This window comes from Microvirga sp. GCM10011540, assembly GCF_042650665.1.
Lineage (GTDB): Bacteria > Pseudomonadota > Alphaproteobacteria > Rhizobiales > Beijerinckiaceae > Microvirga > Microvirga lenta.
The window spans coordinates 1-55,720 of record NZ_JBHSBQ010000039.1 but is presented as its reverse complement, the minus strand read 5'-3'; the positions used below and the strand labels follow the sequence as shown (position 1 = coordinate 55,720).

Below are 55,720 nucleotides of genomic sequence, written 5' to 3'. Positions count from 1 at the left end.
ATCGCCATCCTGTCGCATGACATCTTCGCGGTCGATCCGGCGACGGTCGAGAAGGATGTCCGGTGCGACATGACCATCCTTGCCGGCAAGGTGGTCTACGACCGTGAGGGTCAACTCGCCACCGCTGCAGAATAGGACGGTCTTACATGCTGCGCCATACGCTCGAGCGATTGCTCCTCGCGGTGCCCGTTCTCTTCGGGGTTCTTCTGCTCGGCTTCTTCCTCATGCAGGTGGTGCCGACGGACCCGGCCATCGTCCGGGCGGGTCCGACCGCAAGCATGGAGGTGATCGAAGCGATCCGTCAAGAACTCGGCCTCAACGAGCCGCTCTGGAAACAGTTCTTCATCTATATGGGACGTCTGCTCCAGGGTGATCTCGGCGTGTCGATCATCAACAACGTTCCCGTCACGCAGGAGCTCGGCGCGACCATCGGCCCGACGCTCGAGCTGATGCTCGCCTCCCTGATCTGGGCCATTCCGCTCGGCATCGTCATGGGAACGGTCGGGGCCTACTACCGGGGCACGTTCCTCGACCGGATCATCATGGCGGCCTCCGTGGCGGGCGTGTCGATCCCGGTCTTCTTCCTGGGCCTGATCCTGATCTGGTTCCTCGGATTCCAGTATCAGATCCTGCCCTTCACCGGGCGGCCCGGACCGATCTGGACCTGGGAAGGGTTCAAGGCGGTGATCATGCCGGCGATCACCCTCGGCGGCGTCTTCGTGGGGCCGGTGGCCCGCATGACGCGCTCCTCCGTTCTCGACGTGCTGGGGGCGGATCACGTCCGCACTGCCCGGGCCAAGGGCCTTCCGGAGCGCACCGTGGTGACCCGTCATGCCCTGCGCAATGCCCTCGTGCCGGTGGTGACCCTCATCGGCCTCCAGATCGGCTTCCTGCTCGGCGGCGCGGTGGTGACGGAAACCGTGTTCAGCTGGCCGGGAATCGGCCGGCTCGCGGTGGGAGCGATCCTGTCCAGCGACCTGCCGATGGCGCAGGGGACCATCATCGTCCTTTCGCTCGGCTTCATTCTCGTGAACCTGGCCGTGGACGTCCTTTACGCAGTGCTTGATCCGAGAGTGAGGGGCGCATGAGCGACAGCGTCGTGATCCCACAAAGTCCCGTTGGCGTGCAGCAGCCAGAAGCCGACCGGATCGTCCGTCGTCCGTCGGTTCTCCTTCTCCTGCTGCGCGAGCCGAGTGCATGCGTGGCTCTGATGACGGTGGCGGCCATCCTGCTCGCGGCGCTTTTCGCGCCGTGGCTGGCGCCGGGCGATCCCTATGGCGGCGACCTCGCGCTCACTCTGCAGCCGCCGGGCGAGCTTGCCCTGCTCGGAACCGACGGCCAGGGCCGCGACATGATCACCCGCCTTCTCTATGGGCTGCGGACGACGCTCATGATCGGGTTCGCGGCGGTGTTCATCGGCTGCGGCATCGGGGCCGTCATCGGCTTCGCCGCCGCCTATTATTCGCGCCTGTCGGGCCTCCTGATGCGCCTGATGGACGTGCTGCTGTCCTTTCCGGCCATTCTCTTCGGGCTCGCCATCGCGGCGATCTTCGGGCCCGGCCTCACGGCCGTCATCATCGCATTGTCCATCGCGACGGTGCCGCTGATGGCCCGCGTGGTTCGCGGCGCCGCAATCGTCGTCATGCAGCAGGACTACATCGAGGGTGCTCGCGCTCTCGGCATGAGCGACAGGCGTCTCATCCTGAAGCACCTCCTGCCGAACTGCCTCTCGGCGATCTTCGTGTTCGTCACGCTGCGCTTCGGCCAGGTGATCCTTCTCGGAGCCGCGCTGTCGTTCATCGGCCTGGGTGCGCAGCCGCCGACCGCGGAACTCGGCGCCATGGCGGCGGATGGGCGGAACTTCCTGTTCTTCGCGCCGCATGTCTCGGTTCTGCCGAGTCTGCTCATCTTCATCATCGTGCTTGCGTTCAATGTTCTTGGTGACGCGCTTCGGGACGCACTCGACCCGAAGCTCAACAAATAAACTGCCAGAGGAGAACCAGAGAATGTCTAAAGCCTTGAAATCCATGCTCATCGCCGGTGCGGCCGCTCTCACGGTCGGCTCCCTGCCGGCCGTGGCCCAGCAGGCCAACACGCTCACGGTCCTGCGCGTCATCGACGCCGACAAATACGATCCGATCCGCTCCACCGCGACGGCCGCGGCGGAGATCGTCTACATGCTCGCCGATACGCTGGTCAGCATCGATTTCGACATGCAGACGATCAAGCCGCTCCTGGCGAAGTCCTGGGAGGTCTCCGAGGACGGAAAGACCTATACCTTCAAGCTCCGCGAGGATGTGAAGTTCTGCGACGGCCGCCCGATGAAGGCGGAGGACGTCGTCTACTCCCTCAAGCGCTGGACCGATCCCGCTTCCAAGTCGCCAGTCTCCTTCCGCGGCGGTCCCGTCAAGGACATCAAGGCCACCGACGACTACACCGTCGTCTATGAGCTGAAGGAACCCTACGCCGACCTGCTGTTCCAGCTCGGCCTTTCCTTCGCCTCCGTCGTCGACAAGGCGAGCGTGGAGCAGCTCGGCGAGAATTTCGGCGTGCAGGGCTTCAACGCCACCGGTCCCTATTGCTGGGTCAGCTGGACGCCGCGCCAGGACTTCGTGATGAAGAAGAATCCCCACTACACATGGGGACCGGAGATCTACAAGGATCCGAAGCCGCAGGTCGAGCAGATCGTGTGGCGCGTCATCCCCGAGCAGAACACGCTGATGGCCGCCATGCAGGCCAAGCAGGCGGATGCCACCTACTACATGCCCTACATCGCCATCGACACGATCTCCCGCATCCCTGGCATGAAGGTGCAGCAGCAGAAGAACTACATCTACGACGCCTTCATGGGCTTCAAGGTGGATAAGCCGGTGGTGAAGGACGAGGCGATCCGCCGGGCCGTCAACATGGCGACCAACAAGGATGCCATCGCCAAGGCCGTGTATTTCGGCAAGGGCGCGCCGATGCAGTCGCTCCTGAACCCGACCGTTCTGGACTTCGACCCGAAGTCCGCCTCCATGATGCCGAAATTCGATCCTGCCGCAGCCGCGAAGCTCCTCGACGAGGCAGGCTGGAAGGTCGGGTCCGATGGCGTTCGCGAGAAGGACGGCCAGAAGGCGACGTTCACGGTCTACGGACTGCGCAATGCCGTGAATCCCCGCATCTCCGAGGCCATGCAGGCGGATCTGCGGAAAATCGGCATCGACATGAAGATCCAGCTCTGGGACGCCACGGTCGGCTGGGGCAAGCTCGCGACGCAGGAATTCGACGCCTTCTACATGTCGTATCCCTACGTGACGGCGAACGAGGCTCTCAACCTCTATTTCCGCAGCACGCAGACGCCGACGCCGAACCGGATGAACTGGAAGAACGAGAAGACCGATCAGCTTCTCGCCACCGCCACGACCGCGACGGACGATGCGACGCGCAAGGGCGCCAATGCCGCCGTTCAGCAGCAGCTCACCGAAGCGAGCGTCTGGGTGCCGCTGGTGTCCGAGCCGATGTGGCTGGTCACCGGTGAACGCGTCGAAGGGGCTCGGCCGCACGGCGTGTATGGAGCAGGGCTCTACAAGGGCCTCGACATCAAGCTGAAGCGCTGAACGCGAGAGTCGGAGCGACATCCATGACCGTCACCGTGATCAAGAATGCGTCCTTCGTGGTTGGATGGGACGCCGAACATAACAGGCATACCTACATCCAAGGGGGCGACGTCGCATTCGAGAACGGTGAGATCGTCTTCGTCGGACGGGGTTATCAAGGCCCCGCCGACGAAACCATCGACGGGGCCGGGCGCATGGTCATGCCCGGCCTCGTCAACATCCACTCCCATCCCGCAAGCGAGCCTCTGAACAAGGGGTTCCTAGACGAGCTCGGTTCGCCCGCGCTCTACAACTCGTCGCTCTACGAGTACATGACGATCCTGCGCCCGGAGCCGGAAGCGGTCGCGGACTGTGTGCGGGTCGCCTATTCGGAGCTTCTCCTGTCCGGCGTGACGACCCTGACCGACATGTCCGGCGCCCATCCGGACTGGTTCGACCTTGCAGCCCAGAGCGGCTTGCGCGTCTGCATGTCGCCCATGTTCCGCTCCGCCAGCTGGGGCACCCGCAACGGCCACGTCGTGGAGTACGAGTGGGACGAGAAAGCCGGCGAGAAGGCGATGGAACAGGCCCTCGACCTGATCGAGAAGGCGCAGGCCCATCCGAGCGGCCGTCTTTCCGGAATGGTCAGCCCGTCCCAGATCGATACCTGCACGCCCGACCTGATCCGCGACAGTCACGCCGAAGCAAAGCGGCGGGGGCTGCCGTGGCAGATCCATGCGGCGCAGTCCACGGTCGAGTTCCATGAGATCACCCGTCGCCATGGACTGAGCCCGATCCAGTGGCTCGAAAGCCTCGGCGTGCTGGGCGATACCAGCATCGTCGGCCATGGCATCTTTCTCGACGACTATTCGCGCACCGGCTGGCACAGCCGGAAGGACCTCACCATTCTGGCCGAATCCGGAACCTCGGTGGCCCATTGCCCGACGGTCTTCATGAGGCGTGGGATCGCCTTGAAGGATTTCGGGCGCTATCGCCGGGCGGGGGTCAATATCGGGCTCGGGACCGACACGTATCCGCACAACATGCTCGAAGAGATGCGCCACGTGGCCTATGTGGCGAGATTAATGGCGGAAAGCCCCCGGACCCTCACGACCACCGATCTGTTCGAAGCTGCGACCGTGGGCGGCGCACGAGCCCTGCTGCGCGACGACATCGGCCGCCTTGCGCCGGGCTGCAAGGCCGATCTGGTGCTGGTCGACGTCACGCATCCCATGATGCAGCCGGTCCGCGATCCTGTCCGGAGCCTCATCTACGCGGCGGCCGAACGCGCGGTCGATACGGTGTTCGTCGATGGCCGGAAGGTCGTCGAGGAAGGCCGGGTCCTGACCTTCGATTACGAAGAGGCCGCCCTGCGCCTGAGCGAGGCCCAAAGGTGGACGGAGGAGCTTGCTCCGTCCCGCGATTATGCCAACCGCCCGGTCAGCGCCTATTCGCCTCTGACCTTCCCGCTCGCGTAACGGAGACGGCATGTCCGAAACCATCCTCGACATCCGCGGTCTTGTCACAGCCTTCAATACCCGAAACGGGGCGATCCGCGCCGTGGACGGCATCTCGCTGTCCGTCAAAAGGGGCACGACGCTCGGCATCGTCGGCGAGAGCGGCAGCGGCAAGAGCATGCTGTCTCTCTCCGTCATGGGCCTCGTCCCGCCGCCCGGGCGCATTGCCGAAGGGCAGGTGATGTTCCGCGGAACGGATCTGACGAAGCTGCCGCCGTCGAAGATGCGAGACCTGCGCGGAAACCGCATCTCGATGATCTTCCAGGAGCCGATGACGAGCCTCAACCCGGTTCATACCGTCGGGTTCCAGATCGTCGAGGCACTGCGGGCGCACCGCAAGGAAACGGCCGCTCGCCTGAAGGAGGAGGCGATCGAGGCCCTTCGCAAGGTGCGCATCCCGTCGCCCGAGCGCCGGTTCGACGAGTATCCGCACCAGCTTTCGGGCGGCATGCGCCAGCGCGTGATGATCGCGATGGCCCTGGCCTGCAAGCCGGATCTCCTCATTGCGGACGAGCCGACGACAGCCCTCGACGTCACAATCCAGGCGCAGATTCTGGAGCTGCTGCGGGAGCTTCAGGCCGAAACCGGCATGGCGATCATCCTGATCACCCACGATCTCGGCGTCGTCGCGCAGGTCGCCGACGAAGTGGCCGTCATGTATGCGGGGAAGGTCGTGGAGAGGGCGCCGGTCAGCCGGGTGTTCCAGGATCCGCAGCACCCCTACACGATCGGCCTCATGGGCTCCATGCCGCGGATGGAGGAGGACGTGGATCGCCTCGTCGCCATCTCCGGCGTCGTACCGCCGCCCTTCAGGCTGCCGCCAGGCTGCCGCTTCAATCCGCGCTGCCCCTTCGTCGGCAGCGAATGCCGCGTCGAGCAGCCCGCCCTCGCGGCCCTGACCGACGCTCATGCCGTCGCCTGCTGGAAAGCCCCGCTGGAGGAACACGTATGACGAAGCCGCTTCTCGAGCTGGAGGACGTCCGCAAGCTCTACCCGGTCAAGAAGGGCCTCATCGTCCAGAAGGAGGTCGGCACCGTCCGTGCGGTCGATGGGGTGAGCTTCCAGCTGATGCCCGGCGAGACGCTCGCCGTCGTGGGCGAAAGCGGGTGCGGAAAGTCGACGACCGCGCGACTTGCGATGCGCCTGATCGAGTCCACGTCCGGAACGATCCGTTACGACGGGCAGGACATCACCAAGGCCACCCGGCAGGACATGCGGCGCCTGCGCCGCGACATGCAGATCATCTTCCAGGATCCGTATTCGAGCCTCAACCCGCGCATGACGGTCGAGGAGATCATCGCCGAGCCGATGGTCGTTCACAATGTAGGTGACAGGGCCTCTCGCCGGGACCGGGTGCGCGAGCTCCTGCGCCTCGTCGATCTGGCGCCCTACCATGCAGACCGTTATCCGCACGAATTCTCGGGCGGCCAGCGGCAGCGCATCGGCATCGCCCGGGCGCTGTCCGTCTCGCCCCGTCTGGTGGTGTGCGACGAGCCGGTTTCGGCCCTCGACGTGTCGATCCAGGCTCAGATCGTGAATCTCCTGAAGGATCTCCAGAAGGAGTTCGGCCTCACCTATCTCTTCATCTCTCACGGCCTCGCGGTCGTGAAGCATGTGTCCGACCGTGTTGCCGTGATGTATCTCGGGCAGATCGTCGAGATCGCCGACAAGAAGAGCCTCTACGACAACCCGCGCCATCCCTATACGCAGGCCCTGCTGGCGGCTGCGCCGGAGCCTGATCCGTCCCGCCGCACGGCGATGAAGAGCCTGGGCGGCGACCTCCCGAGCCCGCTCAATCCGCCATCCGGATGCCGGTTCCACACCCGGTGTCCGCTGGCACAGGAGCGCTGCCGCTCCGAGGTTCCGGCTCTTCGGGAGATCGGCGCCGGCCATCGGGCGGCCTGCCATTTCGCCGAGAGCGTCCCCGCCTTCGACCGCTTCCGGAATGGAGAGGGCATCCACCCGCGCCTGCAGGAGCGGCTGGCGCTCTATGCCCGCCACAAGGCGGCGCTTGCAACAGTCAGCGCATAACGAAAAGACCTTCAAGGAACGCTCAAATCATGAATGGTGCCGACCGCCTTTGCGAGGAACTCCTCGCAAACGATATCGATGTGTGCTTCGCCAATCCCGGCACTTCGGAGATGCATTTCGTGGCGGCCCTCGACCGCAAGCCGCGCATGCGCTGCGTGCTCGGCCTGTTCGAGGGGGTCGTGACGGCCGCCGCGGACGGATATGCGCGCATGGCCGACAAGCCTGCGGCCACGCTTCTCCACCTCGGTCCGGGTCTCGCCAACGGGCTCGCCAATCTCCACAATGCTCGGCGCGCCTCGACGCCGATGATCAACGTGGTCGGCGAACACGCGACCTACCACATCCGGCACGACGCGCCGCTGACCAGCGACATCGAGAGTCTGGCCCGCCCCATGTCGCAATGGGTGCACCGCATCGAGAATGCGGAGGATGTGGGCCGCGATACCGCAGCTGCCTATGAGGCGGCGATGTCGCTGCCGGGGGTGGCGACGCTCATTCTGCCGGCGGACGCGGCCTGGGGCGAAATCCCGGATACGCCCGTGGCGCGGACGGCATTGCCTCTCCCTGCTTCCGTCGATGCAGGCACCATGCGGAAAGCGGTGGAGGCGATCCGGTCCGGGCGCCGCACGGCACTTCTCCTGAGCGGAAAGGCGCTGAGGGCAGAGGCTCTGGAGACGGCGGCCCGCATCGCCGATGCTGCGGGCGTGCGCCTGATCGCGCAGATGTCCAACGGGCGTATCGAGCGGGGAGCCGGCCGCGTCCCGATCGGCACGGTGCCCTATCCGGTCGACATGGCGCTCGAAGCGCTGAAGGACATCGAGTGCCTCGTCCTGATCGGCTCTCAGGTTCCGGTCGCCTTCTTCGCCTATCCCGGCAAGCCGGGACGCCTGATTCCGGACCATTGCGAGGTGGTCGAGCTGGCGACGCGGGCGAACGACCTGAAGGAGGTGCTGTCATGGCTGGCCTTCGAGCTCGGCGTCAAGCCGGATGCGCCCGTTACGGTCTCGCAGCCCTGCACGGAATGGGAGACGCTGCCCGAGGGGGATCTGACGGAGGACGCCATCTCGATTGCCGTGGCGCAGATGCTGCCGGAGGGGGCGATCATCTGCAACGAATCGCTCACATCGGCCCGCCGCTTCTTCGGGCTGTCCCATCGCTCGGCCCCGCACGATTTCCTGTCGCTGACCGGAGGCGCCATCGGTATCGGCATTCCTCTCGCGGTGGGGGCGGCGGTCGCCTGTCCCGACCGCAAGGTGATCGGCCTGCAGGCCGATGGCAGCGGCATGTACACGGTGCAGGCGCTGTGGACCCAGGCGCGCGAGAATCTGAATGTCGTCACCATCGTCTTCGCCAACCGGAAATACGCCATTCTCCAGGGAGAGATGCGGGCGGTGGGCGCAACCGATTTCGGCCGCAACGCTCAGCGCATGCTCAATATCGATGAGCCTGCCTTGGACTGGGTGAGCATGGCGAACGGAATGGGAGTGGAGGCCGCCCGGGCGACGACCGTCAGAGGGTTCGTGGATCTGCTGAAAGCCGCGATGTCGCGACGTGGTCCGTTCCTGATCGAGGCCGTCATCTGACGTCCGTGCATCGCTGCAACGAAGGTCCCTATCGGCGGATCTTGAGGACTGCGCATCCAGCAGGCATCGGGATCGGGTCTGCAAGGGCCATGCAGGCCCTTGCGTTCACGATGCTGCCGACTGCCTCCGAAAACCTGACAGGCAGCGGGCCAACGAGAAGGCTCGTACCGGCTTCCGCCTGGGCCAAGGACACCGTTGAGACCCCCTGCATCGCCTACCTTGGGCTGCCTGCCAAAGGTGGCCGGGTTGCCCCATGGCGCGGGCTCGTGTAGTTAAGTGGCTGAAAAATATAGAACATTTTAAGTGTTCTAAACTGGACGCGGTTCCGCCGCTCTGAAGAAGGAGGTTCCTCGCGTGAAGTCCGCTCGTTCCCTGCTCGCCGCCACGGCGCTCCTCGGTGCGCTCGCATTCTCGCCCGCCTACAGCGCCGCTCCGGAACCTCGGGAAGTGGTCTCGACCTATGCGGACATCGCGCAGGCCATGTACGAAGATGCGCTGAAGGCCGCCCGCAATCTGAGCAAGGCGGTGGATGCCTTCCTGGCGACGCCGAACGAGGCGAACCTGAAGGCGGCCCGCGAGGCGTGGCTTGCCGCGCGCGTGCCCTATCAGCAGACGGAAGGTTTCCGCTTCGGCAATCCGCTCGTGGACGAGTGGGAGGGCAAGGTGAATGCCTGGCCTCTGGACGAGGGGCTGATCGATTACGTGGACACATCGTCCTATGGCGAGGCGTCGGACGAGAACCCGCTCTACCGCGCCAACGTGATCGCCAACAAGCAGATCCGCATCGGGCGCGACCAGGTCGATGCCGGCAAGATCACCAAGGAGCTCCTGAGCGAGAAGCTGCAGGAGGCGGGCGGCGTCGAGGCCAATGTCGCCACCGGCTACCACGCCATCGAGTTCCTGCTCTGGGGGCAGGATCTGAACGGAACCAAGGCCGGGGCGGGCGCGCGGCCTGCGAGCGACTACTCGCTCGACAACTGCACCCACGGCAATTGCGAGCGCCGCCGCGACTATCTGCGCGCTGCGACGGAGCTTCTCGTGGACGATCTGTCCGAGATGGTCGAGGCCTGGAGCGCCGACGGCGCCGCCCGCAAGGACCTGACGGCGAAGCCCCCCGAAGAGGGGCTGTCCACCATCCTCACCGGACTCGGCAGCCTCTCCTATGGCGAACTGGCCGGCGAGCGCATGAAGCTCGGTCTCATCCTGCACGATCCCGAGGAGGAGCATGACTGCTTCTCGGACAACACCCACAACTCGCACTATTACGATCAGGTCGGCATGACTGCGATCTACAACGGCCGCTACGTTCGCCCAGACGGCAACGTCTTCGAAGGTGCAAGCCTGGCCGAATATGCCAAGAGCAAGGCCGGCGATGCCGCCGGCAAGGTCGAGGCCGCCATGAAGAGCGCGACGGACAAGCTCGGCGCCATCAAGCAGCGTGCCGACAAGGGCGTCGAGGCTTACGATCAGATGATCGCCGAGGGCAATGCCGAGGGCAACCGCGTGGTCGAGGAGGGCGTCAATGCGCTCGTCGCGCAGGCCCGGGCCATCGAGGGATTGGTGAGCGCGCTCGGTCTCAAGATCGAGATCGAAGGCTCCGACAGTCTCGACAATCCCTCCGCGGTGCAGTGAGGCTTCCATGCTGACGCGCCGCACCGTTCTGGGAGGCATGGCAGGACTTGCGGGAGCCGGCGCTCTCGCGGGGACCGGAATGCGGACATCGCCTGCGCGGGCGGGCGAAGGTCTGCCCGCGCGGCCTTCCGTCCCTGCGGGGCGTCGGCACGATCTCACTTTCGTGGCGGCCGAGCGCGAGGCGCGGCTCCTGGGGCCTTCCGGGCCCGTGTCGCGCGTCTGGACCTATACGGACGATCTGTTCGGCGTCGTGCGGATGCGCCTCGGCGACACGCTGCGCGCGCGGCTCGACAACCGGCTGCCGGAGCACACCTCCATGCACTGGCACGGCATCCGCGTGCCCAACAGCCAGGACGGGGTGCAGTATCTGACCCAGCCGCCGGTGAATCCGGGCGAGACCTTCGCCTACGAGTTCACGCCCCCCGATACGGGCACCTTCTTCTTCCACCCGCATTGCAACGAAACCGGGCAGGTCGGCCGCGGGCTTGCCGGCATCCTGATCGTCGAGGGTGACGAGCAGGAGCCGTCCCATGCCGATCTCGTGCTCGCCAGCAAGGACTGGCGCTTGGCTGAGGACGGATCGTGGCTGTCCTTCGACACCCTGGAAGGCGCAAGCCGCGCGGGCACCTTCGGCACCGTGCGCGCGGTCAACGGGGAGCAGGCCTTCTCGGCGGAGGTTCCCGCCCATGGGGACATTCGCCTTCGCATCCTCAATCTCGACGCCACCCGCATGATCGAGGTCGGCGTCGAGGGAGCCGAGGCTTACGTGATCGCCACCGACGGCAATCCGATCACGCCTTTCCCGCTGCACAGCTGGCGCCTTGGCGCGGCGATGCGGCTCGACGTGCTCGTGCGCGCGCCCGCCGCTGGCAGGACCTTTCGGGTGCTCGACTACTTCTCCGCCGAGCCCTGGCCGTTGGCGACGGTGAGGGCGGCCCCGTCCGGCCTGCAGCCGCGTCCCTTCTCGCCCAAGCCGCTCTACGTATCGAGCGTGCCGCGCGCCGATCTGAAGAATGCCGAGCGCATGAGCTTCGCGTTCAGCGCCGCGACGGGCGCGGCCGGTTTCGTGCAGGCGGTGGCGCAGGACGATCCTCTCGCCAAGGTGCTGCTCGACTCGCTCTGCGTGCAGGAATCGACGTTCTGGGCCATCAACAAGGCCTCCTGGCCCAATGCCGATCACCGCCGGATGCCTCCACCGCTCGCCATGCTGGAGGCGGGTCGATCCTACGTGTTCGAGCTGATGAACGCGACGCCCCATCCGCACCCGATCCATCTTCACGGCCACATGTTCGAGGTTCTCTCCGCCTCGCGTTCCGACGTGCCGCGCTTTCTCGCAGACACGGTGCTGCTGCATCCGAAGGAGCGGATCGAGATCGCCTTCGTGGCCGAGCGCGGCGACTGGATGTTCCACTGCCATATCCTGGAGCATCTGGAGTTCGGCATGATGGGCTATGTGAGGGCCGTGTGATGCGCGCCGCCCTCGGCCTCGCCCTGGCAGGCATCGCGCTCGCGGGGAGCGCGGTCGCCGAGGGGCGGATGAGCCGCACCATCGGAAAGGCGCTGTTCGAACGGGCCTGGGTGCCCGCGCCGTCCTCGACGCGGGCGAATGACGGGCTCGGGCCACTGTTCAACGCCCGGGCCTGCATCTCCTGCCATGCGGGCCTGGAGCGCATGCCCGTTGCGACCGACGCCTCGGGCAAGATCGTGAGCGACAATCTCGTCCTGCGCTTCTCGGACGGGGCGGGCAGGCCTGATCCGGTCTATGGCAGTCAGCTCCAGACCGCCGGGGTGCCGGGCGTCGCGCCCGAAGGCCGTCTGGCCTTTGACGAGACAGGACCCATTCCCCTTGCGCTGGCCCATGGGTCGCCCGCATCCGGCACCCGCCACGGCGCGCGTCTCGCGCCGGCCTTGCGTGGGCTCGGGCGCCTGGAGGGCGTCCCCGATACGGTCCTGAGCGCCCTGGCCGATCCGGCCGACGAGAACGGCGACGGCATCTCGGGCCGCGTCGGCCCTGTCCGGGCGCCCGATGGCGCGCAGCGGGTCGGGCGCTTCGGCTGGAAGGCATCCGCGGCGAGCCTTGCCGGCATGGTCGAAGCGGCCTTCTCGACCGATCTCGGCCTCTCGACGCCGGGACGGCCCGCGCCCTGGGGCGATTGCGGAGAGCGTCAGCCGGAGTGCCGTGCCGCGCCTCATGGCGGAAGCTGGAACGAGCCCGAAATCACGGGCGAGCTGGTCGCCATGATCCGCGACTACCTGGCCGCCGTTCCGCCGTCCGCGCGCGCCGCACCGGCCGACCATACACGGGGCGAAAGCACTTTCGCGCGCATCGGCTGCGCCGCCTGTCACGTGCCCGCCTTGTCCTCGCCGCGGGGATCGGTGGAGGCCTATACCGATCTTCTGCTGCACGACATGGGCGAGGAGCTCGACGGCGGCGCGACGGAGCCGGGCGTGGAGGCCCGCGAATGGCGCACGGCGCCGCTCTGGGGCCTCTCGCGGATTCTTGCATCCGGCGCCGGGCTCCTGCATGACGGGCGCGCTACGACGCTCGACGGGGCGATCCGCGCCCATGGCGGGGAGGGCGGCCATGCACGCGCGCGCTACCTCGCTCTCGACCATGACGAGCGGGAACGGCTTCTCGCCTTCCTGTCCTCTCTCTAGGAGCTTGCTGTGCCACGTCTTCTCGCCGGCATCGTCTTCGTTCTCGTCTTCGCATTCGGCATCCCTGCGAGCGCGGCCGACCACCGGGAGACGGCGCTCCGGGCTGCGCGCGACTTCGTGCTGCCGCGCTACGAGGCGCTGGCCGCCGCCACGTCGGCCCAAGCCCGAGCCTGGGTTGAATTCTGTAAGACATCGCCGCCGCGCGATCCGGCGCCTCTCGACGCGGCCTTCGGTGCCGCCGCGGATGCGTGGGCCCGCATCGAATTCCTGCGCTACGGCCCCATCGAGGCGGAGTTCCGCTTCGAGCGCATGGCCCATTGGCCGGAGCGCCGCAACGCCGTCTCGCGGGCGCTGTCGGGCCTCGTCGCCCGCCCGGATGCGGAGGTCTTCGCGCCGGAGCGCTTCCGGGAAACGAGCGTCGCCGGACAGGGGCTCTCGGCCCTGGAGCGGCTTCTGTTCGAGGACGGGACCCGTTCCGCTCTCCGTTCCGGCGCACCGCCCGCCGAGCGGCTTTGCCGGACCGGGCAGGCGATTGCGAACGTCCTGGCCTCGACCTCGCGCGATGTTGCCGACGAGTGGCGGCGCGACACCTTGCCGGCGCTGGAGAATGCAGGCGAGGCGCAGGCGCGCGAGGCGGTGACGCGCTTCGCGACGGAGCTGATGACCGGGCTGCAGGTCGTCGAGGAGCTCAAGCTCGGCGGCCCGCTCGGGCGCGGCATCGATGCCGCCCGTCCGAGCCTCGCCGAAATGTGGCGCAGCGGACGCGCGGCGCGGACGATCCGCCTCAACCTCGAAGCCGCGCGTGCGCTGGCGGCGGCGCTGCTCGGCCCGCAGGCGGACGGGGAGGGACGCACCGTCGTCGACACCATCGGAGGCGCGTCCCTGATCGCCGAAGGCACCCCGGAGGATCTCGGCGAGGCCGCGGCCGATCCGGCCCGGCGATCCCGCGTCGTCCTCCTTCGCGACGCCGTGGCCTCGGCCCGAGCGGTGACGGCGGCCGCTCTGCCGCCGATCCTGGACATCACGACAGGGTTCAATTCACTCGATGGCGATTGACCGCAGAAGCTTTCTCGCCGCCCTCGGATCCGCAATCGGCGCGGGGCTCGCCCCGCGCGCCGCGCTGGCGGGAGAGCCCGTCTACGTGTCGGCCTGCGCGGACGCGGCGGGCGTTCACCACGTCGCGGCGTTCTCGCTCGACGGAAGCCTGCGCTTCGCGACGACTCTGCCCTCGCGGGGGCACGACATCACGCTGCGCCCTGGCGGACGCGAACTCGTCGTCTTCGCGCGCCGACCCGGCAACTGGCTCGCCGTGCTCGATCCCGGCAGCGGACACGTCCGAAAGGTGGTGCCTGCAGCGCCCGACCGGCACTTCTACGGCCACGGCACGTTCTCGCCCGACGGCCGGCTGCTCTTCGCCACGGAAAACCGCATCGTGACTGGCGAGGGGATCGTCGGAATCTACGACGCCGATGCCGGTTATGCCCGCATCGGCGAGATGGCCACGAACGGGCCCGGTCCGCACGACCTCGCCTTCCTGCCCGGCGGCGAGCGCCTCGTGATCGCCAATGGCGGCGTGCGCACGCACCCGGACAGCGGCCGCAAGGCCCTCAACGAAGGCGCCCTCGAACCGAGCCTGGCGCTTCTGCGCGCCGGAACCGGCGAGGTCGAGAGCGTGGTCGAACTCGGGCGGGATCTTCGCAACCTCAGCATCCGGCATCTGGCCTGCGCGCCGGATGGCGAGACCGTGTTCGGGTGTCAGTTCAAGGGCGATCCGCTCGACATCGTCCCTCTGGTCGGGATTCTCACCGCCCGCGGCGAGACGATCCTTCTCGACATGCCGGAGGACGATCTCGCCTCGATGGCGAACTATGTCGGCTCCGTGTCCCTGGACCGATCGGGGGAGCTGATTGCCGCGACGAGCCCGCGCGGCAACGTCGTGGCGATCTGGGACAGGGCCTCGCGCCGCTATCTGGGACGCACGCGCATGTCGGACGTCTGCGGAGTGGCGCCCGCACCGCAGAACACGGCCTTCCTCGTCACCTCGGGCAACGCGGGCGTCGGTCTGACGGGATTGGACCGGCAGTCCGTCGAGCGCGTCGGCGGCGATCTCGCCCGGTGGATCTGGGACAATCACGCCCGGCGCGTCGTTCCCTCGGTCTAGTCTCGGTCGCATCGAGGGAACGCCAAGCTCCGGCCGCACGTTGGCGGGTTACGGGAGCCTTTTGCCTGCCACCGTGAAGGGCTCTGGCCATGACAGAAGGGAGGCCAGTTTGGACGAGCTCACGACCATTGCCTATTGCGGCTCTCCTCCGGTGCCGGGTTCCGTGGCCTGGAACACGGATCCGATCCTGATCGGCATCCTGGCGGCCACCGCAGGCCTCTATGCACTCGGATGCCGGAGAAGCGCGACGGTGGACGGGCGCCGGCAGGCGAGCTTCTATCTGGGCTGGGCCATTCTCGCGGCGGCCCTCGTCTCGCCCCTGTGCAACCTGAGCGTGGCGCTCTTCTCGGCCAGGGTCGCGCAGCACATGATCCTGACCCTCCTGGCGGCGCCTCTCGTCGTGCTTGGACAGCCGGGCGCAGCGCTTCGCGCCCTCGCTCCCGGATGGACGCTCGGACGGCTTGGCCATGCGGCGGAAAGGCACCTGCCTGCCATCGCCACCATCGGCTTCGCCGTCACGCTCTGGACCTGGCATCTGCCCGGCCCCTACGACGCCACGCTCCGGAGCGACATCGTCTACTGGATCATGCACCTGACCACCTTCGCGGCGGCGCTGGGGCTCTGGCACACCCTGTTCAGCCGCATGGAACGCGTCGGCTCCACCATCCTGGTGAGCTTCGCCACCACCATTCAGATGAGCCTCCTGGGCGCTCTCCTGACCCTGGCGCCGCGCCCGCTCTTCGAGCCGCATGCCGGCACGACCTGGCCCTGGGGTCTCTCGCCCCTGGACGACCAGCAGCTCGGCGGCGTGATCATGTGGGTGCCCGGTGGGTTGCTTTTCACCCTCTTCGGGCTGGCCGCCATCGCCGTCGGGCTGCAGCGCCTCGGCTCGGCGGGGCCGGACCCTGTGGTTCGCGGATCTTAAATTCCGCCCGGCGCCGGCTGAAGACGGCGCGGACGCGGGGCCGATTGCCATCTGAAAATCCGGGTCTCAGCCCGGGTTCGATCCCCAGGCAGCGGCCTTCGAGAGAAGCTAGATGCAAATCATTTGCAATTGCATTGACGACTGCAAATCATTTGCACTAGCATTGCAGAGTGACGGAAGCCGCGCCTGCGGCCTCGTGCCCGACCGGCCGGAGATGCCGGAAGAGGAGAGGACGATCCCGATGCCCCTGTCGAAGCGACGTTTCCTGGGTCTCGCTGCCGCGCTCGCCGCGCTGGCGGCCTTCTCGGGCGCCGTGCCTCCGGCCCGGGCGCAGGCCGGGCCGATCAAGGTGGTCGCCACGACGGGCATGATCGCCGATGCCGCCCGGCAGGTCGGGGGCGATCTGGTCGAGGTTAAGGCCCTCATGGGGCCGGGCGTCGATCCCCATTCCTACCGGCAGACGCGCACCGACATCGTCGCCATGATCAATGCCGACCTCGTGCTGTGGCATGGTCTCTATCTCGAAGCGCAGATGGAGGATTTCATGCGCGACCTCGGCCGCAAGCGCGCCGTGGTCGCGGTGGCCGAGGCGCTGCCGAAGGAGAAGCTTCAGGCTCACGACGATTACGCCAACAAGTTCGATCCCCATGTCTGGATGAATCCGGACCTGTGGTCGCACGTGGTCATCGCCGTTCGCGATGCGCTCATTGCGGCTAGGCCCGAGGCGAAGGCCACGTTCGAGGCCAATGCCGAGGCTCATCTGAAGGACCTGGCGGAACTCGCCGCCTATGCGAAGAAGGTGCTCGCCTCCGTTCCTGCCGAGAGCCGCGTGCTGTTGACCGCCCACGACGCCTTCAACTATTTCGGCGCGGCCTACGGTTTCGAGGTGCTCGGCATCCAGGGCATCTCCACCGAGAGCGAGGCGGGACTGAGCCGGATCTCCGAACTCGTGGACATGCTCGTCTCCCGCAAGGTCCGCGCCGTCTTCGTGGAGACCTCCGTCTCCGACCGCAACATCCGCGCCCTCGTGGAGGGCGCCGCAGCGCGGGGCCACAAGGTTATCGTCGGCGGCGAGCTGTTCTCCGACGCCATGGGCGAGAACGGCACCTACGAGGGCACCTATCTCGGCATGATCGACCACAACGCGACGACCATCGCGCGGGCCCTTGGCGGCGACGTGCCCGAACGCGGGATGCGCGGCCGTCTGTCGGTCGGAAGCTGAGAGGCCATGCCATGACAGCCGCCCCTGTTCGGATCGCCGTCAAGGAAGGACGAGCCATGCACGCGGCCCATGCTGCCGATCATCCGCTCGTCGTCCAGGGCATGACGGTGTCCTATGGCGAAAGGCCCGCGGTCTTTTCCGTCGATGCGGCCGTACCGTCCGGGAGCATGGCCGCGATCATCGGCCCCAACGGGGCGGGCAAGTCGACGCTCCTCAAGGCCGCCCTCGGCATCGTGCCGCCGCTCTCGGGAACGGTGACGGTCTTCGGCCGACCCCTGGCGGAAGCCCGGAGCCGCATCGCCTATGTGCCCCAGAGGGCGAGCGTCGACTGGGATTTCCCGGCGCGGGTGATCGATGTCGTCCTCATGGGGCTCTACCGGGAACTCGGACTCCTCCGCCTGGTGCGGAGGCGTCATCGCGAGAAGGCGCTCGCCTGCCTGGAGCGGGTCGGCATGGCCGATTTCGCGGCCCGCCAGATCGGCCAGCTCTCGGGCGGCCAGCAGCAGCGCGTGTTCCTGGCCCGGGCTCTCGCTCAGAATGCCGATCTCTATCTGCTCGACGAGCCGTTCGCCGGCGTCGATGCCGCCACGGAGAAGGCCATCATCGACGTGCTCAAATCGCTGAAGGCGGAAAGGCGCACAGTGGTCTGCGTCCACCACGATCTCGCAACCGTGGTGGATTATTTCGACCATGTGCTCCTCATCAACGTGCGCAAGATCGCCGAGGGGCCGGTGGCCACCACGTTCACGGCCGAAACCCTTCAGGCCACCTATGGCGGGCGCCTGGCGACGACGCATATCGACCAGCTCAAGCTGCCCACGGCCTGAACCGATGCTGAGTCCTTTCGTGAGCGCTCTGCTGCTGCAATCGGGCTATAACGCCGCTCTGGTCGCGGTCGGGGCCGCGCTCCTCGGCATTGCTGCCGGAAGCGGCGGCGCCTTTCTCTTCCTGCGCAAGCGCGCCCTCGTCAGCGATGCGGTCGCCCATGCCACGCTCCCGGGCGTGGGGCTCGCCTTCATGGTCATGGTCGCCCTCGGCGGCGACGGGCGCAATCTCCTCGGTCTGCTGCTGGGCTCCGCGCTGTCGGCGTGCCTCGGCCTCCTGATCGTCGAGTGGATCACGCGCCGGACCCGTCTGGCCGAGGACGCGGCCATCGGCGCGGTCCTGTCCGTCTTCTTCGGCTTCGGCATCGTGCTTCTGACGGTCATCCAGACCATGTCCCGCGGCAAGCAGGCGGGTCTCGAGGGCTTCCTGCTCGGCTCGACGGCCGGCATGCTGTTTCAGGACGCCGTCATCATCGCCATCGGCGGCGTCGGCGCCATCGCCACGATCGTCCTGCTGCGGCGACCGATGACGCTGGTGGCCTTCGATGCGGAATTCGCTGCCGCCTCGGGCGTTTCCGTCCGCACCATCGACCTCGCGATGATGCTGCTCGTCATGGCCGTCACAGTCGTCGGGCTCAAGGTCGTCGGCCTCGTTCTCGTCGTCGCCATGCTCATCATCCCGTCGGTGACGGCGCGGTTCTGGACCGACCGGACCGACCGGCTGGTGGGCATTGCGGGTCTTGTCGGCGGCGCCTCCGGCTATGTCGGCGCAGCCTTCTCCGCGTCCGCGCCGCATCTGCCGACGGGGCCGATCATCGTGCTCGTCTGCTTCGCGCTGTTCCTCGCATCCCTCCTGGTCGCGCCCGTCCGGGGCGTGCTGGCCGCTCTCCTCCGCCGCCGGCGCTTTCAGGTGCTGGTGCATCGGCGCCAGGGCCTGCTCTCCCTTGCCCATGGGGAGCCGATCTTCGATCCGCTGACCCTCGCCGTGCTGCGCCGCTCCGGACTGATCCGCCGGGACGGCGTTCCGACTGAGGCCGGCAGGGCGCAGAGCGCGAAGGTGCTCCGCGACGAGCGGCGGTGGGACATCGCACGGCAGATCTACCAGGACGACGCGGTGCCCGGTCGGTACGACGGCCTGACGCCCATCGAGACAGTGCTGACGAGGGACGAGATCGCGGAGATCGACCGCCGCATCGGCAGCCCTTCGGTCGTGGGAGGGGCAGCCTGATGGGCGCCGAGTTTGTCCAGTTGAGCCTCACGCCCCTGGCGATCGGCGTTCTCGCCGCCATCGCCTGCGCCTTGCCGGGCAATTTCCTGATCCTGCGCCGGCAGGCTCTCATCGGCGATGCGATCAGCCATGTCGCCCTGCCGGGGATCGTCGTCGCCTTCCTGATCACCGGCACGATCGCCACCTGGCCGATGATGATCGGGGCCGCAGGCGCGGCCGTCGTGGCGGTGGTGCTGATCGAGGCGATCAGACGGCTCGGCCGGGTCGAGCCGGGAGCGGCCATGGGCGTGACCTTCACGTCCCTGTTCGCGGCGGGTGTCCTGCTGCTGGAGCAGAGCGATACCAGTTCCGTGCATCTCGACGTGGAGCACGCGCTCTACGGCAACCTCGAAAGCCTGATCTGGCTGTCGGCGGAGGGCTGGGGCTCGCTCCTCGACCGGGAGGCGCTCGCCGATCTGCCGCCGGAACTCGGACGCATGGCGGCGGTGACCTTGCTCATCGCCGTGCTGACCGCCTTGTTCTGGCGCCCTTTGAAGCTCTCGACCTTCGACGAGGGATTTGCCGCCACCCTCGGCATCCGGACCGGGCTTCTGAGCCTCGCGTTAGTGATGACGGCCGCCGTCGCGGCGGTGGCGGCGTTCGATGCGGTCGGATCGATCATCGTGATCGCCATGTTCATCTGTCCGCCGGCCGCCGCGCGGCTCATGACCAACCGCCTGGAGGTGCAGGTGGCGTGGAGCCTGGTCTTCGCCACCCTGTCGGCGGTTCTGGGCTATGTGCTGGCGGGGTACGGGCCGCTCTGGCTCGGCGGCAACGATGCGGTCAGCGCGGCCGGGATGATCGCGACCGTATCGGGCGTGATCCTGGGACTTGCCTGCTTCTTCGCGCCGCACCGCTCGCGCATCGGCGCGCCGCGTGAAGCGGAGGGGTGAGGTGGAAGGTCAGGAGGCCGCCCAGTCGCGCCGTCGCGTCGAACCGGATCTGGGAGGTTTGCCGCCGATCGCCGCAACAGCATTCCGGCCGTCGGATTTCGCCCGGTAGAGAGCTTCGTCCGCTTCCCCGAGCAGGTGCTCGACCGTGCTGGCATTCGCGGTCGCGCACCCGACGCTGACCGTTGCCTGGATGGGCAGTCGCAGAACGGCTTCCGCGGCCGATGCGAATGACTGCCTGATGTCCTCCGCGACGGCTCGAGCCTCATTCCTGTCGAGAGGCAGAACCGCCGCGAACTCGTCGCCTCCCAGACGCCCGAAAGCCTTTCCGGGGACCTTTTCGCTGAGCGTTCGGCTGAAGATGCGCAGCGTCTGATCCCCAATGTCGTGGCCATGATGGTCGTTCAGGCCCTTGAACCGGTCGAGGTCGAACAGCAGGCAGCTCACGGGTTTCTGGCCCGCCGCCCTGATCAGGCCCGAGGCCCTGTCGAAGAAGGCGCGCCGGTTGGGAATGCCGGTCAGGGGATCGACGAGGGCGGCATGCTTGTAGGCAATCTCCATGCGCTCCTTGGCCATCGACAGGAAGATGAAGGCCAGAGCCGGCATGTAGACGACGAGGATGAGCGCCATCTCGGACGACCAGCGTTTGGCAAAGACGTCGATCCAGAACACCGAGGTCGCCGACACGCCGAGCACGCCCCGGAACGCATTGAAAACGGTCAGGCCGACGAGGAGGAAGACCGCTGTGAGCTGGGATGTCAGGCGGTGCGGTCCGTGTCGCCAGAGTTCCCAGGCCGAAAGTCCGGCATAGGTGCCTGCGATCAGGGACATGACGAGCAGTCGGGCCCCTGCATTGTCCAGGATGGCCAGGAACGCAACCAGCCAGACCACGAGGCCAACGACGAGCGACTGGAACGCGCCCGAACGGCCGTTGAACACCCTGCATCCCGAATAGAGGGCGCCGTAGGCCAGGGCCATGAAGCCGTTGGCGACGAGAAGCACCCTCATGCCCGGGGGGCTCTGGTCCAGGCTCACGAGAGCCATGCCGCAGAAGACGAGGACGAATGCGCTGCCCCACCAGGCGAGGGCGGTAATCGTGCGGTTGATGAGCCAAGCGAACAGAAGCAGGATTCCGAGGACCGCCGTCGTCAGAACGAACACGAAACCAAGCGTCGGTGGGTCTAAGTTCATTGGTGAAAAATGATTCGATGAAATAGGTCGGGACGAGGCGGTTCCGGACTCTAGCGCGGGAAGCTGGCTCGATGCTTGTCTCCCGACGACCTCCGGGCCCGATTACAGCAAGTCGGCTTTCCCGGCTAGCCACAGGCAGGGATCGCGCATGCTGAACCTTACGAAAGCTTAATGTCAGCATTCAGTTTGCGTTCACTGGCCAGGAGCCAATTTCGTATCCGGCATAAGACATATCGATGCCTGTGGAGATAGTCGTGAAGAGAGTTGTTTCAGGTCTTTGTGCGTTGTCGCTCGCCTTTACTTTCGCAGGATCCACGTTGTCGAGCGCGAATGCTGCACCGTTTCCAGCAATTTCTGGAAAGGGCGGTGATGATGTTGTCCAGCAGGTCCAGTTTCGCCGCGACGGCGACCGGGATCGGTTCGAGCGCCGCTTCGAGCGGCCGCGGTTCGAGCATCGCGGCAGATGGGGCTACTACAACGGTCATCGCGGCTTCAGGGAGTACCGCCGTGGCTATCGCCACTACAATGGTTGGTGGTTCCCGCCGGCGGCTTTCGTTGCCGGTGCCATCATCGGCGGCGCCATTGCCAACCAGCCCGCGGTCGCAGCGGCCCCCGTCTATGCTCCGGTCCGCCTGAGCGCGGCGCATATGGCATGGTGCGAGCAGCGCTGGAAGTCCTACCGGGTGTCGGACAACTCCTATCAGCCCTATAACGGGCCGCGGCAGGCCTGCGTGTCGCCCTACGGCGGATAAGTCCCGAACAAGCGACTGATCGAGGCGGCTCATCGCGAGCCGCCTTTTTCTTGTGCCGGCGCGCCAGCCTTGACAATTCCGTGATGTGCGCTGTCCTTGACCGGCCGAGGAAGCGCTCCAGCCTCTATAGCGTCTCCCCGACTGCTGATAGGTGGCTCATGTCGAGACTGGCTGTCATTCTCCTCGCGATCCTGTTCGGCACGCAGGCCTGGTCTCAAACGAGACCGAACACCACGGCCATGAGTTGTGCCCAAGCGGCCGGTCTCGTGCGATCCCAGGGCGCGATCGTGCTGAACACCGGCCCCTACACCTATGACCGCTTCGTGAGCGGTGGCGGCTTCTGCGCGGTCACCGAAGGATACGAGACGGCCTGGGCTCCGACCGCCGACAATCCCCAGTGCTTCGTCGGGTACCGGTGCCGAAGTGTCGCTCCGGGCCAGTCCAACAGGTAGGTTGCGGGCGAAGCGCCGGCCGCTCCTCCCGGCCGGGCGGAAAACGGTCCTTGGGCGATCGATCTTTTCCTCTATATGTGCATGCCGTGCTGCGCGAACGGCCCCGCTTCGCTCGATGGAATCCTTGGATCAATCTGCCTCACCAAATCAGGATCTCGGCGAACGGGAGTTCCGCGAGCTTGCCGACTTCGCCCCCGTCATGATCTGGCGCTCGGGCCTCGACAAGCTGTGCGACTGGTTCAACAAGCCGTGGCTCGACTTCACCGGACGCCCGACACTTTCCAAGCCGATCGAAATCCGCAACCTCGAAGAGGCTTTGGAGAAAGTGCTCGGCCACTGAACCCGGAAAGCGCGATGTCTCAGGTGAACCCTGGCTTGCTAGGCAATCCGAGCCGCTTGAGCATCATCACGACGGGGCACATGCCCGTAAACGATGCCTGCACTAGGTGAGCGCCGAGAATGCCGGTGAGCCAGAGCCAGTTGAGGTTCACGTAGACGGCGAGCAGGATGCTGACGATGATGAGCCCGCCCACCGTCAGAAGAATCGCGCGTTCGACTGTCATTGCTTTGCCTCCGTCAGAGACCGACAGGGATCTTACACCGAAATGGGGGACGGACAAAGGATACGCTTGTCCGTCCATACCCGTCTTCAGGGGCGCTCCTAGAGCAGGGCGTCCGCCCGCGCCGCCGCGAGGGCCTCGGCGTCCGAGATCGCACAGAGGAACGCTTCCTCGCAGTGCAGGACCTTGCCGCAGAGATTGCCCGTGCAGGCGGATTTCCCGTTGGAGCACTGCTTCCTCTTGGGGGCGGCGAAGCCGGTCCAGAGCGGCAGTCCCAGCGCCGTCCAGACTTCGACGAGAGCCGCGCTCAGAGCCGCGATGTGCTCGTCGGTGTGGAGCGGTGTGGGCGTGATGCGCAGGCGCTCGGTGCCGCGGGGCACGGTGGGGTAGTTGATCGGCTGGATGTAGATCCCGTGCTTTTCGAGAAGCCGGTCGGTCGCGGCCTTGCAGGCTTCCGCATTGCCCACGATCACGGGCACGATATGCGTCGGCGTGTCGAGGAGCGGAAGCCCGGCGAGCGACAGGGCGTCCTTGGTCTTGGCGACTTGGAGATGCTGGCGCTGCCGCTCGATGGCTGAGCCCTTGAGGTGGCGGACGGAGGCTGTCGCCGCCGCCGCGACGGCGGGCGGCAAGGCGGAGGTGAAGATGAAGCCGGGCGCGAAGCTCCTTACCGCGTCGACGATCGTCGCGGAGGCCGCAATGTATCCGCCCATGACACCGAAGGCCTTGGCGAGCGTGCCCTCGATCACGTCGATCCGGTGCATGACGCCGTCGCGTTCGGCGATGCCGCCGCCCCGGGGGCCGTACATGCCGACCGCATGGACCTCGTCGAGATAGGTCATGGCATCGTAGCGCTTGGCCAGATCGCAGATGGCGTGGATCGGCGCGATGTCCCCGTCCATGGAGTACACGCTCTCGAACACGATCAGCTTCGGCCGGTCCCCGGCCGCCTTGAGCAGCTCCTCCAGGTGGGCGAGATCGTTATGGCGGAAGATCTGCTTGTCGCAGCCGGACTGGCGCACGCCCTCGATCATCGAGTTGTGGTTGAGCGCATCCGACAGGATCAGGCAGTTCGGGATGAGCTTGGCCAGGGTGGAGATGCCGGTCTGGTTCGAGACGTAGCCCGAGGTGAAGACGAGGCCCGCCTCCTTGCCGTGCAGGTCCGCAAGCTCGGCCTCGAGCTCGACGATGGGGTGGTTGTTGCCCGAGATGTTGCGCGTGCCGCCGGCGCCGGTGCCCAGGCGCCAGGCCGTTTCGACCATGGCACGGGTCACGTCCCGGCTCTGGCCCATGCCCAGATAGTCGTTCGAGCACCATACGGTGATCTTGCGGGTGCCGTCCGGGCTGTGCCACAGGGCCTCCGGAAAACGGCCCGCCAGGCGCTCGATGTCTGCAAAGACGCGGTAGCGCCCTTCGGCCTTGAGACGGTCGAGAGACGCCCGGAAGAAGCCGTCGTAGTCCGCGGCCCGAGGCGCGGCGCGCGGCGGCCGGCTTTCCTCTTCGATCCCGCCCGGGACCGGGAGCCAATGGGTTGGGTCAAGTTCGCGCATGAGGGTGGCGGCGTCCACCCATTTGCCGTCGAAGAAGCGGCTCGTCTGCCAGCCGGCGCCCGAGGCGCAGTGAACCAGGATCGTGCCGTTCGCTCCATCGTTCTTCGGTGCCGTCGCAATCGGTTGGGGCTTGCTCCAGTTGGCGTTCATTGTCGGTCCCTCCAGCTGAGGAAAAGCTTAGCACTCCCCTGACAGGCGCCCACGGACCAAGGACGGCGCGGAGGAGGGACTAAGGTCCGATGAAGGTGATAAAACTAGCGGGCGTTGGGGCCGACGGAGTCTGAGACTTGCGCAAACGGTCAAGCTTCGTCATCTCTCGCGCGCTCGCCGGAGCCGCAAGGATTCCGGCTGGGCTGATTCCCTCCTCACGGACCTGACCGACCATGTCGCATCACCGCGAATTCCCGCCGCTGTCCGGCGCTTCCGCCTTGAAGCCCCTTCCATCGTTGATCTTCGGCTCTCGCTGGCTGCAACTGCCGCTCTATCTCGGGCTCATCGTGGCGCAGGGCGTCTACGTTTTTCTGTTCCTGAAAGAGCTGTGGCACCTCGTGCTGCACGCGACCGAATTCACCGAGCAGCAGATCATGCTGGTGGTGCTCGGGCTGATCGACGTGGTGATGATCTCGAACCTTCTGATGATGGTCATCGTCGGCGGATACGAGACCTTCGTGTCGCGCCTGCGGCTGCACGAGCATCCGGACCAGCCTGAATGGCTGGGCCACGTGAATGCGAGCGTCCTCAAGATCAAGCTCGCCATGGCCATCATCGGCATTTCGTCGATCCACCTGCTGCGGACTTTCATCGAGGCGGGTCATGTCGGCATCCCCGGCAAGAGCAACTACACGGAAACCGGCATCATCCTCCAGACCATGATCCACGCGGTCTTCATCCTCTCCGCCATCGGCATCGCCTATGTCGACAGGATGTCGGCCTCCACGCCCGACAAGGCTCACTGACCGGACGCGGCGAGGGCGGGGCCGCATCTCGCGCCCCGCCGGAATGGGATGTCAGCGCCACAGGCCGCCGAGGGGGAGCAGCGGGTCATCCTCCTCAGGGATCCAGAGCGGCTGCGGTTCGGCGGCGGGGAGCAGGCTCAGCACGAACGCCCTCGCGATGTGAAGAGAGAGAAGCGTCTTCATCGGCCACCTCCTTCGATGGATGGGCCGGAGGCTAGCGCAGGCTCGGTGCCGCGACTGTGACCGACCTCACGTCGGGGCGGCGGGTGGAACGTTCCGGCGCGGAGCCCTAGAACAGGGAGATGTCAGAGGAGCGTCCCAGCCCGCCGCGCCGTTCGAGATTGCTGCCGGTGATCGTCGGGCGGCTCCTGATCGTGGCCCTTGCCGGCTTGGCGCTCGTGTCGGGCCTCGTCTGGACGGGGGCCATCGTCGTTCCCGACCGCTTCAACCCCTTCGCGCCGCTGCGTATTGCGGATGCGCCGAACTGGCTGACGCGCATGAAGCTCTCGCGCCTGGAGGACAAGGTCGGCCAGTGCCTCGCGGTGATCGAGAACTCTCCCCTGCACTTCAGCCCCGTGCCGGACCAGGTGCTCGGCGAGGGCTGCGGCTTCGCCAACGCGGTCGAGGTGGCGCGCTCGACCGTCGACTTCAGTCGCAGCTTCACGGCCACCTGTCCGCTCGCCGCCGCCTGGGCCCTCCTGGAAACCCATGTGCTGCAGGATGCGGCCCGGCAGCATCTAGGCCAGGAGGTGGCGAGCGTCATCCATTTCGGCACCTATGCGTGCCGCAACATCAATCATCGTGCCTCGGGGCGGCGAAGCGAGCATGCGATGGCCAACGCCATCGACATCGCCGGCTTCGTTCTGGCCGACGGGCGGAAGATCACGCTCCTTGACGATTGGAGCGGTTCCGACCCGCGAGAAGCCGCCTTTCTCAGGGCGGTGCGGGATGGGGCCTGCCGCTTCTTCGACGTGGTGCTGAGCCCCGACTACAACGAGGCGCACCGGGATCATTTCCACTTCGACATGGGCCCCTACGACACCTGCCGCTGACCGGGATCACCGCCCTCCGGACACGTCGAGCAGGGCGCCGCTGACATAGGAGGAGGCGTCGCTGAGCAGCCAGACGATGGCCTCGGCGATCTCCTCCGGCCGTCCGGCCCGCCCGAAGGGCGTCGTCGCTCCGACGCGCTGGGCCCGGTCGGGCTGGCCTCCGCTCGCGTGGATGTCCGTTTCGGTGACGCCCGGCCGAACCGAGTTCACGCGCACGCCCTCGGCGCCGAGCTCCTTGGACAGGCCCAAAGCCAGGGTGTCCACGGCGGCCTTCGAGCCGGCGTAATCCACGTATTCGAAGGGCGAGCCGAAGCGTGCGGCGATGGAGGAAACCAACACCAGCGAGCCGCCCCGGCCGCCGCGGCTCTTCGAGAGCCGCCGCGCGGCCTCGCGGGCGCAAAGATAGGCGCCGAGGACGTTCACCTCGAACATCCGGCGCATGCGCTCTCCGCTCATGTCGGCCAGCGCCTGCGGCGGGCCCACGATGCCTGCATTCGCCACCACCCCGTCGAGCGGACCGAGAGCCTGCTCCACCCGGTCGAACATGGCCACCACGTCGTTCTCGACCGCCACGTCGCCCTGGATGGCGACGGCCCGGCCGCCGGAGCGGGTGACGAGATCGACCACCTCGTCCGCCGCCGATCTGTTCTGGGTGTAGTTCACGCCCACGGACCAGCCTCTCTCGCCGGCCAGAAGGGCCGCCGACCGGCCGATGCCGCGGCTGGCGCCCGTGATCAGGATCGTCTTCATCTCCGCCCTCCAGGTTCTGAAACCGGAGGCGACCTTAGCAGCGTTGCCGCCGCCGATCACCTGACGGCTCAGCTTGAAGCATGCGGGTCATGACGGAATTGGCAGGGGAGGCAGGAGTCGAACTTGCACCCTCCGGCTTTGGAGGCCGGCGCTCTACCGGTTGAGCTACTCCCCTGCAGAGGATGACGTAACGTATACGACGTCGAACGGCATCCTAATCCGGCGGGACCGTTCTTTTAGGAGAAGCGGAGGGGCCTTGTCAGTTCGTAGATTCCCTTACGGGGTTGCATGGCGGCACGTGGCTCCTCGTGGTATCGATGGGCAGGCATCGCATGGGAGGCCCGCGTGACGATCCGGCGCCGCATTCTTCTCGTAGGGCTAGCCCTCGCGGCCGCGAGCCCCGCCGCTCGAGCCCAGCAGGCGACCGGGACGCCAGGGACGGGCACGGCAGCCGCCGATATCGCCGCGCCCCAAGATCTTCCGGAGATCGGCAAGTGGATGCTCACCGCGCAAGGGGTGCCGTCGGACTGGCTCGGAGAGATCTTCGAGGGCAAGAACCTGCGCGAGCCCATCAACGTGATCATCCTCGACGAGGGCGCGACGAGCGCGGAGGACGCCAAGGCCCGTCTCACCGCAGCGGCCGCGAAGGCGGGGTACCCGGTCCGGTTCGGACATTCCACCGGCTACCAGGGCTCAATCGGCGGAAGGCTCTATGCCCAGCTTCCCCAGGGCCGGGACGACGCCTTCTCCAACAACGTGTTCGAGCTCGACAACAACCACGGACGAATCTTCGGCCCCCACAGGATGGGCGGGGCCTATATCTTCACCGCCGCTTTCAGCCGTGAGGACGTGGCGCCGTTCCGGGCGGTGCGCCACCGCTACGCCTCTTTCAACCAGGCGCGGGACAGCTTCACGCAGAGCCTCGACCGGACGACCGGCTACAAGGTGGCGAGGTTCGTGAACCTGGACAACGCCCTGGTCGGCGACCCCAAGTTCACGACCGGCGATCATGACGGGATTGCAGTTCTTCTCCACGCGCAGAAATAGGCCGGGGCGGGCGGGCCGGGCGTCGCGCTTCAGTTCAGCGCCAGATCGACAAAATCGAGCAGGATCGCCTCGATGCGGTCGGCATCGACCTCCTTCATCGGGATCTGGCTCCGCTTCGTCCCCTTCGGCAGGAACATGTAGAAATAGACGATGCCGGATTCGGTGAGGTTGCACTCGATGTATTTCGGCGTCGGCTTGCCGTTCTCGTAGAGATCCATCCGGCCGCGGGCGAGCAGGGGATCGCCTGCATGGCTGTAATCGTGGGGAACGTTCGCGCTCAGGACCAGCGCGGCGCCGAGCCCGGACAGGCTCCGGTTGATCGTCTCGACCACCGCCTCGAACTCCCCCTCCAGCGCAACCCACCGGTTGAGCGCCTCGCGCTTACGCTCCGCCCACGCCTCCGCCGCCGTCTGTGCCCGGCCCGCCTCCTTGCCCGCGGCCTGTTTCTCGAAAGCCTCGCGAACGAGGATGCGGTCGAGGTGGTGGTCGTTGTCCTGCGTGGTCATGGAGGGCTCTTGGGAGTGAAGGGATGCGCAAAATGAGCCGAGGCCGGATCGAGCCCGGGGTCCAATTGCCGAGGGCGGTCCATCGGATCCTGCTCTTTCGGGACCATAGACCACCGGGTCTTGTTGCGGAAGGAGCGCGTAGGCAGGGGCGACACGGTGATTGCCGTTATGGCGGCCGGAAGGCCACCTCGGACCGGTTCTGGTGTCGCTCTGCGGCTTCCAGGCCAGTGCATGAGAGACCACGAACTCCAAGAGGATCGAGTTCATTGTCAGACGATACAAATTTCGAAGAAGCCATTGCCCTTGTCGTGGAAGATCTGCCGGATACGCAGGAATGGCTCTGTACGGTGCTGCGACAAACCTTCACAGGAGTGGAGGTCCGGGCTTTCTCGACGCTGACAGATGCCCGCGGCTGGCTCGGCTCCGCCGCTCCCGAGCAGATCTCCCGGGTCAGGTTGGCCTTGGTGGACCTTGGCCTGCCCGACGGGTCGGGCATCGATCTGATCCCCGAACTGGTCGACCACTGCCCGGCCGTCGTGCCGATCGTCGCCACCATCTACGACGATGACGAGCACCTCTTCGACGCCATCGCGGCCGGGGCTCAGGGTTACCTGATCAAGAATCAGGAGCAGACGGTGCTCGCCCATTACCTGCGCCGCATCGAGCGAGGAGAGCCGACCCTTTCGCCGTCGATCGCCCGACGGATGTTCGCCTTCTTCCGGGACCGTCCGGGGACGAAGAGCAAGGTGCCGGACACCGACGCCCTTCTCACGCCACGGGAAATGGAAGTTCTCGCCCTGCTGGGAGTCGGCTCCCGCGTCCCCGAGGTGGCCTACCGGCTCGGCCTGACGGAGCATACCGTCGCCACCTACGTCAAAACCATCTGCCGCAAGCTGAAGATCTCGTCGCGGGCCGAAGCGGCCCTGGAGGCATCCCAGCGCGGCCTGATCTGACCCTCCCGGATTCGGGGATACTCACCCTTCGGTATGATTCTTATAAATCGGCTCCAAGTTGCCGTTCAGGTCCCGAGGGGGCCAAGGCATAGGGATTGGGGCGAGTCCGTGTCGACTATACTGGTTCGAGTACTGGCGTCTCGTTGGGTAACGTTCATCGGCTTCGCGGTCATGGCCGCCCTGTTCTGGGACAGCGGCTTCGGAAGGCTGGCGGCTTTCAACATCGAGGTCGAGACCGGAGGGGCGGATTCCCTGGGGCAGGAAGTTCTGTTCGGCTTCGTCGTGATCATCGTGCAGATGGGCGGGCTGGCCCTGATCATGACCGACCGCTGGAACTGGCTGGGCGCGGTCGCCTTCGCCGGACTTGCCCTATTGAGCATTCCAGGGTCGCAGCCCTGGGCGTCGCATGAGGCGATTGCCGGCGATCTCTGGGCCGTTGCCAGGCACCTGGCGATCTTCATGGTTCTCATCATGATGATCGTTCTGTCGCCCGCGATCCGGAAAGAGAGCAGGATCCATGAACTGGCCCAGCCGATGCCGGAGCTTTCATGGAGGCAGATGGTGCTGGTGGAGGAAGGAGGCTCGCTCTTCAGAAACCGCCTGGCCCAGGGCTCGCAGAAGTTCTTCGACAGGTTCTACGACAACCTGCACAGCAACGCCTTGAAGGGTTGAAACGGGCGACGGTCTGCCCGCGCTGATCGCTCCATTGCCGGGCAGTGGAGTCTAAGGCCGATCGCCGGTGTTCCAGATGAATCTGACAGCCTCCATGATCTCCTGCCGGAGCCATCGATGCGCCGGGTTGTTGGTGTGCCGGCTGTGCCAGTAGAGCTTGATTTCGGGAACCGGAACGGGAATGGGCGGCTCGAAGATCGCGAGGTTGAGGGACGGCGCCACCACACGGGCGAACTGCGACGGGACGGCTGCAATGAATTTTCCCTTGGCCACGACAAGAGCGACACTCTGAAAGTGCGGCAGGGCCAGGCTTACCTTCCGCCTGCGGCCCAGGCTGGAAAGGGCATCGTCGATATAGCCCTGCATGCTGCCGTCGATGGAGCGGATGGCGTGCGGCATTTCGCAGAACAGATCCAGGGGGAGGGCTGTGCCGGGGACGAGTTTGCCGGCGATTGCCGGGTGGTCGGCGGACGCGATGATGGCGAACGGGGAGTCGAACATGAGTTCCGTCGCAATCCAGTCCGGCGTCGTAAGAGGACGCTCGAGGGCCGCATCGATCACATCCTCCTGCAGGAGGCGCGTGATGTCACCTTTTGCGCTGTCGAGAAATCGCACGGCAATGTTGGGAGCTTTCGCGGCGATCCGGGTGGCGAGTTCAGGCATCAGCAACATTGAGAAGAAGTCGGCGCCCAACAGGGTGAAGGTGCGCTCCGCGGCCCTCGGATCGAAGAAGCGGTCCCCTATGAGCGCGGTCTCAAGCTTTGCGAGGGCCTCGCGGATCGGCTCCGCCAGGTCCTCCGAGCGGGGAGTGGGCACCATGTCGTTTCCTCGCCGCACGAAGAGCTGATCGTCGAGCAGATGCCGAAGGCGGTTGAGTGCCGCGCTCACGGCAGGCTGGCTGAGACCGAGAGCCTCTCCGGCGCGCGTGACGCTGCGTTCGCGCATCAGAGCATCGAAGACATGGAGAAGATTCAAATCGAAGGCAGCAAAATTCATAGATCTGATATGCCCCATATCAACATTGAATTTCCTTTCTCGCTTCAGTGGATCTAACCAAGCGGAAAGATGAAGTCCGAGAATCATTAGGAAGACAAAATTTCAAACAAGATTAGAGAGGAGCGATTTCAGTGTCCAATCAGGTATCATCCAAAAGAGTAGACGCTCTGTGGTTCGGCAACACGCTGGTCAAGATCCTGGTCAGTGCAAACCACGGCAGCGATGGCATTGCAGTCATCGAGCATCGGATGCCGCACGGGGATTCTCCTCCCATGCACGTCCATCGCAACGAGGATGAAGCCTTCCACATCCTGCAGGGGAAGATGCGCTTCCAGGTCGGGCAGGAGCAGGTCGTCGTCGGCGCGGGCGAGACGGTCGTCGCGCCGAAGGGCGTGCCTCATACGTATCGCGTGGAGTCTCCCGAGGGCGTGCGCTGCCTGACGGTGACGAAGGGCCCCGATTTCGAAGGTCTCATCCGGATGGCCAGCCGTCCCGCGACCGCCGAGGAGCTTCCTCCGCCGGCAGGCGCTCCGAGCCCCGATATGATCGAGGCCCTCGTCAAGGCTTGCCAGACCAACCACATCGATGTGGTCGGTGCGCCGCTGTCGTAAGTCGCTCGACGTCGCATCAAAGAACGGCTTTGGGGCGAAGGGCGCCGGAGCCGGCCGGTCTGACGCGGGAGGGCAAAGTCCCTCCCGTAATTTTTGGCAGTCGCCGGCATGTTCCGCCATGCCTCCGGACAAGCGCCAACAGGTCTCCTGAAGGCTCCGAAACCAGTCGGGGTGAGATGCTGCTACCGAGATTGAAGACAGCCCTGCCGCTGCCTTCCCGCGGCCCGAGCAACAGGGCCTTCGACCGGGTTCTGCACACCGCCGTGCAGCTTCAATCAGCTGTTTCGCAAAAGTACTTGTAGGCAAAGAACCGGCTCACGAACTGCGTACTAGGCCGGCAGTATTTCCAAGCAACGACGACCGTCAATTTACGGCGTTGCTCGACTCTTCTCCCATCTGGGCGGCTTCGGCCGCGAGCAGCAGAGCATTGCCCAGTTCGCGGGCATGGGCCGGAGTCATGGCAATCGGCATCTGGTGCCGGATTCCCCGGGCGAACTCGTCCGGCGTCGTCGCCAGCTCGATGACCATCATGGCGTCCCGGCCATCGATGGTGCCGACCGAGAAGCGGGTGAGCGCTCCAATCACGTCGAAATCCTGGGTCATGGTGATCTCCATCAAATCTGTTGAAGATCTTTACCCGCTTGACCTAGGGTCTGTCTGCTCTCCAGGCAGAGAGTGGATATTGTTACCCTGCTCTGGACTGCCCCTTACCCAAGGGATTCTCCGTAAGAATCTGCACGCAGTCCTGTCCTGTTAGGTCAGGTCCGTTCCAGCGCTCTGGCTGCGGGCGGCACTCGATGCTAGTGGAAGCTGAGCGGTGTCCTCAACCTCGGCGACTGGCGCGATGAGCCTGATCAGCACACTCTCATGGCCTGTCCTGTACCTGATCTCGGAATGGGTGATCCGGCTCCTGATGCTGGTCGTCGTTCCCTTCCGGCGTTCTCCCGAGGCGGCGAAGGGTTGGCTGCTCTTCTTCTTCTTTCTGCCCTGGCCGGCATTGTTCCTGTACGTCCTGATCGGGCGTCCAAACTATCCAGGATGGCGGCGGGAGCGATTTGCCCGTATGCCTCAGGTGCTCAAGGCGGCCAGGAGCAAGATCCGAGACGTGACCGAGCACCGGCCTCCCGATTTGCCTGCAAATCTGGCTCAGGCGGCTGCCTTGATCGAGAATCTCGGCCAGTTCCCAAGCCTCGGCGGCAACGGAGCGGAGCTCCTGTCGGATTATGCCGGAACGATCGAGCGGATCGTCGCCGATATCGACCGGGCCCGGTCGCACGTCCATTTGCTCTTCTACATCTTCGCCGACGACCGGTCCGGGAGGGCGGTGATCGAGGCCCTCTTGCGCGCCGTCAATCGCGGGGTCGCGTGCCGGGTTCTCATCGATGCTCTCGGCTCGCGCGCCTGGGCTCCCCGCGTGATCGCGGCTCTCGAGGCCGGTGGCGTGGCGGTGCGCCTGGTCCTCCCAGTCAACCTGCTGCGGAGGCGCTCGGCGCGAGCGGACCTCCGCAACCATCGGAAGATCGCCGTGATCGACGGCGAGGTCGGATATGCCGGGTCGCAGAACATCGTCAATGCGGATTTCAATCCTCGCGTGAGGAACCAGGAGCTGGTCGTGCGGGTAACGGGCCCGATCGTCCTGGAGCTTCAAGCCGTATTCGTCGCCGACTGGTTCCTCGAAACGGAGGAGGCGCTCGATGCGACGGCGCTTTTCCCCGAATTACGCTCCACCGGCACCATCGTGGCCCAGGTCCTGCCCAGCGGTCCCGACTATCCCGAGGCGGGCGTCGAGCGTCTGGTGGAGGCTCTCGTCCACGGCGCCCGCAGGAGGGTCGTCATCACGACGCCCTACTTCATTCCCAACGAGGCGCTGCTCCATGCCCTCGAAACCGCTGTTCTGCGCGGTGTGGACGTACATCTCGTTCTGTCACGCCCTGTCGACCAGATCCTGGTGAGCCTGGCTCAGAAATCCTATTATGCAGAACTGCTGGAGGCGGGCGTCAGGATTCATCTGTATCGGGACAAGCTGCTCCACGCGAAGCACCTCACCATCGACAACAGAGTTTCCCTCATCGGCTCCAGCAATATCGACATGCGCTCCTTCACCCTCAACTCGGAAGTGAGCCTTGTCCTGTTCGACCGGGAGTTCAACGCGCATCTGCGCGAGGAGCAGGAGCGCTACTTCGCTGCAAGCGACACCGTCGATCCGGAGACTTGGAGGCGGCGGTCGCTCGCGTCGAAAACGGTCGAGAACATCGCACGCATGCTGAGCCCTCTCCTGTGAGCGCGATCAGCAGAAAGTTCCGCTTGTCCAGATGACTTAGCGGCAAGAGGCAAGTTTAAGTTAACTCACATGACCTAGAGCTCTCCGCCAATCACAGACAGATCATGGGGGGTGCCATGCAGGAAGATACCTCGCTTCCGGACCGGCTCCGGTTTTTTGGGATCGACGATGCCACCTGCTTGGAGCTCCAGGCAGTATGGAAGAGCATTGCGGGGTCGCTGCAGGGGGTTCTGGAGCGCTTCTACAGCCACGTGCGCGAAGTCCCGCATCTTTCCGCCCTCGTCGGAGCGCAGCAGGGGCGTCTCATCCCCGCTCAGGCCCGTCACTGGGAAAGACTGTTCAGCGGCCGGTTCGATGCCGACTACGTGGCGAGCATCCGCCGCATCGGCCTCGTGCACCACAAGATCGGGCTGGAGCCGCGCTGGTATATCGGCGGCTACGCCTTCATCATGAACGAGCTCGTCGGCATTCTGTCCACGAAGCATCGTTTCTCTGGCGCTGTCCTGGCCCGGAAGATCGCCGCGATGAACAAGGCCGTGATGCTCGACATGGATTATGCAATATCGGTCTACCAGGATGCTCTGGTCGATGAGCGCCAGGCGCGCGGGCGGGCGTTGGCCGGAGCGATCGCGTCGTTCTCCGAGGCTGTCGAGGCGAGCCTCACCATATCGGGAGAGGCGAGCGGGGCCTTGTCCGAGAGCGCGGTGAGCCTGGACGCCGCCACCAGCGCGGCAAGCACCCTGGCGAGCGAGGTGGCGAGCACCGCCGAACAGACGGCCCTCAACATGCAATCGGGTGCCGCGGCCACGGAGCAGCTGGCCGCCTCCGTTCGGGAGATCGGCCAGCAGGCGAGCCGCTCGGCGGACGTCGCGCGCCGGGCTCTGGAGAATGCGCTGCGCACCCGCGGATCCGTTGTCGGTCTGGCCGAGCAGGCAAAGCAGATCGGGGACGTGATCGAGCTGATCGGCCAGATTGCTGCCCAAACGAACCTTCTCGCCCTGAACGCGACCATCGAGGCCGCCCATGCAGGGGAGGCGGGAAAAGGGTTTGCGGTCGTGGCGCAGGAGGTGAAGTCCCTGGCGACCCAAACGGCCAAGGCGACAACCGAGATCGGCTCGCGAATCGGCGCCATTCAGGATGCAACCCAGAAGAATGCTCTCGAGATCGACGAGATCGCACGCATCATCGAAGAGGTCAGCGGCATCGCTACGGCCATCGCGACTGCCGTCGAGGAGCAGGCCGCCGTCACCTCGGAAATCGCGATGAATGTTCAGCAGACGACGGGTCACACCCAAACCGTCGTGCAGCGTATCGAGACCTTGAACGGATCGGCGGCATCTGCGGCGACGGCGTCGCAGCACGTGTTCTCCGCGAAGCAGACGCTGGATCAGCAATTGCTCCGTCTGAAGGAGGATATCGACCGCTTCCTTGCCGCCGCGCGCGCCGCATAGGGGCGGCATCATTCCGGCGCCGGGACGCCATGCCGGGTCGAGCCCGGCACGGCTTCAGCCCTGGTTGGACAGTCCCGGAAGAACGAACTGGTGGAGCTTGGCCTTCTTGTAGGCTCGATGGAGGCGGAAATAGGCTTCCGCCTCGTCAGCGGGAACGGCCGGGCTGAAGAAAAAGCCCTGGCCGTAGTCGCAGCCGAGTGTCTGAAGGCACTTGAGCTGGGTCCCGTTTTCGAGCCCTTCCGCCACAGTCCGCATCCCAAGGCTCTTCGCCAAACCCAGGGTCGCCCGCACGATGGCCCAGTCGTCCGTATTCGAGGCGAGGTCCGCCACGAAGGAGCGGTCTATCTTGATCTGATCGACGGCATAGCTCTTCAGATGCGTCAGCGATGCGAAGCCGGTGCCGAAATCGTCGAGGGAGATCGAGACGCCGAGCCTCCTCAACTCCGACAAAGTCTCGGAGATCTGCGTGGCCTTGTCGTCGAGAAGAACGGATTCGGTGATTTCCACCGTCAGCTGCGAGGGAGGGAGCTCCTTCTCGGAGAAGATCCTCGCGACTTTCTCGGCATAGTCTCCGCGCTTCAATTCGGGAGCTGTCACGTTGATCGACATCTTGCAGACCGGCACGTCCGACGCGCGCCACCGCCTGAGGTCATCGCTGACCCTTTGCAACATGTGCTCACCGAGGAGGATTGCCGCGTCCGGATCCTCGAGCGCAGCCTTGAAATGCGCCGGGTACAGAATGTCCCCGTTAGGCAGGACCCAGCGTGCGAGAGCCTCGAATCCGTAGGAACGCCGATCCGACAGCCGCATCTGGGGCTGGTAATAAGGAAGGACCTGCCCGACCTCGACTGCATTCTGGAACGCCGATAGCTGTTGCAGGCGCTCCATCAGAGCAGTCCGCATCTGCGGCGCAAAGAGTTGCGCACGTCCCCGACCTTCGACCTTCGCGCGGTTCAGGGCGATGTCGGCGCTCTGGATCAGTTCGTCGAAGTCGGAACCGTGCTCCGGGAAGAGGGCTACTCCGAGACTCGCGGAGGAGCGCAGCTTCGAGGTCTGGTGCCTGATCGACGCCGCCGCGATTTCAAGCATCTTGCCGGCGACGGAGCCCACATCGGTCTCTGACGACAGCCCCGTCAGCATTAGGGCGAATTCATCGCCTCCATAGCGGGCGGCAAGATCGTTGGCCTCCATGAGAGATTGAAGGTTCCGGGCGATCTCGATCAGAACCGCATCGCCAGCCTGATGCCCGAGAGTGTTGTTGAGATCCTTGAAGCGATCGAGCCCCATGAGGAAGAGCGCGATCATGCGGCCGTCCCGGCGGGCTTCGTCGAGCGCGGCGCCGCCGCGGCTCTGAAACTGGCTTCGGTTGCTGAGCCCCGTCAGCGTGTCGTGGCTCGTCGGCTGCTTCAGACGCTGATCGATGGCAGTGCGGGTTGCTTGGACCTGTGCCGCAGGAGACTGGCGCGCGCCCCTCTCCCACGTTTCCTGTTCGACGGCATTGGAGCGGGACCTTGGATCGGAATCGCCCGGTTGCGGCGCCGGCTCGGCTCCATGCATCTTCTTCGACACGGCGGTGCCGCCGGTCAGGAGCTGCAGCGTCTCTTTCCCCGGAGAGTCATAAACGGCGAGAATATCGTTGCGCGATAGCAGCATGCGACTCATCGGACTGCCTTCCAGCGCTCAATCTCCGGCTCCTCAGCCAACTCAATTGAACGGCACAAGTAGTCGAAGCTCTCCAAATTCAGGTTGATTGGACAGAAGGTTGCCCATGGATTGATGTTGGATGCTGTGAATTAATTTTCATTGAATCGCGCGACGGATCATCCCGATGCCTGCATGAAGGGAGGACTACTAATAGGCGACCGGCTGTGCGAGCAGGAAAACTAACAAAATATCATATCATATGGTAAAGAACTCTCGCAGTAATACTAAAAGTTTCTTCGGCATCGCCTGTTACTAAATCTGATTGCCCAAGCAATAACTCGGGATTAAAACTGAGTACATGCTGTGAAAGTTATTGCAAATCGAAAACTCTCCACGCTGACGACTGCGGCCATGATTGCTTTCGTGATCGTGACGGCCGCCGCGCTCTTCGCTGTCGTGTCTCTCCAGAGCTGGTCGGACGTTCAAACCAACGCAGTGGCCCAGCAGCAGGCCAATGTTAGGACGTTTACAGGCATTCTCCAGGGTGCCGTCAAAAGCCTCAAGGTCCGCAAGGATGGTTCCGGCGCCATCAACGGAATCGTCGTGAACGACGACGCGGTGTTCTACAGCGACGAGCTGGTCGATCGGATCGCCGAGGCCACGCAGGCTCCGGCAACTCTCTTCGTGCGGGATCCGGCGTCCGGCGACTTCATCAGGAGTGCCACGAACATGCGCAACCCGGACGGCTCGCGCGCCGTCGGCACGGCCATGGGTCGCAAGGGCATCGTCTACCCGGTCGTCTCGTCCGGCCAGACCTATGTCGGGCAGGCCGCCGTGCTGGGCAAGACCTATCTGCTGATCAATCTTCCGGTTTTCGGGCAGAGCGGACAGCTCCTCGGAGTGCTTGGTAACGGTGTCGAGACGACGGAGCTTGCAGCTTCCGCCAACCGTCTGATGTGGCGGATGGGGATCGCCTCCCTTTTTGTCGTCCTGGCCGTCGCTCTGGCTGCCGTTCTTTCGGCCCGCATGCTGTTCCGGCCCATCCCCACACTGGCGACTGCGATGAAGAGCCTCGCCGATGGCGACACTGCCAGCGAGGTTCCGTACGTGTCGTGGAAGAACGAGATCGGCGCCATGGCGCGGGCGGTCGAGGTCTTCCGCCACAACACCCTCGAGCGCCAGCGCCTGGCCTCGGAACAGGAAGCCGAAAGCGAAGCGAAGATGCGCCGCGCATCGAAGCTCGACGAGCTGACCCGTCTCTTCGAGAGCAATGTCTCTGCGCTGACGCAGGGTCTGGCATCTGCCGCTTCGGAGATGGAGGCGACCGCTCAGAGCATGACGAGCACCGCCAACCAGACGAACCAGGAATCCGTGGCAGTCGCGGCCGCAGCGGAGCAGACTTCGGCCAATGTCCAGACGGTGGCGGCAGCGACCGAGGAAATGGCGATCTCCATCCGGGAGATCGCTCAGCAGGTCACGATGTCGACCCGTATCTCTAGCACGGCAGTCGAGAATGCCGATCGCACGAACGGGATCGTTCAGGCCCTGGCTGCCGGTGCGGAGCGCATCGGCGACGTGGTGACCCTGATCAATGGCCTTCTCACAGACGAACCTGCTCGCCCTGAATGCCACCATCGAGGCGGCCAGGGCAGGGAAGGCCGGCCGGGGCTTCGCGGTCGTCGCGTCGGAGGTGAAGAACCTCGCCAGCCAGACCGCCAAGGCCACCGAGGAGATCGGGGCGCAGATCACCCAGATCCAGGGAGCCACCCCGAGGCCGGCGGCGCCATTCAGGGCATCCAGAAGATCATCGACGAACTGTCGGCGATTTCCACCGGGATTGCCGCCGCGATGGAGGAGCAGGGGGCTACGACGAGCGAGATCCCCCGCAATGTCCAGGAGGCCGCCCGCGGCACCCGGCAGGTGACCGGCAGCATCGACAATGTAAAGCACGGAGCAGGGGAAACCGGCGCAGCCGCGGCTCAAGTGCTGGGGGCCGCACAGGAGCTGGCCCAGTATGCCGAGAATCTCGGGCGGGAGGTGAATTCCTTCCTGTCCGGCGTCCGGGCCGCCTGACGAGGCTGTTCCTTCACCGGCCCTTGAAGACCGACCGGCGCGGCAAATCATGTTGCGCTGGTACATGCCACCCCAGAACAGAGGGGCGGATCGCAGGAAGCGCCACGCGCATCCCGACCACGTCCTCGTTCGTTCAGGACGCATCCTCGACCGATCGCATCCGCTGAAGATCCCGGCTCCCGATGGAGCAACGCGATAGGCTGCAACAAAGGGTTGCAAGTCTTCTTCCTCTGCAAGCCCTCAGGTGCCCGCGCCAGCTTCGGGCAAGATTGCAGGCTTAGGCAGGGGGCGGAAGTTATCGACGTTGGAGGATTCCGTGGGAGCGGTCTATCTTTTCGATCTGGCCTCGCGGCAGGCCCAATGGCTTGCAGTCCGTCAGGCGACCGTTGCAGGCAACATCTCGAACGCCAACACTCCTGGCTTCAAAGCACTGGACGTCGAACCGTTCACGAGCGTCCTCGACAAGACCCAGCTCGCCATGGCGGCGACGAGTAGCGGGCACCTCGCGACCGATGCGCCGCACGTTCGCCCGACCAAGGTTAAGGCGACCGACAGCTGGGACACGATGCATTCGGGAAATTCCGTCAGCATCGAGCAGGAAATGGTGAAGGCTGGCACCATCAACCGTGAGCACAGCCTCAATACGAGCATCGTGAGGGCCTTCCACAGGATGGTCCTGGCAAGCGCGAAGGGTGGACAATGATCGATCCTTTGCAGGCATCCTCCCGGCTGGCCGGCGCAGGCCTCGAGGCGCAGTCGACCCGTCTTCGCGTGATCTCCGAGAATATCGCGAACGCCCAGTCGACCGGCAAGACGGCAGGGTCCGATCCCTACGCCCGCAAGACCATCACCTTCCGCAGCGAGCTCGACCGGGCTCTCGGCGCGGCCTCTGTGCAGGTCAAGGAGGTCGGGGTCGATCAGGCTCCGTTCAAGATGGAATACGATCCGGGTAACCCGGCGGCCGACGAGCAGGGCTTCGTGAAGATGCCCAACGTCAACATGCTGATCGAGATGGCCGATATGCGTGAGGCCAACCGCTCCTACGAGGCCAATCTGCAGATGATGAAGCAGGCCCGCTCCATGATCTCGGGACTGATCGACCTGTTGAGGGGATGACAATGATTGACGCAATTTCATCGATCTCGGCGTTTGTGGAGCGTGCCGGAGAGGCGGCGTCGTCCTCGCAGGTAACGAGCCTGCAGAAGGCGGCTCCTGTCGCCCAGGCGGGCCAGAGCGTCGATTTCGGCGACATGATGCTCCAGGTTGCGGCGAAGGCGACTGAAACCCTGAAGGCAGGCGAAGCCGCTGCCATTTCCGGCATCCAGGGCAAGGCCTCGGTGCAGCAGGTCGTCGAGGCGGTCATGGCCGCTGAGCAGACCCTCCAGACGGCCATCGCGATCAGGGACAAGGTCGTGGCCGCCTACCTCGAAATCTCGCGTATGGCTATTTAAGGAGACGGCTATGAGAGCGCTTGCTATCGCTGCGACCGGCATGAATGCCCAACAGTTGAACGTTGAAGTCATTGCGAACAACATTTCGAACGTGAATACCACCGCGTTCAAGGGGGCGCGAGCCGAGTTCACGGATCTTCTCTATCAGGCGGAACGCTTGCAGGGCGTGCCCAACCAGGCCGGCGAGAACCCGGTACCGGAAGGCGCCATGCTCGGCCTCGGCGTTCGCTCCGCCGCAATCCGGAACCTGCACCGTCAGGGTCCGCTTACGAACACCACCAATCAGCTGGATCTCGCGATCAACGGCAGAGGCTGGTTTCAGGTGACTAGCCCGAATGGTGAGACCATTTATACACGTGCAGGCTCGTTCAACAAGAACGGGGATGGCCAGCTCGTGACGATCGACGGCTATGCCCTCCAGCCAGCTATCATGATCCCGCCGAATACGATCGACATCAGCATCAACCAATCCGGACAGATCTTCGCCAAGGTGGACGGCGAACCTCTGCCTGAGGAACTTGGTCAACTCCAGATCGCTAACTTCGCCAACGACTCTGGCTTGGAGCCGCTCGGCAACAACTTCTACCGTGAATCGCCCGCTTCCGGCGCCCCTGTCGTTGGCGCTCCCTCGGATGCAGGGTTCGGCGCGATCCACCAGGGCTATCTCGAGGGATCCAACGTGGATCCGGTGAAGGAGATCACCAACCTAATTTCCGCGCAGCGAGCCTATGAAATGAACTCGAAGGTCATCCAGGCTGCTGATGACATGGCCGGAACGGTGTCGAAGGGCATCCGCTAGCCGAGCGGAGTGATTGATGATGAACGTGCTTAAAGAACAACCGACGAGAAAACTGCTGGCAGCTCTCGCGATGCTTGTGGTCGGCACGCAGTCGGGGCTGGCGGAGCAACTGGTGCTGCCCGTCCCGTCCGTCACCATCTATCCAGGTGACATCATCAAGGACAGCATGCTGAGGGAAAGGACCTTTCCTCCGAATTTCCGGGCGAGACTGGCTGTCGTGGATTCCACCCTCGCCCTCGTCGGCAAGACGGCGCGGCGCACTCTGCTCCCTGGGGAAGCTATTCCCAGCAACGCCATCGACGAGCCGAAAATCGTCATACGCGGCGCTCCGACGGAGATCATCTTTCAGGAGCAAGGACTGACCATCACAGCGATGGGCACGCCGCTGCAGCCGGGCAGCCTCGGCGAGATGATCCGGGTTCGCAATATCGATACAGGCCGCATTGTTCACGGTGTCGTGCAGGCGGATGGCCGCGTGCGGATTGGTAATTGATCATGTTTCGGTTATTTATTTTGTTGATTGCCGCGCTCTTTGCGAGCTCCTCCTACGCTTCGACGCGCATTAAGGACATTGCCGCGGTCCAAGGCGTGCGTGACAACCAGCTCGTTGGTTACGGTCTCGTCATGGGATTGCAGGGAACCGGCGACACGCTGCGCAATTCACAGTTCACCGAGCAGTCCTTGCAATCCATGCTGGACCGGATGGGCGTCAACGTGCGCGACATCCCGCTGCGCACGCGCAACGTTGCGGCGGTGACCGTCACTGCCGATCTTCCGCCCTATGTCGGAACCGGGTCGCGCATCGATGTGACGGTGACATCCCTCGGCGACGCCACGTCGCTGAAGGGAGGAACGTTGATGCTGACGGCTCTGATGGGAGCCGATGGGCAGGTCTATGCGGTTGCTCAGGGTCCCGTGGCTGTCTCGGGCTTCTCCGCAGTGGGGCAGGCCGAAACGCTGACCCAGGGCGTTGCAACGGCGGGGAGGATCCCCAACGGCGCGCTGATCGAGCGCGAGGTTGCAGGCTCCTTCCGGGACATGCCGTCCCTCATGCTCGAACTGAAGAACCCGGACTATAAGACCGCGACCCTGATCACGGACGCAATCAACGATTATGCCCTGCGCCGGTACGGCAAACGCGTTGCATCACCTCGCGATTATCGAACGGTGGTCCTTCAGAAGCCGCGCGATATCGGCACGACCCGCTTCATGGCCGAGATCGGCGATCTGAGGGTGCAGCCCGACACGCCCGCCCGTGTGGTCGTCGACCAACGGACTGGTACCGTGGTGATCGGCAAGAACGTTCAGATTTCCACCGTCGCCATGACCCACGGCAATCTGACCGTCCGCGTGACGGAGATGCCGCAGGTCTCGCAGCCCGAGCCCTTCTCCGACGGACAGACGGTGGTTGTGCCCCGCACGCAGATCGAGGCCAACGAACAGGATGGCCACCTTGCCGTCATCGGTGGCTCCGACCTCCAGACGCTGGTCAAGGGGCTCAACCAGATCGGTCTGAAGCCGACGGACATCATTGCGATCCTGCAGGCGGTCAAGACGGCGGGAGCTCTCCAGGCGGAGCTGGTCGTCCAATGACACTCGTGACACGCACTCTCTCCACGCCTCCACAGCATTCCTAGGGTCACTGGAATCGGACGTCTGAACCATGAATTCGACGAAGAACCAGCAGGCTTCCCGCCTTTTACTCGCCGCCGGAACCATGGTCCTGACGGTCGCTTTCGGGGCTGCGGCATCAGCCCAGGACAAGCCGGCAGACGGGCGCGGGCCGGTGCAGGCCAAGGCTGCCGAAGCATCCAAGGATCAGAAGTCCAATCGGTATTGCACGAATATCGCCGATGCAGCCGCCGATGCCAGATTTGCCTGGCAGAAGGAAACTTTGACGGCTCTCGAAAAGGAGATCGAAGAGCGAATCAGGATTCTGGAGCAGAAGCGTGCCGAGTACGAAGAATGGCTGCAGCGCCGCAACGACTTTCTTGCCAAGGCCGATGAGTCCGTCGTCGCCATCTATTCGAGGATGCGCCCCGATGCTGCCGCTCTGCAGCTGGCGAACATGCATGACGAAACAGCGGCCGCAATTTTGGCGAAGCTGAGTCCGCGCAACGCGAGCGCAGTTCTGAACGAGATGGAGCCGGCTCGGGCCGCGCAGCTCACTAATGTCATCACCGATAAACCGAAGCGCACTCAGGACAGCGAGAAGTCAGGATGAGGCACATCTTATCGTCCGTGGCCATGCTGTCCTTGGCAGCCTGTGCCACGAACCCGAACGAACTGGGGCGCGAGCCGATCATGACTCCTGTCGGGTATGGTCTCAACGTCGCACGCGAGCCTATGCCGACCGTGTTCGCGTCGACCGGACATGGCACCTATCACTCCCTTTGGAGTCAGAGCAGCGCCGACCTCTTCCAGGATCCACGGGCGAAGAAGGTCGGTGACGTGATGACGGTGAACATTTCCATCAACGACAAAGCGCAGTTCGACAACGCGTCCGATCGGTCACGCAAATCGAGCGCGGGCCTAGGACTTGATTTCACTGCTGATTTTAATGGTGCGGTTGGCGAGGCGGCGGCAGACGGAAATCTCCGTTCGTCATCTTCGTCGGAGGGACAGGGCACCATCGACCGGTCCGAAAAGCTTAGGCTATCAGTCGCCGCCGTGGTGACTGAGGTCATGCCGAACGGAAATCTTCTCATCAGTGGCTCCCAAGAGGTGAGGGTGAACTTCGAGGTTCGCGTTCTCAACATTGCTGGCATCGTGAGGCCCCGCGACATCTCCCGCAACAACACGATCAGCTACGACAAGATTGCCGAGGCACGCGTGTCGTACGGCGGCCGGGGCCGGTTGACCGACGTCCAGCAGCCGGCTTGGGGGCACCAGATCTATGATGCCGTCACGCCGTTCTAAGACGAAGAGACGGTAGAGGAACCATGGCGAAGCGTCCAACATCCGCATCTACGGATTCTGGCTCCGGCGGAGGCAAGGGCTGGCTGGGTATGCTGGTCGTTCTGACGTTGCTCGCTGTCGGAACCGGGGGAGCCTTCGGCCTGTTCCTCGTCTCCACCGTCGAGAAGGCCGTCGACGAGAAGAAGAAGGGCGAAGAGGAAAAGGCACCTCAAGCCCTCGTCTATTCCGGCGATCTGGTATTGAGGGCCGTAGCGCCTGTCGTGACGAACCTTGCCGGCGCGAGCGATGTCTGGGTCCGTCTGGAGTCCTCCATCGTTTTCACCAATGGTTCCGTCGAGAACCCTGACGTGATGACCGCCGAAATCCGGCAGGACATCCTGGCCTATCTGCGTACTCTCACACTTGCGCAAATTCAGGGTGCAAGTGGGCTCCAGCATCTGCGCGAGGACTTGAACGAGCGTGTTTCCATGCGATCGAAGGGTTTGGTGCGAGAGTTGATCGTCGAGACCCTCATCGTTCAATGATCCGGGTTCTGGCTAGACCGTTCGCGACGATTGAGCACATATCATGCGTACACATGGAGCACGTAAAGGCTTGGTGGTGAGGCTGACGATTCGTCCGTCACGCTTTCACGTCAACCTTTCAAGCTTTTCTTCCGGCCGGGGCTGGTCTCACAATGATGCTTAGAATCATATTGGTCGCTGGGTTTTCTGCCCTTGCGACGGCAGCGACCGCGCAGGTCCCCAGCCTTGAGGCTCTCCTCCCTGCCGGAGACGGTGCTGTGACGGGTAGGATCATTCAACTCGTCGCGCTGCTAACGGTTTTATCGTTGGCGCCCGGCCTGCTGATCATGGTCACGAGCTTTACCCGCTTCGCGGTCGCTCTTTCCTTCCTCCGCTCCGGTCTCGGCCTGCAGAGTACGCCGGCCAATCTTTTCTTGATCAGTCTATCGCTGTTCATGACCTTCTACGTGATGGCTCCTACGTTCGACAGGGCCTGGCAGGACGGCATCCGTCCGCTGACGGAGAACCGCATCACTGAGGCAGAGGCCTTCACACGAGTAGCCGATCCTTTTCGGGAGTTCATGCTGACTCACGTTCGCCCCAAGGATCTTCAAACGTTCAGCGACATGGCGGCAGCAAGTTTCCCGAGGACGGAGGGAGATTCTAAGGTCGACCTGCGCGTTATCATCCCGGCCTTCATGATCAGCGAGTTGCGGCGCGGCTTCGAGATCGGATTTCTCATCGCGCTCCCGTTCCTCGTCATCGACATGATCGTAGCCATGCTCGTCATGTCCATGGGCATGATGATGATGCCCCCGACAGTCATAGCACTGCCATTCAAGATACTGTTTTTTATCTTAATCGATGGCTGGAACATCTTGATCAGTGGGTTAGTGCGATCCTATTTTTGATCGTGGTAGGCGCTGCTCATGGCCTAAGACCAGTGCAAAGGATCCTCTACGGCGGGGCTGCTCCGAGGTTCGTTGATGCCGCTGCGTTAAACATTCTTTAGGAAATAACGGACTTAATAGCCTCGTTAGGTCATCAAGGCTTGACCGCAGCGAAGACTTCCCGCAAGTTGCGGCAGTCGACAATACGAATGGCAGATCAAGTGGATGGCTCTGGGTAGCGCCACTCGAAGGCATGATGCCGAACTGCTATGCCGGTGAAAGTCCGGTATGTCCCCCAGTGAAAACTACAACAACTCAACTTTAGGGACATAGTCATGTCTAGCATTGTTACCAACACCTCTGCGATGGTGGCTCTCGCCAACTTGCGCAGCACGAACAACAATCTCGAGACGACCAGCAACCGGATCTCCACCGGCCTGCGCGTTAACTCAGCGTCCGATAACGCAGCCTACTGGTCGATCGCCACGACTATGAAGTCCGACAACCAGGCTATGGGCGCGGTGAAGGACTCGCTCGCGATCGGCGCTTCGACCCTGAACGCGGCCTATACGGGTCTGAATGCTTCCAAGGACGTTCTCAACGAGATTAAGGCAAAACTGACCACGGCAACAGGTGACGGTGTCGATAAGGCTAAGGTCCAAGCGGACATCACTGCACTTAAGGACCAGTTGAAGACCATCGCGGGTTCCGCATCCTTCTCCGGCCAGAACTGGCTCAGCACTGGCTCCAGCACGGCCTTCGCCAAGGAAATCGTGTCATCGCTTTCCCGCGACGGTGACAACAAGCTCTCAGTTGGCAAGATCGACGTCGACATCGAGGATATTCGTCTCTACGGCGACGGAACCGCGCAGTTTGGTATTCTCGATAAGACCATCGATCTGACAAAGTACACCTCGACTAGCGGTGTTGCCGCGACCGTTGAAACTGCACCGATCGACTTCGCTAACGCAGACGATAAGATCAGCTTTAGCGTCTCTCAAAATGGCGCTCCGGGCCGGACGGTTGAAATCACTCAATCGACCCTCACGAAGGCAGGTCTATCGGACACAAACATTCGAAGCAATGCGGACCTGAAGGCGGTTATCACGCAGGCGTTTAAAGACGCTGGTATCAAGGGTATCGAGGTCGAGGTCGACGGATCTGACAATCTTGTGTTCTCGTCGACCGAAGATTTCGCCATCGGAGGCGCTACGGCTACGGGTACATCGGCACTCAATGTGGCTGACCTCGGCTTCGCCGCCACCGATGTCACGACTTCTTCTGCCAGCGCCGGCGCAACAAGCGTTGCTGACATCGATATCAGCACTGCTTCTGTGACCGACATCAAGAACTACATCAAGGTCGTTGACGAGGCTCTTTCACAGGTCACGACAGCTGCTTCCAGTGTCGGCTCCGTCCAGACGCGAGTGAAGATGCAGAGCGAGTTCGTCAACAAGCTGATGGACACGATCAATGAGGGCGTCGGTTCGTTAATTGACGCTAACATGGAGGAGGAGTCGACCCGTCTGAAGGCTCTGCAAACCCAGCAGCAGCTCGGCGTTCAGTCGCTCAGCATCGCGAACTCTAGCTCACAAAACATCCTCTCGCTCTTCCGCTAAGCGAAGGCCTCAACCCTATACTATTCGGGGAACATTTTACCTGGCCACGCTCTTCCCTGAGCGTGGCCTTTCTTTTGCAACCTTCGCACAAGGTTGTGGGGCGAGATTGTTTCTGAAATCTAACAAGTCAGAAGCTGAGCCTCTTCATGCCTGGTCGTTTGCAAGCCGAGAAACTGTGGGCTAACCTCCTAGAGCTCGGGGTGCGCCGCCTCGTCGCTCTTGGGGTCATCGGCCTGGTGGTCTTCCTGGGAGTCGGATTGGGGGCTTACTATTTGAGCCGTCCGGCGCAGGAGACGCTCTACACAGGTCTGGAGCGGGAAGACGTCAGCCGCATTGGCGCCGCTTTGAAGGATGCCGGCATTCCGTTCGACGTCAGCTCCGACGGAACAGCCGTTCTCGTTCGGTATGGGCACACGGCCCAGGCACGTATGCTGCTGGCCGAGAAGGGCCTGCCGCAGAGCTCGAAGTCGGGCTATGAGCTCTTCAACGATCTCGGGTCCCTCGGCCTGACCTCCTTCATGCAGGAGATCACCCGCGTTCGGGCACTGGAGGGCGAAATCGCTCGCACCATCCAGACGATGAAGGGCGTAAAGGCGGCGCGCGTCCACATTGTCCTCCCCGATCGCGGCTCGTTCCGCCGGGAGCAGCAGCCTGCCTCTGCCTCTGTGGTCGTGCGCACGGAGCCAGCAGACGACATGAGTTCGGCTCAGGCTATCCGCCACCTCGTGGCGGCTGCGATTCCAGGCATGAAGGCCGACAAGGTCACTGTCCTCAACACCGACGGTATGCTCCTCATGGCTGGCGAGGATGGTACGAACGCCTCGACTGGCCGAATGGCAAGCCTTGAGAAGGTCGTCAGTCGGGAAATCCAGGAAAATGTTCGCCGGACGCTCGCGCCCTATTTGGGAATTGGTAACTTCGAAATTAGCGTCGCCGCACGGCTGAACACGGACAAGACCAACACGACCGAGACGATCTATGATCCTGACTCAAAGGTCGAACGGTCCATCCGTACGGTCAAGGAGACGGAGGTCTCGCAGAACCGAAATGCCGAACGTCCGACAACAGTCCAGCAGAACCTCCCTGAGGAGAGGGTTCGTGCGGAGAATGGCGAAAGTTCAAGCGAGGACAATCAGCGCCGCGAAGAGCTGACCAACTTCGAGATCTCCTCCAAGACGATCCAGACTGTCAGCGATGGTTATGCGATCAAGAACCTGTCCGTGGCGGTTCTGGTTAATCGCAGCCGTCTTGCGACTCTCACCGGGGACAACACGACGCAAGAGGATATCGACGCTCGCATCGCGGAAATCGAGCAGCTCGTTTCTTCTGCAGCGGGTTTCGACCGCAACCGTGGCGACCAGATCAAGGTTGCTGCCGTCGGGTTCGTTGATGATGGCCGAATGATGGAGCCGACCCCGCCTCTGAGCCTTACCGAGGTCTTCATGCGGCAGACCGGCAATCTCATCAATGCGGCGACCATTCTGGTAGTTGCGACTCTCCTCATTTGGTTCGGGCTGCGTCCAGCCGTGGCCGCGATCCTGGCACGGCCTGAGCCGGAGCCGGTCTTCGAGGAGACGGTGCCAGCCATCGAGGCTGCGATAGCAGCGGCGCCTGGTCCTGTTGAGGCTGCTCTATCTGGCGCAAGTCGTCAGCTCGAGACTGCGGAGGTGCCCAATCTCATCGAGGATTTGACCGACAAGATGCATCGCACTCCTCAGAAGAAGCTGGAGCAGATGATCGACTTCGATGAGGAGCAGGCTGTCTCCATCCTGAAGCAGTGGCTGATGAAGGCGGAGGCTGCATGATGGTCAATGCCATTGCGCAGTATCTGACGGAGTTCAACTTGGATGGAAAACAGGATACCAAACCGCTTTTCCATCCGAAGGCTCCTAATGTGCCTGATCAGGATCAGATCGACGATACCGCGGACCTCGTCCGAGAGGCAGAGGAACGCGGCCGTCTGGAGGGGCTAGCCAACGCACGAAGAGAGTTTGAGGCGGAGCTTGCCGCCGAACGCGCTCAAGCCGAGGAGCGGCTCGCCGCGGAACGGATGAAGTGGGTCCAGGAAGAGGCGACTTGCTTTACCAAGCAGATGGATGAAGCCTTGCGAAATCTGGAAGCAAGGCTTGTCGATCGTGTCGCCCGCATCATGACGCCATTCCTCACCGATGCACTGCGATCGCAGATGATTGAGGAACTGCAAGCGACTGTATCGCCCCTGCTCGCCAATAGTCAGAATGCGGTTTTCAAGGTCAGTGGTCCGAAGGACATGCTGTCGGCGCTCTCAGATCACCTCGGAGCAGGCAATCCTCGGATCAAGATTGCCTTCAATGACGAAATCGATGTGTCGATCTTGATGGGCGATACACTTATTGAAACTCAGCTGGGCGCCTGGATCGGCCGCTTGGCGCAGGCCGTCCAATCGAGCTGAACATGTCCGACCAGGGAAAGCAGGAACTCATCATCGTCCGCCGTTACGAGGCGGAGGAGGAGCAGCACAAGGGTGGTGTGTGGAAGATCGCACATGCGGACTTCATGACCGCAATGATGGCGTTCTTTCTTGTGATGTGGTTGATCAGCGTTGCCGACAAGGAAACCCGTACATCCGTCGCGAACTATTTCAATCCGGTTCAGCTTGCAGAGAGTACACCGGACCGCAAGGGCCTGCAGGATCCGCAGAACAACGCTCCTGAGAGTGAGGACGAGATCAAGAAAGGCGCATCCTCGAAAGGGGAGGGTGAGGATAAGGGGGGAACGGCTCCTCAAACTCAAAAGCCACGCTTCGAAGAGGGAGCGCTGTTCCAGGATCCATATGCAGTGCTTGCCAAGCTTGCCCTTGAGGCTGAGCAGGACAGGCCGCAAGATACTTTGAGCGCGGATGTTGTAACGGGCGACAGCACGGAGCCGGGCGTACAGGGCGGAGAGGCCTATCGGGATCCATTCGACCCTCTTTACTGGCAGATTGCTCCGATGCCCAAGCCGCGCGCGGCTAAACCAGGCGATCCCGGGACGACGACGCCCATTCCTCCCGATGGGAAGCTGGATGCTCTCGCACGGTCATCCCAGAATCTCGCCGCATCGCAAAAGGACGAGGCTAAGCCCAACTTAGCTGGTCCCGCCGAGGCCAGCGTGGTTCAACCCGCACCTAACGATGGCGCTCCAAGCAGTCAGGAGAGCATACAGGATGTTGAGCTGAAGGCCGACATTGCTCGTGCCGTCCAGGTCAATCCTGGTAGTGGGCCTAAACCCCATGTGGAGGTGAACCGAACCGGCGAGGGGCTCCTTATCAGCGTTACGGATGAGATCGATTTCAGCATGTTCGCCATCGGATCGGCCGAGCCCCAACCGAAAGTTGTCGTGGCGATGGCGAAGATCGCAAAAGTTTTAAGTTCCCGTCAGGGTAAAATCATCATACGTGGTCATACTGACGGGCGTCCGTTCAAATCCGCCACTTATGACAACTGGCGTCTGTCGACGGCACGCGCACATATGGCTTCCTACATGCTGGTGCGCGGTGGAATCGATGAGGCGCGGATCGAACGGGTGGAGGGGCACGCAGATCGTAGCCTTAAAAACAGCGCCGATCCGAAAGCCGCCGAGAACCGGCGCATTGAGATCCTGCTGCGGGAGAAATCGTAGCGATGCGCATCACGTTCATTGCGTCGTTTCTCGCAGGTATTCTCACTGCAGTGCCTGCGGTTGCGGAGGAAGTACAAACCTCGGAACCGGAAAAAGTTACCGCCATACCGGTTGATATGGTCCGCACGCTGCAGATCATGCAGGACCAAATCGCCACAGGCTCTACGAATGCCCATGCGGCTCAAAGGGCGTTGTTGGCGCATATCGACGACCGCCTCATGTCGATCGATCCTGAAACTTGGGGGGACTCTAAGAACGTTCGCGCCGCTGTCATATTCGTGCTCAGCGGCGGACGACCCGAAATTCTCAAGAGGATTGTTGCCCTCGGGGGGCTGAGTGAGGTCGATACGACGATCGTTCAGGGTGCTCTCGCCTATGTCGGAGGGCGCGAGGCGGATGCAAAGCGCTTTCTCAGCGAGGTTCAAATCGATACGCTGCCACCGATGCTCGCAGGTCAGATCGCCCTCGTTCAATCAGCGCTGATCGTCCGCGAAGATCCGGCGAAGTCCGTCCAACTTCTCGATCGCGTGAGACTTCTTCTGCCAGGGACACTGGTCGAGGAGGCGGCCTTGCGCAGAGAGATCTTCGTGGTCAGTCAAGTCGGCGACGCAAAGAAATTCGATGCATTGTCGAGACAGTACCTTCGCCGTTTTCGCTATTCAATTTATGCAGGGAATTTCAGGCAGCGCTTTGCCTCCGCATTGACACGCCTCGATTTTGCCAAGGATGAGCAGAAATTCTCGCGATTGGTTGCGATCCTCAATGAGTTGGAGGCTGATGGCCAACGCGAACTCTATCTCATGATCGCCCGCAATGCCATTGAACAGGGACAGGCGAAGGCTGCGAGCTTGGCGGCTGACAAGGCATTTGAACTATCATCATCCGATGTGCCGAGTGCGACGCGGGCGAAGCTTTACAAGGCTGCTGCCATCATCGTGACGCCGGAAGGCTTTGAGAGCGGCATTGAAGTGCTCAAGCAGATCAACAGGGCAGATCTGCAACCCCACGATTCCGCGCTCTTGGATGAGGCGCTCTCTCTTGCAAGGCATATTCGCCAGGCGCCGCAAGTGACCCCTGTCTCTGAAGCCGCAGGTCCGGCGGAGGCGCCTCCAGCCGAGGCCATTCAAGTTCAGGAGCCGGTTCCAGCGATTTCGCGCGCTCAGGAAGCTCTGGAAAAGGTCGATCAGCTGTTTCGGAGTGAAACACGATGAACAATCTCGATAGCCTTTTTCAGAGTATCTCTCGGAGAGCTGAAGGGCAAACCTTGAAGCCGCAACCTCATCCTGCAGAGGACGGCGGCCTGTTAAAAGGCTCGGCAGCAATGCCGGCGTTCGACGCATTGCTGCGAAAGATGTCAGGAAAAGGAGATGGCGAGCAGGTTCAATCTCGAACTCCGCTCGTTGGCGGAAACGCCCTGCTGACAGCCCGTGAGGTTCCGCTGGAGCAAGTTCAGGAAGGCCAAGGTGAGGAGCCTATCACCTCGGCAGACCAGGAAATCTCCATTCCGGCTACAACTGATCCGACGATGCTGGTGAGCAATATGTCTCTGCCAGTGCAACCTGCAGCGCAACAACCTGCTTCAAGCCAGCGCTCTTCGGCCGTGCCTCAACCCACGCAGGCGCAGCTTTCTCCGACAGAACTCCTCGCCATGATCCAGTTGCCGACGGAGGAGATGGGTAAGGACAATGTTCCTGATCTAACCTCACGCTCCGCGCGAAAAGTAATGGTCATTCATCAGGAAACCCATTTCAAACCGGTGCTTGCGAACGAGCTGCCAAAGACTGAAAAGAGTGCGATCTCGTCTCCCAAGCAACCGGCTGCGCAGAATCTGCCTCCGATCGAGATGTCTCCGACTGCACTCCCGGCAAACGAGGTGGAACAAATTGACGGCTTCGACGAACCAGCTGAGGCCTTTCAGAAGGCTCAGGCTAGATCGGCTCAGGCAACAAGCCCGAATGTCGATAAAGCGGTTGACCCGGAGTTGAACTTATCCAACGCCGTCGCTCAGCGGATCATGAGTATCGTGGATGCCGAGGCGAAGCGTGTGCCGCTTGAGTATAGTTCCTCGGCAGGAAGATCCGAGGCGGCTGCTCCCATGAGCATAACCCGCCCGTCTGACGGCGTTCTGCGGATGTTGGATATTCAGTTGCACCCGGCAGAACTTGGTGTCGTCACCGTGAAGATGCGGCTGTCTGGCGACAGGCTTGAGATGGAGCTTCATGCCAGCAACGATGAGACCGCTGAACTGCTGAAGAAAGACTCGGAAAAGCTCTCCAGTCTATTACGGACGTCTGGTTACCGGCCCGATGTGGTTACCGTCCATGCAACCGGCTCAGACATGCCGCAGCAGGATGGCATGTTCGGCCAACGGCAGAGCTCGAACTCATACGCCGGCAGCTTTCCCGGAGGATCCCAGGGAGGCGACACGGGGGCTAACGGACAGTCACGACGAGATGCTGACGGGTTCGGAGGGAGCAATAGGACGGGTCGAGAGAATGGAAATGAAGAAGTCCCTGCTGCGAATCGCAGCACTGGCAGTCTCTATTTGTAGTTTCCCCGTTGCGGTTCAGGCCAATGTCAATTCATGCGAGCGCGAAATGGTGCGTGCCGCAGCGAAGCACGGCGTGCCGCTCGGGATGCTCTATGCCGTCGGCCTGACGGAAACGGGTCGGAAAGGATCACTGCAGCCCTATGCAATGAATATCGAAGGGCAGCCTTATTTCGCCGCGAATGCAGGAGATGCCATCCAGCGGTTCGAGGCTGCGCGGCGAACGGGTGCCAAGCTGATCGATCTTGGCTGCATGCAGATCAATCATCACTATCATCATGACCGCTTCCGGTCTTTGGCGAGCATGCTCGACCCCAGAGAGAATGTCGAATATGCGGCCCTGTTCCTGAAGCAGCTGAAAGCTCGCGAGGGAAGCTGGACGATGGCTGTCGCACGTTATCATGCTGGTCCTAACAACAACCCCGCCCAGAAGAAGTACATTTGCCGGGTTATTACCAATATGGTGGCAACCGGCTTCGGGGAGTGGACAACTGACGCGCGATCGTTTTGTCAGTAGCAGGTCAATGGTCCGCAAGAGGGAGCCCTTTGCCGTACAACTGACTCTGGAAATCAGCGCGTCAACTTGATTGCTTTTCCCGAGCTCTCAAGGATCCCGAAGTAGGATGTCTCATCGCCTTTCAACTGGGCGACGACTGTTCCATGAGAGTAAAGTACGATTTCTCCGTCACGAGCGCTCCAAGCATTGACGCCCTGTAGGATCTTGCTCGTGCACCGGGTTGTCGAAGCCTTGTACAGATCCAGTGTTGGGGCGCTTGAGAGCTGCAGACGGCATGAGCTACCGTCCGCCTCAACTGTCCAGTTGCCTGTGCGCGGCTTCGTGCTCTTAACGGGCGGCTGAGACATGCTCCCAGAGATCTTCGCGGCTGGATCCTTGCTCACGACAGCATGGGATTCAAGATTTCCGCCAGTGGAAGGGCTGTGAAGTATCTCCGAAGCCGGGAGCGCAATGTCGCTCGGCTCTACCCCAGAAGATGGAGCGTTTCGCACCGCCCATGCACCGACAGGTTCCATGGGTTCGGACATTGTTACGACCGCGGCTGGTGCGCCATCAGCTGGCGGAGAGTAGAATTCATCGGCAGGCTCATAGCGCGGCGGCAGCCATGGCCCTGAGTAGACCGGTGCTGCCGGATCGAGATAGCGACTCCGGCCCCAAGGACCTGACTGGTAGACCGTGTTCGCGCTGTTGCAGGCGGTGAGCGTGAAGATTGCCAGAACTCCGACAGCGCGCCACGCAAATGCACAGATCGGAATCTCACATACCCTAGAACGTATGCTGCCTGGGTGCGCCGCATGGGTTTGCGGCGCACTCGATATGAGCTTCAGAGATGATGATGCGGGATTCATAAGGGATGTCATCGGCGGCTCTTCAGCCGACGAATGTGTATCCGATGTACCGTTTGGCCTCGATGGGATCGTAGTCGAGCCTCTGGCGCAGCTTCTTGCGCAGCTTGCTCACATGGCCCTCGATCACGCTCTCCTCCACGTCGTTGGAGTAGATGCCGTAGATGGCGTTGAAGATCTGGGTCTTGGTCAGGCGCCGGCCGCG

The 55,720-nt window shown here is 63.5% G+C and carries 58 protein-coding genes, 1 tRNA gene and 1 pseudogene (1 of these 60 cut by a window edge); 48 read left to right on the top strand and 12 right to left on the bottom strand.

Annotated features, from left to right (window positions below):
• The 18 genes from ACFOYU_RS13735 to ACFOYU_RS13650 all read left to right on the top strand — a co-directional run.
• Positions 1-135: the 3' end of an amidohydrolase gene (locus ACFOYU_RS13735; RefSeq protein ID WP_377034035.1), read on the top strand. It extends 1,512 nt beyond the left edge of the window; only the last 135 of its 1,647 coding nucleotides appear in the window; the start codon falls outside the window, past its left edge; the stop codon is at positions 133-135.
• A gap of 11 nt (positions 136-146) precedes the next feature.
• On the top strand, positions 147-1,088 hold the full coding sequence (locus tag ACFOYU_RS13730) for an ABC transporter permease (protein ID WP_226736001.1): 942 nt from the start codon (positions 147-149) through the stop codon (positions 1,086-1,088).
• A complete protein-coding gene (locus tag ACFOYU_RS13725) occupies positions 1,085-1,984 on the top strand; it encodes an ABC transporter permease (RefSeq protein WP_377034034.1) in 900 nt (299 codons plus the stop codon). Before ACFOYU_RS13730 ends, ACFOYU_RS13725 begins: the two co-directional genes overlap by 4 nt.
• 22 nt (positions 1,985-2,006) lie before the next feature.
• A complete protein-coding gene (locus ACFOYU_RS13720) occupies positions 2,007-3,599 on the top strand; it encodes an ABC transporter substrate-binding protein (RefSeq protein ID WP_377034033.1) in 1,593 nt (530 codons plus the stop codon).
• Positions 3,600-3,622: 23 nt separating this feature from the next.
• Positions 3,623-5,056 (top strand): amidohydrolase family protein, encoded by a 1,434-nt coding sequence (locus tag ACFOYU_RS13715; protein ID WP_377034032.1) that lies wholly within the window; start codon positions 3,623-3,625, stop codon positions 5,054-5,056.
• A gap of 10 nt (positions 5,057-5,066) precedes the next feature.
• Positions 5,067-6,047 (top strand): ABC transporter ATP-binding protein, encoded by a 981-nt coding sequence (locus ACFOYU_RS13710; protein ID WP_226735992.1) that lies wholly within the window; start codon positions 5,067-5,069, stop codon positions 6,045-6,047.
• Entirely contained in the window at positions 6,044-7,126 is a 1,083-nt protein-coding gene (locus ACFOYU_RS13705; RefSeq protein ID WP_377034031.1) for an ABC transporter ATP-binding protein, read from the top strand. The genes ACFOYU_RS13710 and ACFOYU_RS13705 overlap by 4 nt, the downstream gene beginning before the upstream one ends.
• A 29-nt stretch (positions 7,127-7,155) precedes the next feature.
• The gene (locus ACFOYU_RS13700) at positions 7,156-8,709 is read left to right on the top strand and encodes an acetolactate synthase large subunit (protein ID WP_377034030.1); all 1,554 of its coding nucleotides are present in this window, start codon (positions 7,156-7,158) and stop codon (positions 8,707-8,709) included.
• A 354-nt stretch (positions 8,710-9,063) separates the two neighbouring features.
• Entirely contained in the window at positions 9,064-10,341 is a 1,278-nt protein-coding gene (locus ACFOYU_RS13695) for an imelysin family protein (RefSeq protein WP_377034029.1), read from the top strand.
• A 7-nt stretch (positions 10,342-10,348) separates the two neighbouring features.
• On the top strand, positions 10,349-11,809 hold the full coding sequence (locus ACFOYU_RS13690) for a multicopper oxidase family protein (RefSeq protein ID WP_377034028.1): 1,461 nt from the start codon (positions 10,349-10,351) through the stop codon (positions 11,807-11,809).
• Positions 11,809-12,999, top strand: coding sequence for a di-heme oxidoredictase family protein (locus ACFOYU_RS13685; protein WP_377034027.1), 1,191 nt, complete (start codon positions 11,809-11,811; stop codon positions 12,997-12,999). The genes ACFOYU_RS13690 and ACFOYU_RS13685 overlap by 1 nt, the downstream gene beginning before the upstream one ends.
• Positions 13,000-13,008: 9 nt before the next feature.
• A complete protein-coding gene (locus ACFOYU_RS13680) occupies positions 13,009-14,055 on the top strand; it encodes an imelysin family protein (RefSeq protein WP_377034026.1) in 1,047 nt (348 codons plus the stop codon).
• Positions 14,045-15,160: a DUF1513 domain-containing protein gene (locus tag ACFOYU_RS13675; protein WP_377034025.1), complete on the top strand. Its 1,116-nt coding sequence runs from the start codon at positions 14,045-14,047 to the stop codon at positions 15,158-15,160. The genes ACFOYU_RS13680 and ACFOYU_RS13675 overlap by 11 nt, the downstream gene beginning before the upstream one ends.
• Before the next feature lie 109 nt (positions 15,161-15,269).
• Positions 15,270-16,085 (top strand): cytochrome c oxidase assembly protein, encoded by an 816-nt coding sequence (locus tag ACFOYU_RS13670; protein ID WP_377034024.1) that lies wholly within the window; start codon positions 15,270-15,272, stop codon positions 16,083-16,085.
• A gap of 241 nt (positions 16,086-16,326) precedes the next feature.
• Positions 16,327-17,307 (top strand): metal ABC transporter solute-binding protein, Zn/Mn family, encoded by a 981-nt coding sequence (locus ACFOYU_RS13665; RefSeq protein ID WP_377034023.1) that lies wholly within the window; start codon positions 16,327-16,329, stop codon positions 17,305-17,307.
• 11 nt (positions 17,308-17,318) lie between these two features.
• Positions 17,319-18,134 carry a metal ABC transporter ATP-binding protein gene (locus tag ACFOYU_RS13660; protein WP_377034022.1) on the top strand — a complete coding sequence of 272 codons (816 nt, stop codon included), beginning with the start codon at positions 17,319-17,321 and terminating at the stop codon, positions 18,132-18,134.
• Positions 18,135-18,153: 19 nt separating this feature from the next.
• Positions 18,154-19,359, top strand: a complete 1,206-nt coding sequence (locus tag ACFOYU_RS13655; protein WP_377034021.1) for a metal ABC transporter permease — start codon at positions 18,154-18,156, stop codon at positions 19,357-19,359.
• Positions 19,359-20,291, top strand: coding sequence for a metal ABC transporter permease (locus ACFOYU_RS13650; protein WP_377034020.1), 933 nt, complete (start codon positions 19,359-19,361; stop codon positions 20,289-20,291). The genes ACFOYU_RS13655 and ACFOYU_RS13650 overlap by 1 nt, the downstream gene beginning before the upstream one ends.
• Before the next feature lie 9 nt (positions 20,292-20,300).
• Here ACFOYU_RS13650 and ACFOYU_RS13645 read toward each other — a convergent pair whose 3' ends face one another.
• Positions 20,301-21,479 (bottom strand): GGDEF domain-containing protein, encoded by a 1,179-nt coding sequence (locus tag ACFOYU_RS13645; protein WP_377034019.1) that lies wholly within the window; start codon positions 21,477-21,479, stop codon positions 20,301-20,303.
• 236 nt (positions 21,480-21,715) lie between these two features.
• Between ACFOYU_RS13645 and ACFOYU_RS13640 the strand changes: the two genes are divergently transcribed.
• The 3 genes from ACFOYU_RS13640 (at position 21,716) to ACFOYU_RS13630 (ending at position 23,023) form a co-directional block, all read left to right on the top strand.
• Positions 21,716-22,231 (top strand): BA14K family protein, encoded by a 516-nt coding sequence (locus ACFOYU_RS13640; RefSeq protein ID WP_377034018.1) that lies wholly within the window; start codon positions 21,716-21,718, stop codon positions 22,229-22,231.
• A 158-nt stretch (positions 22,232-22,389) separates the two neighbouring features.
• Positions 22,390-22,683 (top strand): hypothetical protein, encoded by a 294-nt coding sequence (locus ACFOYU_RS13635; protein WP_377034017.1) that lies wholly within the window; start codon positions 22,390-22,392, stop codon positions 22,681-22,683.
• 124 nt (positions 22,684-22,807) lie between these two features.
• Positions 22,808-23,023: a hypothetical protein gene (locus tag ACFOYU_RS13630; protein WP_226735964.1), complete on the top strand. Its 216-nt coding sequence runs from the start codon at positions 22,808-22,810 to the stop codon at positions 23,021-23,023.
• Positions 23,024-23,042: 19 nt separating this feature from the next.
• Here ACFOYU_RS13630 and ACFOYU_RS13625 read toward each other — a convergent pair whose 3' ends face one another.
• Positions 23,043-23,246 (bottom strand): DUF2892 domain-containing protein, encoded by a 204-nt coding sequence (locus ACFOYU_RS13625; RefSeq protein WP_226735962.1) that lies wholly within the window; start codon positions 23,244-23,246, stop codon positions 23,043-23,045.
• 98 nt (positions 23,247-23,344) lie between these two features.
• A complete protein-coding gene (gene hemA, locus ACFOYU_RS13620) occupies positions 23,345-24,943 on the bottom strand; it encodes a 5-aminolevulinate synthase (protein WP_377034016.1) in 1,599 nt (532 codons plus the stop codon).
• Positions 24,944-25,176: 233 nt separating this feature from the next.
• Here hemA and ACFOYU_RS13615 point away from each other — a divergent pair, with 233 nt between their 5' ends.
• Complete coding sequence (locus tag ACFOYU_RS13615; protein WP_377034015.1) at positions 25,177-25,749, top strand: TIGR00645 family protein; 573 nt, start codon at positions 25,177-25,179, stop codon at positions 25,747-25,749.
• Positions 25,750-25,800: 51 nt separating this feature from the next.
• Here the strand turns inward: ACFOYU_RS13615 and ACFOYU_RS13610 are convergent, their stop codons facing one another.
• A complete protein-coding gene (locus tag ACFOYU_RS13610) occupies positions 25,801-25,932 on the bottom strand; it encodes a hypothetical protein (protein WP_377034014.1) in 132 nt (43 codons plus the stop codon).
• Between the two features lie 119 nt (positions 25,933-26,051).
• Between ACFOYU_RS13610 and ACFOYU_RS13605 the strand changes: the two genes are divergently transcribed.
• Positions 26,052-26,801, top strand: a complete 750-nt coding sequence (locus ACFOYU_RS13605; RefSeq protein WP_377034013.1) for an extensin family protein — start codon at positions 26,052-26,054, stop codon at positions 26,799-26,801.
• 6 nt (positions 26,802-26,807) lie between these two features.
• On the opposite strand, the gene ACFOYU_RS13600 is transcribed toward ACFOYU_RS13605, so the two are convergent.
• Positions 26,808-27,551: an SDR family oxidoreductase gene (locus tag ACFOYU_RS13600; protein WP_377034012.1), complete on the bottom strand. Its 744-nt coding sequence runs from the start codon at positions 27,549-27,551 to the stop codon at positions 26,808-26,810.
• A gap of 99 nt (positions 27,552-27,650) precedes the next feature.
• Positions 27,651-27,726, bottom strand: a tRNA-Trp gene (locus ACFOYU_RS13595).
• A 170-nt stretch (positions 27,727-27,896) separates the two neighbouring features.
• On the opposite strand from ACFOYU_RS13595, the gene ACFOYU_RS13590 reads away from it, so the two are divergent.
• Entirely contained in the window at positions 27,897-28,598 is a 702-nt protein-coding gene (locus tag ACFOYU_RS13590) for a hypothetical protein (protein ID WP_377034011.1), read from the top strand.
• A gap of 29 nt (positions 28,599-28,627) precedes the next feature.
• On the opposite strand, the gene ACFOYU_RS13585 is transcribed toward ACFOYU_RS13590, so the two are convergent.
• Positions 28,628-29,104, bottom strand: a complete 477-nt coding sequence (locus ACFOYU_RS13585; protein WP_377034010.1) for a hypothetical protein — start codon at positions 29,102-29,104, stop codon at positions 28,628-28,630.
• A gap of 266 nt (positions 29,105-29,370) precedes the next feature.
• On the opposite strand from ACFOYU_RS13585, the gene ACFOYU_RS13580 reads away from it, so the two are divergent.
• Both ACFOYU_RS13580 and ACFOYU_RS13575 read left to right on the top strand, forming a co-directional pair.
• Positions 29,371-30,057 (top strand): LuxR C-terminal-related transcriptional regulator, encoded by a 687-nt coding sequence (locus ACFOYU_RS13580; protein WP_377034009.1) that lies wholly within the window; start codon positions 29,371-29,373, stop codon positions 30,055-30,057.
• A 108-nt stretch (positions 30,058-30,165) separates the two neighbouring features.
• Positions 30,166-30,729: a hypothetical protein gene (locus ACFOYU_RS13575; RefSeq protein ID WP_377034008.1), complete on the top strand. Its 564-nt coding sequence runs from the start codon at positions 30,166-30,168 to the stop codon at positions 30,727-30,729.
• A 51-nt stretch (positions 30,730-30,780) separates the two neighbouring features.
• On the opposite strand, the gene ACFOYU_RS13570 is transcribed toward ACFOYU_RS13575, so the two are convergent.
• Positions 30,781-31,725 (bottom strand): LysR family transcriptional regulator, encoded by a 945-nt coding sequence (locus tag ACFOYU_RS13570; RefSeq protein ID WP_377034007.1) that lies wholly within the window; start codon positions 31,723-31,725, stop codon positions 30,781-30,783.
• Positions 31,726-31,856: 131 nt separating this feature from the next.
• Here ACFOYU_RS13570 and ACFOYU_RS13565 point away from each other — a divergent pair, with 131 nt between their 5' ends.
• The gene (locus ACFOYU_RS13565; RefSeq protein ID WP_377034006.1) at positions 31,857-32,336 is read left to right on the top strand and encodes a cupin domain-containing protein; all 480 of its coding nucleotides are present in this window, start codon (positions 31,857-31,859) and stop codon (positions 32,334-32,336) included.
• Between the two features lie 363 nt (positions 32,337-32,699).
• Here ACFOYU_RS13565 and ACFOYU_RS13560 read toward each other — a convergent pair whose 3' ends face one another.
• Positions 32,700-32,939: a hypothetical protein gene (locus tag ACFOYU_RS13560; protein ID WP_377034005.1), complete on the bottom strand. Its 240-nt coding sequence runs from the start codon at positions 32,937-32,939 to the stop codon at positions 32,700-32,702.
• A 241-nt stretch (positions 32,940-33,180) separates the two neighbouring features.
• Between ACFOYU_RS13560 and cls the strand changes: the two genes are divergently transcribed.
• Positions 33,181-34,617 (top strand): cardiolipin synthase, encoded by a 1,437-nt coding sequence (gene cls, locus ACFOYU_RS13555; protein ID WP_377034004.1) that lies wholly within the window; start codon positions 33,181-33,183, stop codon positions 34,615-34,617.
• Between the two features lie 116 nt (positions 34,618-34,733).
• Positions 34,734-36,068: a protoglobin domain-containing protein gene (locus ACFOYU_RS13550; protein WP_377034003.1), complete on the top strand. Its 1,335-nt coding sequence runs from the start codon at positions 34,734-34,736 to the stop codon at positions 36,066-36,068.
• 54 nt (positions 36,069-36,122) lie between these two features.
• On the opposite strand, the gene ACFOYU_RS13545 is transcribed toward ACFOYU_RS13550, so the two are convergent.
• Positions 36,123-37,730: a putative bifunctional diguanylate cyclase/phosphodiesterase gene (locus ACFOYU_RS13545; protein WP_377034002.1), complete on the bottom strand. Its 1,608-nt coding sequence runs from the start codon at positions 37,728-37,730 to the stop codon at positions 36,123-36,125.
• 393 nt (positions 37,731-38,123) lie between these two features.
• On the opposite strand from ACFOYU_RS13545, the pseudogene ACFOYU_RS13540 reads away from it, so the two are divergent.
• The 19 genes and pseudogenes from ACFOYU_RS13540 to ACFOYU_RS13450 form a co-directional block, all read left to right on the top strand.
• Positions 38,124-38,867, top strand: a pseudogene (locus tag ACFOYU_RS13540) (Cache 3/Cache 2 fusion domain-containing protein); the annotation flags it as partial.
• Positions 38,868-39,303: 436 nt separating this feature from the next.
• Complete coding sequence (locus ACFOYU_RS13535) at positions 39,304-39,636, top strand: methyl-accepting chemotaxis protein (RefSeq protein ID WP_377034051.1); 333 nt, start codon at positions 39,304-39,306, stop codon at positions 39,634-39,636.
• A gap of 465 nt (positions 39,637-40,101) precedes the next feature.
• Positions 40,102-40,488, top strand: a complete 387-nt coding sequence (flgB, locus tag ACFOYU_RS13530; protein ID WP_377034001.1) for a flagellar basal body rod protein FlgB — start codon at positions 40,102-40,104, stop codon at positions 40,486-40,488.
• Positions 40,485-40,901, top strand: a complete 417-nt coding sequence (gene flgC, locus ACFOYU_RS13525) for a flagellar basal body rod protein FlgC (protein ID WP_377034000.1) — start codon at positions 40,485-40,487, stop codon at positions 40,899-40,901. The genes flgB and flgC overlap by 4 nt, the downstream gene beginning before the upstream one ends.
• Before the next feature lie 2 nt (positions 40,902-40,903).
• On the top strand, positions 40,904-41,236 hold the full coding sequence (locus ACFOYU_RS13520; RefSeq protein WP_377033999.1) for a flagellar hook-basal body complex protein FliE: 333 nt from the start codon (positions 40,904-40,906) through the stop codon (positions 41,234-41,236).
• Between the two features lie 10 nt (positions 41,237-41,246).
• Positions 41,247-42,035, top strand: a complete 789-nt coding sequence (gene flgG, locus ACFOYU_RS13515) for a flagellar basal-body rod protein FlgG (RefSeq protein WP_377033998.1) — start codon at positions 41,247-41,249, stop codon at positions 42,033-42,035.
• 70 nt (positions 42,036-42,105) lie between these two features.
• Positions 42,106-42,528 carry a flagellar basal body P-ring formation chaperone FlgA gene (gene flgA / locus ACFOYU_RS13510; protein WP_377034050.1) on the top strand — a complete coding sequence of 141 codons (423 nt, stop codon included), beginning with the start codon at positions 42,106-42,108 and terminating at the stop codon, positions 42,526-42,528.
• A 2-nt stretch (positions 42,529-42,530) separates the two neighbouring features.
• Positions 42,531-43,628: a flagellar basal body P-ring protein FlgI gene (gene flgI, locus ACFOYU_RS13505; protein WP_377033997.1), complete on the top strand. Its 1,098-nt coding sequence runs from the start codon at positions 42,531-42,533 to the stop codon at positions 43,626-43,628.
• 70 nt (positions 43,629-43,698) lie between these two features.
• Positions 43,699-44,259 carry a MotE family protein gene (locus tag ACFOYU_RS13500; RefSeq protein ID WP_377033996.1) on the top strand — a complete coding sequence of 187 codons (561 nt, stop codon included), beginning with the start codon at positions 43,699-43,701 and terminating at the stop codon, positions 44,257-44,259.
• Positions 44,256-44,954: a flagellar basal body L-ring protein FlgH gene (flgH, locus tag ACFOYU_RS13495; RefSeq protein WP_377033995.1), complete on the top strand. Its 699-nt coding sequence runs from the start codon at positions 44,256-44,258 to the stop codon at positions 44,952-44,954. Before ACFOYU_RS13500 ends, flgH begins: the two co-directional genes overlap by 4 nt.
• Before the next feature lie 23 nt (positions 44,955-44,977).
• Complete coding sequence (locus tag ACFOYU_RS13490; RefSeq protein ID WP_377033994.1) at positions 44,978-45,478, top strand: flagellar basal body-associated FliL family protein; 501 nt, start codon at positions 44,978-44,980, stop codon at positions 45,476-45,478.
• Positions 45,479-45,630: 152 nt separating this feature from the next.
• Positions 45,631-46,368 (top strand): flagellar type III secretion system pore protein FliP, encoded by a 738-nt coding sequence (gene fliP / locus ACFOYU_RS13485; protein WP_377033993.1) that lies wholly within the window; start codon positions 45,631-45,633, stop codon positions 46,366-46,368.
• Positions 46,369-46,682: 314 nt separating this feature from the next.
• Positions 46,683-47,966: a flagellin gene (locus tag ACFOYU_RS13480; RefSeq protein WP_377033992.1), complete on the top strand. Its 1,284-nt coding sequence runs from the start codon at positions 46,683-46,685 to the stop codon at positions 47,964-47,966.
• 146 nt (positions 47,967-48,112) lie between these two features.
• Positions 48,113-49,771: a flagellar basal-body MS-ring/collar protein FliF gene (fliF, locus tag ACFOYU_RS13475; protein WP_377033991.1), complete on the top strand. Its 1,659-nt coding sequence runs from the start codon at positions 48,113-48,115 to the stop codon at positions 49,769-49,771.
• The gene (locus ACFOYU_RS13470) at positions 49,768-50,397 is read left to right on the top strand and encodes a hypothetical protein (RefSeq protein WP_377033990.1); all 630 of its coding nucleotides are present in this window, start codon (positions 49,768-49,770) and stop codon (positions 50,395-50,397) included. Before fliF ends, ACFOYU_RS13470 begins: the two co-directional genes overlap by 4 nt.
• Before the next feature lie 2 nt (positions 50,398-50,399).
• A complete protein-coding gene (locus ACFOYU_RS13465) occupies positions 50,400-51,605 on the top strand; it encodes a MotB family protein (protein ID WP_377033989.1) in 1,206 nt (401 codons plus the stop codon).
• A gap of 2 nt (positions 51,606-51,607) precedes the next feature.
• Positions 51,608-52,816 (top strand): chemotaxis protein, encoded by a 1,209-nt coding sequence (locus ACFOYU_RS13460; RefSeq protein ID WP_377033988.1) that lies wholly within the window; start codon positions 51,608-51,610, stop codon positions 52,814-52,816.
• Complete coding sequence (locus ACFOYU_RS13455; protein WP_377033987.1) at positions 52,813-54,156, top strand: flagellar hook-length control protein FliK; 1,344 nt, start codon at positions 52,813-52,815, stop codon at positions 54,154-54,156. Before ACFOYU_RS13460 ends, ACFOYU_RS13455 begins: the two co-directional genes overlap by 4 nt.
• Positions 54,107-54,670, top strand: a complete 564-nt coding sequence (locus ACFOYU_RS13450) for a transglycosylase SLT domain-containing protein (protein ID WP_377033986.1) — start codon at positions 54,107-54,109, stop codon at positions 54,668-54,670. Before ACFOYU_RS13455 ends, ACFOYU_RS13450 begins: the two co-directional genes overlap by 50 nt.
• Before the next feature lie 53 nt (positions 54,671-54,723).
• On the opposite strand, the gene ACFOYU_RS13445 is transcribed toward ACFOYU_RS13450, so the two are convergent.
• The gene (locus ACFOYU_RS13445) at positions 54,724-55,017 is read right to left on the bottom strand and encodes an AprI/Inh family metalloprotease inhibitor (protein WP_377034049.1); all 294 of its coding nucleotides are present in this window, start codon (positions 55,015-55,017) and stop codon (positions 54,724-54,726) included.
• Between the two features lie 523 nt (positions 55,018-55,540).
• Positions 55,541-55,720: winged helix-turn-helix domain-containing protein (locus tag ACFOYU_RS13440; protein ID WP_377033985.1), on the bottom strand; the 180-nt coding region annotated here is incomplete at its 5' end.

Coding starts and splice junctions, on each gene's coding strand:
- flgI (WP_377033997.1), top strand. CDS start 42,531: ATGTTTCGGTTATTTATTTTGTTGATTGCCGCGCTCTTTGCGAGCTCC.
- ACFOYU_RS13685 (WP_377034027.1), top strand. CDS start 11,809: ATGCGCGCCGCCCTCGGCCTCGCCCTGGCAGGCATCGCGCTCGCGGGG.
- ACFOYU_RS13585 (WP_377034010.1), bottom strand. CDS start 29,104: ATGACCACGCAGGACAACGACCACCACCTCGACCGCATCCTCGTTCGC.
- ACFOYU_RS13610 (WP_377034014.1), bottom strand. CDS start 25,932: ATGAAGACGCTTCTCTCTCTTCACATCGCGAGGGCGTTCGTGCTGAGC.
- ACFOYU_RS13665 (WP_377034023.1), top strand. CDS start 16,327: ATGCCCCTGTCGAAGCGACGTTTCCTGGGTCTCGCTGCCGCGCTCGCC.
- ACFOYU_RS13635 (WP_377034017.1), top strand. CDS start 22,390: ATGTCGAGACTGGCTGTCATTCTCCTCGCGATCCTGTTCGGCACGCAG.
- ACFOYU_RS13660 (WP_377034022.1), top strand. CDS start 17,319: ATGACAGCCGCCCCTGTTCGGATCGCCGTCAAGGAAGGACGAGCCATG.
- ACFOYU_RS13560 (WP_377034005.1), bottom strand. CDS start 32,939: ATGACCCAGGATTTCGACGTGATTGGAGCGCTCACCCGCTTCTCGGTC.
- cls (WP_377034004.1), top strand. CDS start 33,181: ATGAGCCTGATCAGCACACTCTCATGGCCTGTCCTGTACCTGATCTCG.
- ACFOYU_RS13625 (WP_226735962.1), bottom strand. CDS start 23,246: ATGACAGTCGAACGCGCGATTCTTCTGACGGTGGGCGGGCTCATCATC.
- ACFOYU_RS13545 (WP_377034002.1), bottom strand. CDS start 37,730: ATGAGTCGCATGCTGCTATCGCGCAACGATATTCTCGCCGTTTATGAC.
- ACFOYU_RS13730 (WP_226736001.1), top strand. CDS start 147: ATGCTGCGCCATACGCTCGAGCGATTGCTCCTCGCGGTGCCCGTTCTC.
- flgA (WP_377034050.1), top strand. CDS start 42,106: ATGCTTGTGGTCGGCACGCAGTCGGGGCTGGCGGAGCAACTGGTGCTG.
- flgH (WP_377033995.1), top strand. CDS start 44,256: ATGAGGCACATCTTATCGTCCGTGGCCATGCTGTCCTTGGCAGCCTGT.
- ACFOYU_RS13725 (WP_377034034.1), top strand. CDS start 1,085: ATGAGCGACAGCGTCGTGATCCCACAAAGTCCCGTTGGCGTGCAGCAG.
- ACFOYU_RS13650 (WP_377034020.1), top strand. CDS start 19,359: ATGGGCGCCGAGTTTGTCCAGTTGAGCCTCACGCCCCTGGCGATCGGC.
- ACFOYU_RS13450 (WP_377033986.1), top strand. CDS start 54,107: ATGAAGAAGTCCCTGCTGCGAATCGCAGCACTGGCAGTCTCTATTTGT.
- ACFOYU_RS13720 (WP_377034033.1), top strand. CDS start 2,007: ATGTCTAAAGCCTTGAAATCCATGCTCATCGCCGGTGCGGCCGCTCTC.
- ACFOYU_RS13615 (WP_377034015.1), top strand. CDS start 25,177: ATGTCGCATCACCGCGAATTCCCGCCGCTGTCCGGCGCTTCCGCCTTG.
- ACFOYU_RS13690 (WP_377034028.1), top strand. CDS start 10,349: ATGCTGACGCGCCGCACCGTTCTGGGAGGCATGGCAGGACTTGCGGGA.
- flgC (WP_377034000.1), top strand. CDS start 40,485: ATGATCGATCCTTTGCAGGCATCCTCCCGGCTGGCCGGCGCAGGCCTC.
- ACFOYU_RS13550 (WP_377034003.1), top strand. CDS start 34,734: ATGCAGGAAGATACCTCGCTTCCGGACCGGCTCCGGTTTTTTGGGATC.
- ACFOYU_RS13675 (WP_377034025.1), top strand. CDS start 14,045: ATGGCGATTGACCGCAGAAGCTTTCTCGCCGCCCTCGGATCCGCAATC.
- ACFOYU_RS13715 (WP_377034032.1), top strand. CDS start 3,623: ATGACCGTCACCGTGATCAAGAATGCGTCCTTCGTGGTTGGATGGGAC.
- hemA (WP_377034016.1), bottom strand. CDS start 24,943: ATGAACGCCAACTGGAGCAAGCCCCAACCGATTGCGACGGCACCGAAG.
- ACFOYU_RS13445 (WP_377034049.1), bottom strand. CDS start 55,017: ATGTCTCAGCCGCCCGTTAAGAGCACGAAGCCGCGCACAGGCAACTGG.
- ACFOYU_RS13460 (WP_377033988.1), top strand. CDS start 51,608: ATGCGCATCACGTTCATTGCGTCGTTTCTCGCAGGTATTCTCACTGCA.
- fliF (WP_377033991.1), top strand. CDS start 48,113: ATGCCTGGTCGTTTGCAAGCCGAGAAACTGTGGGCTAACCTCCTAGAG.
- ACFOYU_RS13605 (WP_377034013.1), top strand. CDS start 26,052: ATGTCAGAGGAGCGTCCCAGCCCGCCGCGCCGTTCGAGATTGCTGCCG.
- fliP (WP_377033993.1), top strand. CDS start 45,631: ATGATGCTTAGAATCATATTGGTCGCTGGGTTTTCTGCCCTTGCGACG.
- ACFOYU_RS13480 (WP_377033992.1), top strand. CDS start 46,683: ATGTCTAGCATTGTTACCAACACCTCTGCGATGGTGGCTCTCGCCAAC.
- ACFOYU_RS13470 (WP_377033990.1), top strand. CDS start 49,768: ATGATGGTCAATGCCATTGCGCAGTATCTGACGGAGTTCAACTTGGAT.
- ACFOYU_RS13490 (WP_377033994.1), top strand. CDS start 44,978: ATGGCGAAGCGTCCAACATCCGCATCTACGGATTCTGGCTCCGGCGGA.
- ACFOYU_RS13705 (WP_377034031.1), top strand. CDS start 6,044: ATGACGAAGCCGCTTCTCGAGCTGGAGGACGTCCGCAAGCTCTACCCG.
- ACFOYU_RS13465 (WP_377033989.1), top strand. CDS start 50,400: ATGTCCGACCAGGGAAAGCAGGAACTCATCATCGTCCGCCGTTACGAG.
- ACFOYU_RS13700 (WP_377034030.1), top strand. CDS start 7,156: ATGAATGGTGCCGACCGCCTTTGCGAGGAACTCCTCGCAAACGATATC.
- ACFOYU_RS13535 (WP_377034051.1), top strand. CDS start 39,304: ATGGCCTTCTCACAGACGAACCTGCTCGCCCTGAATGCCACCATCGAG.
- ACFOYU_RS13520 (WP_377033999.1), top strand. CDS start 40,904: ATGATTGACGCAATTTCATCGATCTCGGCGTTTGTGGAGCGTGCCGGA.
- ACFOYU_RS13710 (WP_226735992.1), top strand. CDS start 5,067: ATGTCCGAAACCATCCTCGACATCCGCGGTCTTGTCACAGCCTTCAAT.
- ACFOYU_RS13570 (WP_377034007.1), bottom strand. CDS start 31,725: ATGAATTTTGCTGCCTTCGATTTGAATCTTCTCCATGTCTTCGATGCT.
- ACFOYU_RS13600 (WP_377034012.1), bottom strand. CDS start 27,551: ATGAAGACGATCCTGATCACGGGCGCCAGCCGCGGCATCGGCCGGTCG.
- ACFOYU_RS13645 (WP_377034019.1), bottom strand. CDS start 21,479: ATGAACTTAGACCCACCGACGCTTGGTTTCGTGTTCGTTCTGACGACG.
- ACFOYU_RS13500 (WP_377033996.1), top strand. CDS start 43,699: ATGAATTCGACGAAGAACCAGCAGGCTTCCCGCCTTTTACTCGCCGCC.
- flgG (WP_377033998.1), top strand. CDS start 41,247: ATGAGAGCGCTTGCTATCGCTGCGACCGGCATGAATGCCCAACAGTTG.
- ACFOYU_RS13640 (WP_377034018.1), top strand. CDS start 21,716: ATGCCTGTGGAGATAGTCGTGAAGAGAGTTGTTTCAGGTCTTTGTGCG.
- ACFOYU_RS13455 (WP_377033987.1), top strand. CDS start 52,813: ATGAACAATCTCGATAGCCTTTTTCAGAGTATCTCTCGGAGAGCTGAA.